This is a genomic window from Bacteroides caecigallinarum, from assembly GCF_016902295.1.
Classification (GTDB): domain Bacteria; phylum Bacteroidota; class Bacteroidia; order Bacteroidales; family Bacteroidaceae; genus Phocaeicola; species Phocaeicola caecigallinarum_A.
The window spans coordinates 1-57671 of sequence record NZ_JACJLQ010000020.1; the positions used below are offsets into that span (position 1 = coordinate 1).

Annotated in this window: 55 protein-coding genes and 2 tRNA genes (1 of these 57 running past the window's edge); 27 read left to right on the forward strand and 30 right to left on the reverse strand. The window is 41.0% G+C overall.

Translation table 11 applies throughout. The features are described from left to right. Positions 1-118 precede the first annotated feature (118 nt). Positions 119-1651 carry a carbon-nitrogen hydrolase family protein gene (locus H6A27_RS08225; protein WP_204402045.1) on the forward strand — a complete coding sequence of 511 codons (1533 nt, stop codon included), beginning with the start codon at positions 119-121 and terminating at the stop codon, positions 1649-1651. 53 nt (positions 1652-1704) lie between these two features. On the opposite strand, the gene H6A27_RS08230 is transcribed toward H6A27_RS08225, so the two are convergent. Continuing rightward, a complete protein-coding gene (locus H6A27_RS08230; RefSeq protein WP_204508332.1) occupies positions 1705-2151 on the reverse strand; it encodes an acyl-CoA thioesterase in 447 nt (148 codons plus the stop codon). A gap of 126 nt (positions 2152-2277) precedes the next feature. Between H6A27_RS08230 and H6A27_RS08235 the strand changes: the two genes are divergently transcribed. After that, positions 2278-3564, forward strand: coding sequence for an O-acetylhomoserine aminocarboxypropyltransferase/cysteine synthase family protein (locus tag H6A27_RS08235; protein WP_204402049.1), 1287 nt, complete (start codon positions 2278-2280; stop codon positions 3562-3564). Between the two features lie 100 nt (positions 3565-3664). Here the strand turns inward: H6A27_RS08235 and H6A27_RS08240 are convergent, their stop codons facing one another. From H6A27_RS08240 to H6A27_RS08250, 3 genes are all read right to left on the reverse strand, one after another. Further along, on the reverse strand, positions 3665-4189 hold the full coding sequence (locus tag H6A27_RS08240) for a hypothetical protein (RefSeq protein WP_154043319.1): 525 nt from the start codon (positions 4187-4189) through the stop codon (positions 3665-3667). 670 nt (positions 4190-4859) lie between these two features. Then, complete coding sequence (gene rd, locus H6A27_RS08245) at positions 4860-5024, reverse strand: rubredoxin (protein WP_154043317.1); 165 nt, start codon at positions 5022-5024, stop codon at positions 4860-4862. 82 nt (positions 5025-5106) lie between these two features. Further along, positions 5107-5811, reverse strand: coding sequence for an SIR2 family NAD-dependent protein deacylase (locus tag H6A27_RS08250; RefSeq protein WP_204394117.1), 705 nt, complete (start codon positions 5809-5811; stop codon positions 5107-5109). A gap of 131 nt (positions 5812-5942) precedes the next feature. Here H6A27_RS08250 and H6A27_RS08255 point away from each other — a divergent pair, with 131 nt between their 5' ends. After that, a complete protein-coding gene (locus tag H6A27_RS08255) occupies positions 5943-6527 on the forward strand; it encodes a BamJ family beta-barrel-assembly machinery protein (RefSeq protein ID WP_204394115.1) in 585 nt (194 codons plus the stop codon). Positions 6528-6577: 50 nt separating this feature from the next. Continuing rightward, the gene (locus H6A27_RS08260) at positions 6578-7444 is read left to right on the forward strand and encodes a BamJ family beta-barrel-assembly machinery protein (protein WP_204402053.1); all 867 of its coding nucleotides are present in this window, start codon (positions 6578-6580) and stop codon (positions 7442-7444) included. 71 nt (positions 7445-7515) lie between these two features. Here the strand turns inward: H6A27_RS08260 and H6A27_RS08265 are convergent, their stop codons facing one another. Next, positions 7516-9210 (reverse strand): Na/Pi cotransporter family protein, encoded by a 1695-nt coding sequence (locus H6A27_RS08265; RefSeq protein WP_204508334.1) that lies wholly within the window; start codon positions 9208-9210, stop codon positions 7516-7518. An 81-nt stretch (positions 9211-9291) separates the two neighbouring features. On the opposite strand from H6A27_RS08265, the gene H6A27_RS08270 reads away from it, so the two are divergent. Then, a complete protein-coding gene (locus tag H6A27_RS08270; RefSeq protein WP_204508393.1) occupies positions 9292-10965 on the forward strand; it encodes a nucleoside kinase in 1674 nt (557 codons plus the stop codon). 48 nt (positions 10966-11013) lie between these two features. Here the strand turns inward: H6A27_RS08270 and H6A27_RS08275 are convergent. Beyond that, positions 11014-11087, reverse strand: a tRNA-Met gene (locus H6A27_RS08275). Positions 11088-11145: 58 nt separating this feature from the next. Continuing rightward, positions 11146-11219: transfer RNA gene (locus H6A27_RS08280), tRNA-Met, on the reverse strand. Positions 11220-11544: 325 nt separating this feature from the next. Between H6A27_RS08280 and H6A27_RS08285 the strand changes: the two genes are divergently transcribed. The 5 genes from H6A27_RS08285 to H6A27_RS08305 all read left to right on the forward strand — a co-directional run bounded on the left by H6A27_RS08285 (position 11545) and on the right by H6A27_RS08305 (position 17187). Then, a complete protein-coding gene (locus H6A27_RS08285; protein WP_204402057.1) occupies positions 11545-11928 on the forward strand; it encodes an START-like domain-containing protein in 384 nt (127 codons plus the stop codon). 84 nt (positions 11929-12012) lie between these two features. Next, positions 12013-13911 (forward strand): LptF/LptG family permease, encoded by a 1899-nt coding sequence (locus tag H6A27_RS08290; protein WP_204508395.1) that lies wholly within the window; start codon positions 12013-12015, stop codon positions 13909-13911. An 18-nt stretch (positions 13912-13929) separates the two neighbouring features. Next, a complete protein-coding gene (locus tag H6A27_RS08295) occupies positions 13930-15144 on the forward strand; it encodes a bifunctional 3,4-dihydroxy-2-butanone-4-phosphate synthase/GTP cyclohydrolase II (RefSeq protein ID WP_204402059.1) in 1215 nt (404 codons plus the stop codon). Positions 15145-15164: 20 nt separating this feature from the next. Next, positions 15165-15878, forward strand: a complete 714-nt coding sequence (locus H6A27_RS08300) for a Bax inhibitor-1/YccA family protein (protein ID WP_204402061.1) — start codon at positions 15165-15167, stop codon at positions 15876-15878. Positions 15879-15993: 115 nt separating this feature from the next. Then, positions 15994-17187, forward strand: a complete 1194-nt coding sequence (locus H6A27_RS08305; RefSeq protein WP_204508336.1) for a pyridoxal phosphate-dependent aminotransferase — start codon at positions 15994-15996, stop codon at positions 17185-17187. 160 nt (positions 17188-17347) lie between these two features. Here the strand turns inward: H6A27_RS08305 and H6A27_RS08310 are convergent, their stop codons facing one another. Further along, complete coding sequence (locus tag H6A27_RS08310) at positions 17348-17515, reverse strand: DUF362 domain-containing protein (protein WP_154043305.1); 168 nt, start codon at positions 17513-17515, stop codon at positions 17348-17350. Between the two features lie 120 nt (positions 17516-17635). Continuing rightward, positions 17636-20599 (reverse strand): serine hydrolase domain-containing protein, encoded by a 2964-nt coding sequence (locus H6A27_RS08315; RefSeq protein WP_204508337.1) that lies wholly within the window; start codon positions 20597-20599, stop codon positions 17636-17638. Positions 20600-20813: 214 nt separating this feature from the next. Here H6A27_RS08315 and rplS point away from each other — a divergent pair, with 214 nt between their 5' ends. Then, on the forward strand, positions 20814-21167 hold the full coding sequence (rplS, locus tag H6A27_RS08320) for a 50S ribosomal protein L19 (RefSeq protein ID WP_204402086.1): 354 nt from the start codon (positions 20814-20816) through the stop codon (positions 21165-21167). Positions 21168-21237: 70 nt separating this feature from the next. Here rplS and H6A27_RS08325 read toward each other — a convergent pair whose 3' ends face one another. From H6A27_RS08325 to H6A27_RS08345, 5 genes are all read right to left on the reverse strand, one after another. Then, positions 21238-21741 carry an RNA polymerase sigma factor gene (locus tag H6A27_RS08325; RefSeq protein ID WP_204402067.1) on the reverse strand — a complete coding sequence of 168 codons (504 nt, stop codon included), beginning with the start codon at positions 21739-21741 and terminating at the stop codon, positions 21238-21240. Between the two features lie 139 nt (positions 21742-21880). Continuing rightward, a complete protein-coding gene (locus tag H6A27_RS08330; RefSeq protein ID WP_204508339.1) occupies positions 21881-22354 on the reverse strand; it encodes a CYTH domain-containing protein in 474 nt (157 codons plus the stop codon). 95 nt (positions 22355-22449) lie between these two features. Continuing rightward, positions 22450-22590 carry a hypothetical protein gene (locus H6A27_RS08335; RefSeq protein WP_204402598.1) on the reverse strand — a complete coding sequence of 47 codons (141 nt, stop codon included), beginning with the start codon at positions 22588-22590 and terminating at the stop codon, positions 22450-22452. 83 nt (positions 22591-22673) lie between these two features. Beyond that, on the reverse strand, positions 22674-23789 hold the full coding sequence (gene prfB, locus H6A27_RS08340; RefSeq protein ID WP_204402597.1) for a peptide chain release factor 2: 1116 nt from the start codon (positions 23787-23789) through the stop codon (positions 22674-22676). 53 nt (positions 23790-23842) lie between these two features. Continuing rightward, complete coding sequence (locus H6A27_RS08345) at positions 23843-25648, reverse strand: AMP-dependent synthetase/ligase (RefSeq protein ID WP_204508341.1); 1806 nt, start codon at positions 25646-25648, stop codon at positions 23843-23845. Between the two features lie 123 nt (positions 25649-25771). Here H6A27_RS08345 and H6A27_RS08350 point away from each other — a divergent pair, with 123 nt between their 5' ends. Next, complete coding sequence (locus H6A27_RS08350) at positions 25772-26836, forward strand: M20 family metallo-hydrolase (protein WP_204402608.1); 1065 nt, start codon at positions 25772-25774, stop codon at positions 26834-26836. 18 nt (positions 26837-26854) lie between these two features. Here the strand turns inward: H6A27_RS08350 and H6A27_RS08355 are convergent, their stop codons facing one another. Both H6A27_RS08355 and H6A27_RS08360 read right to left on the reverse strand, forming a co-directional pair. Then, positions 26855-27406 (reverse strand): beta-class carbonic anhydrase, encoded by a 552-nt coding sequence (locus H6A27_RS08355; protein ID WP_204402595.1) that lies wholly within the window; start codon positions 27404-27406, stop codon positions 26855-26857. A 118-nt stretch (positions 27407-27524) separates the two neighbouring features. Next, a complete protein-coding gene (locus H6A27_RS08360) occupies positions 27525-29933 on the reverse strand; it encodes a glycoside hydrolase family 95 protein (protein ID WP_204402593.1) in 2409 nt (802 codons plus the stop codon). A gap of 127 nt (positions 29934-30060) precedes the next feature. Here H6A27_RS08360 and H6A27_RS08365 point away from each other — a divergent pair, with 127 nt between their 5' ends. Next, entirely contained in the window at positions 30061-31239 is a 1179-nt protein-coding gene (locus H6A27_RS08365) for a phosphoribosylaminoimidazolecarboxamide formyltransferase (protein ID WP_204402592.1), read from the forward strand. A 78-nt stretch (positions 31240-31317) separates the two neighbouring features. Here the strand turns inward: H6A27_RS08365 and H6A27_RS08370 are convergent, their stop codons facing one another. The 8 genes from H6A27_RS08370 to hpt form a co-directional block, all read right to left on the reverse strand. Then, positions 31318-31962, reverse strand: coding sequence for a porin family protein (locus H6A27_RS08370; RefSeq protein WP_204402591.1), 645 nt, complete (start codon positions 31960-31962; stop codon positions 31318-31320). Positions 31963-32126: 164 nt separating this feature from the next. After that, on the reverse strand, positions 32127-32648 hold the full coding sequence (locus tag H6A27_RS08375; protein WP_204402590.1) for a porin family protein: 522 nt from the start codon (positions 32646-32648) through the stop codon (positions 32127-32129). Between the two features lie 124 nt (positions 32649-32772). Next, positions 32773-32964: a hypothetical protein gene (locus H6A27_RS08380; protein ID WP_204402589.1), complete on the reverse strand. Its 192-nt coding sequence runs from the start codon at positions 32962-32964 to the stop codon at positions 32773-32775. Positions 32965-33071: 107 nt separating this feature from the next. Next, positions 33072-33734, reverse strand: a complete 663-nt coding sequence (locus H6A27_RS08385) for a phenylalanine--tRNA ligase beta subunit-related protein (protein ID WP_204508397.1) — start codon at positions 33732-33734, stop codon at positions 33072-33074. Positions 33735-33783: 49 nt separating this feature from the next. Continuing rightward, positions 33784-34611, reverse strand: coding sequence for a peptidoglycan editing factor PgeF (gene pgeF / locus H6A27_RS08390; protein ID WP_204508348.1), 828 nt, complete (start codon positions 34609-34611; stop codon positions 33784-33786). After that, the gene (gene obgE, locus H6A27_RS08395; protein ID WP_204508350.1) at positions 34611-35795 is read right to left on the reverse strand and encodes a GTPase ObgE; all 1185 of its coding nucleotides are present in this window, start codon (positions 35793-35795) and stop codon (positions 34611-34613) included. The genes pgeF and obgE overlap by 1 nt, the downstream gene beginning before the upstream one ends. A gap of 80 nt (positions 35796-35875) precedes the next feature. Next, positions 35876-36445, reverse strand: a complete 570-nt coding sequence (locus H6A27_RS08400) for an adenylate kinase (RefSeq protein ID WP_204402577.1) — start codon at positions 36443-36445, stop codon at positions 35876-35878. Positions 36446-36569: 124 nt separating this feature from the next. After that, entirely contained in the window at positions 36570-37109 is a 540-nt protein-coding gene (hpt, locus tag H6A27_RS08405; RefSeq protein WP_204508351.1) for a hypoxanthine phosphoribosyltransferase, read from the reverse strand. A 156-nt stretch (positions 37110-37265) separates the two neighbouring features. Between hpt and H6A27_RS08410 the strand changes: the two genes are divergently transcribed. The 6 genes from H6A27_RS08410 (at position 37266) to H6A27_RS08435 (ending at position 43164) form a co-directional block, all read left to right on the forward strand. Beyond that, complete coding sequence (locus H6A27_RS08410; RefSeq protein ID WP_204508353.1) at positions 37266-38783, forward strand: NAD(P)H-hydrate dehydratase; 1518 nt, start codon at positions 37266-37268, stop codon at positions 38781-38783. Positions 38784-38804: 21 nt separating this feature from the next. Continuing rightward, positions 38805-39872 (forward strand): DUF4831 family protein, encoded by a 1068-nt coding sequence (locus H6A27_RS08415; RefSeq protein ID WP_204508354.1) that lies wholly within the window; start codon positions 38805-38807, stop codon positions 39870-39872. Positions 39873-39890: 18 nt separating this feature from the next. Next, positions 39891-40628 (forward strand): glycoside hydrolase family 97 C-terminal domain-containing protein, encoded by a 738-nt coding sequence (locus H6A27_RS08420; RefSeq protein ID WP_204402570.1) that lies wholly within the window; start codon positions 39891-39893, stop codon positions 40626-40628. Positions 40629-40763: 135 nt separating this feature from the next. Beyond that, positions 40764-41321 (forward strand): DUF3332 domain-containing protein, encoded by a 558-nt coding sequence (locus H6A27_RS08425; RefSeq protein ID WP_204508356.1) that lies wholly within the window; start codon positions 40764-40766, stop codon positions 41319-41321. A gap of 77 nt (positions 41322-41398) precedes the next feature. Continuing rightward, on the forward strand, positions 41399-42448 hold the full coding sequence (locus H6A27_RS08430; RefSeq protein ID WP_204508358.1) for a sensor histidine kinase: 1050 nt from the start codon (positions 41399-41401) through the stop codon (positions 42446-42448). A 2-nt stretch (positions 42449-42450) separates the two neighbouring features. Next, positions 42451-43164 (forward strand): LytR/AlgR family response regulator transcription factor, encoded by a 714-nt coding sequence (locus tag H6A27_RS08435; protein WP_204508359.1) that lies wholly within the window; start codon positions 42451-42453, stop codon positions 43162-43164. Between the two features lie 2 nt (positions 43165-43166). Here H6A27_RS08435 and H6A27_RS08440 read toward each other — a convergent pair whose 3' ends face one another. After that, a complete protein-coding gene (locus tag H6A27_RS08440; RefSeq protein ID WP_204402564.1) occupies positions 43167-43853 on the reverse strand; it encodes a hypothetical protein in 687 nt (228 codons plus the stop codon). A 241-nt stretch (positions 43854-44094) separates the two neighbouring features. On the opposite strand from H6A27_RS08440, the gene H6A27_RS08445 reads away from it, so the two are divergent. The 5 genes from H6A27_RS08445 (at position 44095) to H6A27_RS08465 (ending at position 49538) form a co-directional block, all read left to right on the forward strand. After that, complete coding sequence (locus tag H6A27_RS08445; protein ID WP_338083597.1) at positions 44095-44502, forward strand: PaaI family thioesterase; 408 nt, start codon at positions 44095-44097, stop codon at positions 44500-44502. Then, complete coding sequence (locus H6A27_RS08450) at positions 44499-45617, forward strand: isochorismate synthase (protein WP_204508361.1); 1119 nt, start codon at positions 44499-44501, stop codon at positions 45615-45617. Before H6A27_RS08445 ends, H6A27_RS08450 begins: the two co-directional genes overlap by 4 nt. A 242-nt stretch (positions 45618-45859) precedes the next feature. Further along, a complete protein-coding gene (gene menD, locus H6A27_RS08455) occupies positions 45860-47524 on the forward strand; it encodes a 2-succinyl-5-enolpyruvyl-6-hydroxy-3-cyclohexene-1-carboxylic-acid synthase (protein WP_204508367.1) in 1665 nt (554 codons plus the stop codon). Between the two features lie 7 nt (positions 47525-47531). After that, positions 47532-48353 (forward strand): 1,4-dihydroxy-2-naphthoyl-CoA synthase, encoded by an 822-nt coding sequence (gene menB / locus H6A27_RS08460; protein ID WP_204508369.1) that lies wholly within the window; start codon positions 47532-47534, stop codon positions 48351-48353. A 150-nt stretch (positions 48354-48503) separates the two neighbouring features. Then, on the forward strand, positions 48504-49538 hold the full coding sequence (locus H6A27_RS08465) for an o-succinylbenzoate synthase (protein ID WP_204508371.1): 1035 nt from the start codon (positions 48504-48506) through the stop codon (positions 49536-49538). Positions 49539-50087: 549 nt separating this feature from the next. Here H6A27_RS08465 and H6A27_RS08470 read toward each other — a convergent pair. Genes H6A27_RS08470 through H6A27_RS08480 form a run of 3 tightly spaced genes read right to left on the reverse strand, consistent with a single transcriptional unit; the run spans position 50088 to position 52886 of the window. Continuing rightward, the gene (locus H6A27_RS08470; protein WP_204508379.1) at positions 50088-50831 is read right to left on the reverse strand and encodes an NgoBV family restriction endonuclease; all 744 of its coding nucleotides are present in this window, start codon (positions 50829-50831) and stop codon (positions 50088-50090) included. Positions 50832-50835: 4 nt separating this feature from the next. Next, positions 50836-52620 carry a DNA (cytosine-5-)-methyltransferase gene (dcm, locus tag H6A27_RS08475; protein ID WP_239469632.1) on the reverse strand — a complete coding sequence of 595 codons (1785 nt, stop codon included), beginning with the start codon at positions 52618-52620 and terminating at the stop codon, positions 50836-50838. Between the two features lie 20 nt (positions 52621-52640). After that, complete coding sequence (locus H6A27_RS08480; RefSeq protein ID WP_204508380.1) at positions 52641-52886, reverse strand: helix-turn-helix transcriptional regulator; 246 nt, start codon at positions 52884-52886, stop codon at positions 52641-52643. Positions 52887-53172: 286 nt separating this feature from the next. Between H6A27_RS08480 and H6A27_RS08485 the strand changes: the two genes are divergently transcribed. From H6A27_RS08485 to H6A27_RS08495, 3 genes are all read left to right on the forward strand, one after another. Then, complete coding sequence (locus H6A27_RS08485; protein WP_204508382.1) at positions 53173-53451, forward strand: DUF3791 domain-containing protein; 279 nt, start codon at positions 53173-53175, stop codon at positions 53449-53451. After that, on the forward strand, positions 53408-54481 hold the full coding sequence (locus H6A27_RS08490; RefSeq protein ID WP_204508384.1) for an AMP-binding protein: 1074 nt from the start codon (positions 53408-53410) through the stop codon (positions 54479-54481). Before H6A27_RS08485 ends, H6A27_RS08490 begins: the two co-directional genes overlap by 44 nt. A gap of 144 nt (positions 54482-54625) precedes the next feature. Then, the gene (locus H6A27_RS08495) at positions 54626-56767 is read left to right on the forward strand and encodes a cation:proton antiporter (RefSeq protein WP_204508386.1); all 2142 of its coding nucleotides are present in this window, start codon (positions 54626-54628) and stop codon (positions 56765-56767) included. Positions 56768-56911: 144 nt separating this feature from the next. Here the strand turns inward: H6A27_RS08495 and H6A27_RS08500 are convergent, their stop codons facing one another. Further along, positions 56912-57448: a TlpA family protein disulfide reductase gene (locus H6A27_RS08500; RefSeq protein WP_204508388.1), complete on the reverse strand. Its 537-nt coding sequence runs from the start codon at positions 57446-57448 to the stop codon at positions 56912-56914. A 20-nt stretch (positions 57449-57468) separates the two neighbouring features. Continuing rightward, a protein-coding gene (locus H6A27_RS08505; protein WP_204508389.1) for a family 20 glycosylhydrolase crosses the window boundary here: on the reverse strand, positions 57469-57671 show its final stretch. It continues 2149 nt past the right edge of the window; only the last 203 of its 2352 coding nucleotides appear in the window; its start codon lies off the right edge, out of view; the stop codon is at positions 57469-57471.

Genomic DNA, 57671 nt, shown 5'->3' on the forward strand with positions numbered 1-57671 from the left:
TACTAAGGACTCGCTTTTCTATTGTACAAACAGGGCACTGGCATCTGTAGGTACGAACTTATTTGTGAATTACTCATATGTATAAAATTAATTTTGAATAGTTACTTAACATAAAAATATGGACTCACTAAAAATCAACAAAGTGCAGATAAGAAATCTGCAAATTGAGGACTACGACCAACTGGCACAATCATTCACACGTGTTTACACAGACGGGAGCGATGTGTTCTGGACACACAAACAGATTGAAAAACTTATCAAGATTTTCCCTGAAGGACAGATAGTAACTGTAGTGGACGAAAAGATAGTGGGATGCGCACTCTCTATAATCGTAAACTATGACGACGTAAAGAACGATCATACCTACGCTCAGGTTACAGGAAAGGAAACATTCAACACACATAATCCAAAAGGAAACATTCTATATGGTATTGAGGTATTCATACATCCGCAATACAGAGGCCTGCGACTGGCACGACGTATGTACGAATATCGCAAGGAACTGTGCGAGGAACTGAACCTGAAAGCTATCATGTTCGGCGGCAGAATACCGAACTATCACAAATATGCCGACAAGATGCGTCCTAAAGAATACATTGACAAGGTCAGACAAAAGGAAATCTATGACCCTGTATTGACATTCCAGCTATCGAACGATTTTCACGTCCGTAAGGTCATGCGCAATTATCTTCCTAATGATGAAGAGTCAAGACACTACGCATGTCTGTTACAATGGGATAACATCTATTACCAGCCACCAACGCAGGAATATATCAGTCCTAAGACCTCGGTACGCGTAGGACTCGTTCAGTGGCAAATGCGTTCGTATAAGACTCTTGACGACCTTTTCGAACAAGTGGAATTTTTCGTTGATGCCGTTTCCGACTATAAGAGCGACTTTATCCTTTTTCCGGAATACTTCAACGCACCGCTTATGGCACGTTTCAACAACGAAGCGGAATCGGAAGCAATCCGCGGACTTGCAGCATATACAGACGAAATTCGCGAACGTTTCATTAAATTAGCCATAAGCTATAATATCAATATCATTACAGGAAGTATGCCTCTCATCAAAGAAGACGGACGACTGTACAATGTCGGTTTTCTGTGCCGACGCGACGGTACAACTGAAATGTACGAGAAAATACACGTAACTCCGGATGAGACAAAAAGCTGGGGACTTACAGGAGGACGTTCCATTAAGACATTTGAAACAGACTGTGCAAAAATCGGTGTACTGATATGCTACGACGTGGAATTTCCGGAGCTATCGCGCATAATGGCTGACCAGGGAATGCAAATCCTTTTCGTTCCTTTCATGACCGATACACAAAACGCCTATAGCCGAGTGAAGGTTTGCGCCCATGCCAGAGCGATAGAGAACGAATGTTTCGTTGTAATAGCAGGAAGTGTAGGAAACCTGCCACGCGTGCATAACATGGACATCCAATACGCCCAGTCTGGTGTATTTACACCTTGCGACTTCACTTTCCCTACTGACGGCAAACGCGCCGAGGCCACTCCAAATACGGAAATGATTCTCGTGTCGGACGTGGACCTTGACCTGCTGAATGAACTACACACATACGGTAGTGTAAGAAATCTGAAAGACAGACGAAATGACTTGTATGAAGTAAAAGTCAAGAAATAGATATAACAACAAAAACGAACCGCTATAATCTTCGGACTATAACGGTTCGTTTATTATTTTTCAGACAACTCCTCAAGAGTTTTTCCTTCATAATCGCAAATGGCCTTCTTATATATCATAGGTATAGGAACCGGTTCCTTTGTATTGACATCATAGCCAACAAGGACAGTACGGCACTGGCACTTCATTACACCGCTTGACTTGTTTATTGCACGCTGCAGCAAAGTCAAGCTCTTATTTCCCAAATGTACGACAGTGGTCTCTATCACCAACTCATCCGAGAAGAACACAGGAGCCATAAAATCAGCGTTGATATTGGCTATAACAACGCCAAACTTATTCCAATCGTGCAAATTACCGAACACATCCTTGAAGTATGTAGTCTTTGCCAAATCGTACAAAGAGAAATACACAGAGTTATTCATGTGTCCGAACTGATCGACATCACTGAACCGGATTTGTGCCGGTATTACATGCTTAAATTTGATTTCGTCTTCCATACTCGTATCCTTATTTGGTTATAATGTTCAAATATAATTCTTTTTTTTATCATTCGTCCACTAATTGACGGAAATATTAGTATTTTTGCCGTCATTAAAATAAATATCCAATAAAAATAAAACATTATGGAAAATAAATTAAGCAGAGAAACTCTATGTGTACAGGCCGGATGGCAGCCTAAAAAGGGTGAGCCGAGAGTCTTGCCTATATACCAGTCAACAACTTTCAAATACGAAACAAGCGAACAGATGGCCCGTCTGTTCGACCTTGAAGAATCCGGTTATTTCTACACAAGACTTCAGAATCCAACAAACGATGCAGTAGCTTCGAAGATTGCGGCTCTCGAAGGTGGTGTAGGTGCCATGCTTACATCTTCAGGACAGGCAGCCAACTTCTATGCTGTGTTCAATATATGCGAGGCTGGCGACCACTTTGTATGTTCTTCAACAATCTATGGCGGAACTTTCAACCTGTTTGCCGTCACAATGAAGAAACTTGGTATAGAATGTACTTTCGTTGACGCTGACGCCAGCGAAGAGGAAATATCAAAAGCTTTCCGTCCTAACACCAAATGTCTGTTCGGCGAAACAATCTCAAATCCAAGCATCAATGTTCTTGACATTGAGAAATTCGCGCGTATAGCCCACAACCACGGTGTACCTTTGATTGTTGACAATACTTTTGCTACTCCGATAAACTGCCACCCGTTCGAATGGGGAGCTGATATAATAACACACTCTACAACAAAATATATGGACGGACACGCGACATGCGTAGGCGGTGCTATAGTGGATAGCGGTAACTTCGACTGGGAAGCTCATGCCGATAAATTCCCGGGATTGACAAAACCTGATGAATCATATCACGGACTTGTCTATACAAAGTCATTCGGAAAAATGGCTTATATCACAAAAGCTACTGTCCAACTGATGCGTGACCTCGGCTCTATACAGTCGCCTGAAAACGCGTTTCTGTTGAACTTAGGATTGGAAACTCTGCATCTGCGTATGGCACGCCACTGCGAGAACGCACAGAAAGTAGCCGAATGGCTTGAAGCAAATCCTAAAGTGAAATGGGTGAACTACTGCGGACTGAAGAGCAGCAAATATTATGAATTAGGTCAGAAATATATGCCAGGCGGTTCATGCGGTGTGATAGCTTTCGGACTGGACGGCAGCCGTGAAGAAGCTATTGAGTTCATGGATAATCTGAAGATGATATGTATTGTCACTCACGTGGCAGACGCGCGTACTTGTGTGTTGCATCCGGCAAGTCATACCCACCGTCAGCTTACCGACGAACAACTGATAGAAGCCGGTGTCGCTCCCGACCTGATACGTCTCTCTATAGGTATAGAAAATGTGAATGATATTATAGCCGACCTTGAACAGGCTATGGAAAAGGTAAAATAAATTATCATAAAAATAAAAGAACTTCCAAGACGATACAGTCAATTGTATCGCTTAGGAAGTTCTATATAATAATCAAGAAGTTTAGATATTAAGAAAAGTATCAGAACATTTTCTTCTCAGCACAGCAGATAAACTCATCAGCAGTCATATCCTTATAATAAAAAACGTCTGTCACAGGCTGATAAATATAGGATGAGAATTGAAACAGCTGTACAGCTGCAAATTTACGGTCTTTTGAATACATGTAATCCATTCTGATTCCTCCAGTATTTCCACTCCTTACTGTTTTTTCTCCAGAAAAGTTATTACTTTCCAATACAGACTTCAGACTACGGAAATCTGCCGCTTCGTAAAATTCACTTTTTACGGCTATACGACTTTGTGTGGGTGTATAAAACCAGCTATGACTTTTCCAGAAAAGACGAAACACACCTACTAACAATAATGCGGCACCTATTGTCATAACAAGCATGCTTATTGAAGATGATTCATTTCCTTCCATAATGGATACATAAAAAGCTGCTCCACCTATCAAAATCAAAATAACTGAAAATATGATTGAACGTATGTCTGTACGACGTGAAACATGATCGTGTACATTTGAAAACAATGAATTTGAGTCCATAAAATTTATTTGTCTGATTTTCTAATGAATTAATTATACATAAAATGAATTTCGGAAAGGCACTAACCTTCCTTTAGGATGATACAAACCATCCAATAACAATGAATAAAGAGACAAAAATAGGACTAAATAAGAATATGACACAGCTGGTATAAATACATGATGTGACTACCAGTCATGCCAATACGAAATTTGCTAGAGTTAAGATTTTCGGTTATAACACTCAGATGCTGAATATACTCAGCTATCATCCGGACCGCGTATTTTGCCCAATATACTGAAGTATTGTATATCTGCCTTGCCGTCAACTTGACCATAACGCGGATGTTGACTGCCAGACTTCCTAACTGACTTACATCAGCCGCCAGCATTTCCGTATGTCTGCTGTTATAATCAGACAGAAGAAATTTATGAATATTATAATACTCCCTGCATTCCTCTTCTGCTATATTTTCAGATTCATGCCGGCTATTATCAACAGCAGGAGTACAAGAAGTAGTTATGAAGAAAAAACTTCCCCATAAGAAAAGAAACAATATATGTATAAACTTCTTCAATATAGTTTTTATTTTACGGCTGTAAAGTTAAGAAAAGATTGGAAGTTAACAAAAAAATCTCCATAACGGAAAAGTTCCGGAATGGAGATAAATATTTTGTTGGATTATAAGTTTTAATCTTCTACTACCTGAAAATCTTCTTTACCAACACCGCATACAGGACAAACCCAATCTTCTGGAATATCCTCAAATGCTGTACCTGGAGCTATTCCGTTATCTGGATCACCTGTTTCAGGATCATAAACCCAATCACAAACTGTGCAAATGTACTTTTTCATAACGCTTTCTAATTTAAAATAAATGTTAGTCTATTGTTTCAATACTAATTACAAAACAAATGTAATTATAAAAATGTTCACGTCATAATTTATTTAGCAATATTTTTCTTAATTCTTCCATTCCGGCAGAAGCACCTTTAGATATTACGTGTATCTTACGTCCCGATGTTATATTCACCGGATTAGGATCTATCAGATAAACAGGAACGGAAGGATTTACATAATTGAGCAATCCGGCAGCCGGATATACATTCATCGATGTTCCTATTATGACAAAAATATCCGCTTTTTCCACATAGTCTATAGCTGTTTCTATCATAGGGACAGACTCGCCGAACCATACAATGAACGGTCGTAACTGAGAACCGTCATCGGCCAAATCACCGATTTTAACTTCGAAGTTTTCAGGAGCAAGTTCCTTTATATATTTAGGATTGTTTGGCTCACGGCTTGATGTTACTTTTGTAAGTTCTCCGTGCAAATGAATGACGTTTGTGCTTCCTGCACGTTCATGCAGATTATCAACGTTTTGAGTTACAACAGTTATGTCAAAATCTTTTTCCAACTCAGCCAGAATTTTATGTCCTAAATTAGGTTCCACTTCCAACAACTGCTTGCGTCTGTCATTATAAAAATCTATTACCAGTTTAGGATTTGCGGCATATCCTTCAGGAGTAGCCACTTGCTCTACCGGATACTTTTCCCATAGTCCACCAGAATCTCTGAAAGTACTTATTCCACTCTCGGCACTCATACCCGCGCCTGTCAATACAACTATTTTTTTCATGTTTATCTGTACTTTTTATATGTTGTCACCACAAAAATAAGAAAAATTATCACTCAAAGTTCCTCTGTTTCAAAGAAAAAAGATACCTTTGCCATCCGAATAAATTATTATAATAATATATAACAAAATTCATGGATAAATTCAGTTATGCCATTGGTCTGGGGATAGGCCAAAACTTGTGGAGCATGGGTGCCCGCAACATTCAGGTAGAAGATTTCGCACAGGCAATAAAAGACGTGCTCGAGGGGAACAAAACAGCTATTACTCACGATGAAGCCCGCGAAATAGTAAACAAGTTTTTCACTGAACTTGAAGAAAAAGTAAATTCTGAAAATATAGAAAAAGGCAAGGCCTTCCTTGAAGAAAACAAGAAGAAAGAAAACATCGTTACATTGCCAAGCGGATTACAGTACGAAGTAATCAAAGAAGGAAACGGCAAAAAGCCAAAAGCTACTGATAGAGTACGTTGCCATTACGAAGGTACACTTATCGACGGTACACTGTTCGACAGTTCTATCAAGCGCGGTGAGCCTGCTGTATTCGGTGTAAATCAGGTTATTCAAGGATGGGTAGAAGCATTGCAGCTTATGTCAGAAGGTTCAAAATGGAAACTTTACATTCCATCAGAACTGGGTTACGGTGCACACGGTGCAGGCGAAATGATTCCTCCACACAGTACACTGATTTTCGAAGTAGAACTTCTGGAAGTTCTTTAACGGGCAAAAAAACAACAGAATATTAATATCTAAAAAATTAAAAAGTCAAAATGAAAAAAGGTACAGCTTTAATGGTATTGGCTGCTGCAGCAGGACTTGCTTCATGCGGTCAAAGCGGTACTCCTAAAGCAAACATGAAAAGTGACGTTGACACTCTTTCATACATGGTAGGAGTAAGTAATTCTCAAGGTTTAAAAGATTATGTCGTAGGTCGTCTTGGTGTTGACACTACTTATATGGCAGACTTCGTGAGAGGTATCAAAGAAGGTATGAAAAATACTTCTGCAAAAGAAAAAGCTTATATGGCAGGTATGCAGATCGGCCAGCAGGTTAGCGGCGATATGTACGAAGCTATCAACAACCAGTTGTTTGCTGGCGATTCTACAACAACAATGAGCAAAGAAAACTTCCTTGCAGGTTTCATTGCAGCAGTAGAAGAAAACAGCCTAGTAACTGCAGATTCAGCTTCAGTATACGTACGTACTAAATCTGAAGAAATAAAGACTAAAGCTCTTGAAGCTAAATATGGCGAATACAAGAAGGAAAACGAAGAATTCCTCGCAAACAACAAGAGCAAAGACGGTATCAAGGTTACTGAAAGCGGACTTCAGTACAGAATCATAAAAGAAGGTAAAGGTGAAATCCCTACTAAGACTTCACGCGTAAAGGTTCACTACAAAGGTACAATGATCGACGGAACTGAATTCGACAGCTCATACGAACGTAAAGAACCTACTACATTCCGTGCAGACCAGGTTATCAAGGGTTGGACAGAAGCTCTTACTATGATGCCTGTAGGTTCTAAATGGGAACTTTACATCCCACAGGAACTTGGATACGGTTCTCGTGAAGCTGGAAAAATCAAACCTTTCTCTACTTTGATTTTCGAAGTTGAACTTATCAGCATTGAGAAATAATTTATTTCTGTAACTGACATAAAAAATCCGGCAGATGATTTTTCTACCGGATTTTTTTATACTCAATTTTATCAGGCTTTCTTTTCCTTGATATCTGTGTGGGCTTCAACTACATTCACTACGTAATCACCAAGTTTTTCGCACTCGGCAATAATATCCATGTAGTGAACTCCCATCTGATAGTCATATTCCTTATTATTCACATCTACAACATTCTGACCTTTCAGAGTATTGCGATAATTGTTTATTTCATTCTCCAGATTGAATGAGCAGTTCACGTCAATAGTATGATGAGTATCTTCTACCAGCTTTATCATCTGTGTTAAAGCCTGGTCAGTAAGCTGCATCATCTGATGTATATGGTCGTATTGCGCACTGGTAAAATCGTCGTTTCCACGGTTCTTGCGGTTAATGGTACGGGCTATATTATAGCAACTGTCGCCAATACTTTCAATTTCCGTTACCTCACGAAGCATTCCACGTATCTGAACCTTACTTTCAGAACTTAATCTTCCTTCGGACACCTGGTTGAGATATTTCGCAATCTCAAGCTCCATATTATCACTGATGTTCTCATATTTCTCTATCCGGCTGAAAAGTTTGTTGAATTCCGACTCATTCTTCACATGTAGCAAATCACGAACCATACCGAACATTCTCTGTATGCGTTCAGCAAAAAGATTGATTTCCTTTCTTGCCTGAAGGATAGAAAGTTCGGCTGTAGACAACATACCACCTGAAATAAACTGCAGACGGTATTCTTCCTCCTGCTCCTTCTGAGGAACGATTCTACAGACTGTTTTCTCAATGAAGTTAACAAACCATATAAGTATAAGCACGTTACAGATATTGAAACAAGTATGGAATGCCGAAAGCTTGAACGAAACAGCCACTCCACCGGCTTCGGAGACATTCATTAAATCAGAAACAATCCATTCCACCATAGAAAGGAACGGTCTGAACAGGATAAGTACCCACACCACACCAAAAATATTAAACATAAGGTGAGCCATGGCAGCTCTTCTTGCCTGAGTATTTGCTGTCAGAGCGGCAAGATTGGCAGTTATGGTAGTTCCAATATTCTCTCCCAACACAAGCGCTGCACCAAGTTCAAAACTAATCCATCCGTTGGCACACATAATCAATGTTATTGCCATAGTGGCTGCCGATGCCTGGACTATCATTGTAAGTACGGTACCTATAAGCACAAACAATAATACTGACACGAATCCCATGTCGGTATAGTTCTGTACGAAAGCAAGCATGTCAGGATTATGACTCAAATCAGGCGCATTGGTCTTCAGCAGGTTAAGTCCCATAAAGAGGAAAGCGAAACCAAAAATAAACTCCCCTACCGACTTACGTGAACTTTTCTGAGAAAACAGCAAAGGAATACCGAAAGCTAGCAGAGGAAGTGAAAAGGCTGATATATCGACCTTGAATCCCAAAGCAGATATAATCCATGCAGTGACTGTAGTACCTATATTGGCACCCATAATGACACCAATAGACTGGGCCAGTTCTAGAAGACCCGCATTAACAAAACTGACAACCATGACCGTGGTAGCAGAGGATGACTGTATCAATGCCGTGATAAGCATACCAGTCAAAACACCTGTAACACGATTGGTTGTCATCGCCGTTAAAATACTTCGCAGACGGTCGCCCGCAAACTTCTGTAAACCTTCGCTCATAATCTTCATTCCGTAAAGAAACAAAGCGAGAGAGCCAAGCAACTTTAAAAAATCATAAAAAGAATATTCCATCTGTTATTATTTAGGTAAGATATAGACAATCTGAATATAATTGAGTAAATTGACTGCCGGTTAATCCATTCAGTAATACATATTACAATTATGTTACAAATATATTGCAAAAACAATAAAGAAACAAGAGAATTTCCAGAAGGAACTTCTCTTATAGAGATTTATAATCAACTTAGATTGAATATGCCATACGGTCCGGTAAGCGCCAAAGTGAACAATAAAGTAGAAGATCTTAACTTCAGAGTATATTATAATAAGGATATTGAATTCCTCGACATTACAAGCGCATCAGGAATGAGAACATACGTCCGTTCGCTCTGCTTCATTATGGTAAAGGCTGTCGATGACCTTTATCCCTGCTGTACAATCTCACTGGAACATCCGGTTTCAAAAGGATACTTCTGCAAACTGCATATTGACAGAACAATAGGTCTGGACGACGCTTCACGCATAAAAAAAAGAATGCAGGAAATCATAAACGAAGATATACCGATAACAAGATATGAAGAAAGGACAGAGAATGTCATTAGAATATTTCAGGAAAGAGGAATGATGGATAAAGTAAAACTACTGTCAACGTCCGGTAAACTATATTCATTTTATTATAAATTAGGCGATTCGGTAGATTGTTATTACAGCAGCCTTGTTCCAAGCACAGGATATATAAAAAAATTCGATCTCGTAAAATATTACGATGGATTACTATTGCAAATTCCTAACAAAAACAACCCTGAGAAAATAGAAGAAATGGTTAAACAGGAAAAAATGCTCGAAGTATTCCAGGAACATCATAAGTGGAACAATATTTTAGGAATCGGTACCGTGGGAGATTTCAACATTGCATGCAACGAAGGACATGCCACCGACCTTATAAATGTATCGGAAGCCCTACAGGAAAGAAAAATAGTCAAGATTGCCGACGAGATAGCCGCGCGTCAGGAAGGCAAGGACAGAATAAAATTGATTCTGATTTCCGGACCATCATCCTCAGGAAAGACAACATTCAGCAAACGCCTGAGCATACAACTTATGACCAACGGATTGAAGCCATATCCGATATCACTTGACGATTATTTTGTAAACAGAGACAACACTCCGCTCGACGAAAACGGCAATCATGATTTCGAATCGCTCTATGCCGTGGATCTTCCTTTCTTTAAAGAGCAGTTAGATACTATATTGAAAGGCGGGGAAGTGGAATTGCCTAAATTCAATTTCACATCGGGGTTGAGAGAAAAAAGCGGCACGAAATTCAGAATGGACAACAATACTATTCTGATTCTGGAAGGTATCCATGCCTTAAATCCTGAACTGACACCTAACATTCCGGCAGAAAATAAATATAAAATATATGTATCAGCACTTACTACAATTTTGCTGGACAAACATAATTATATTCCGACCACCGATAACAGGCTGTTGCGCCGTATAATCCGCGATTACAAATACCGCGGCAGCTCTGCAGAAGCTACCATTTCGCGCTGGCCAAGCGTGCGTGCGGGGGAAGACAAATGGATTTTCCCTTATCAGGAGAATGCCGACGCAATGTTCAACTCTGCCCTGCTGTTCGAACTTGCAGTAATAAAAGACCACATTGAACCGATATTGAGAAAAGTGCCGAACAGCTGTCCGGAATATTCCGAAGCACACAGGTTACTGCATTTCTTAAGCTATTTCGTATCAATACAGGATACAGAACTCCCTCCCACCTCATTGCTCAGGGAATTCCTCGGTGGCAGCAGTTTCGTTTATTAAGAATACGAAAAAAGACATTTAAGGAAATCCTTAAATGTCTTTTTTTCGTAGCGGAAACCGGGATTGAACCGGTGACCTCATGATTATGAATCATGCGCTCTAACCAGCTGAGCTATCCCGCCATAATCATTAAAAAAACCGCCAGGCGTGGAAGCCACCCAACGGCTAAATCGTACTTCGTAGCGGGAACCGGGATTGAACCGGTGACCTCATGATTATGAATCATGCGCTCTAACCAGCTGAGCTATCCCGCCATTGTTTCTCGATTGCGGGTGCAAAGGTATGTTCTTTTTCTTAAACATACAAATTTTTCCAAAACTTTTTATTCAAAAAAAATTATTCCTCTCATCCGTGAACATGATAAAAAAAGCCTGATTTCAAACATTGATAAACTCAAAATAAAACGCGGCCGCGTTTAGATTAAAACACGGCCGCGTTTTAAATCGAATGACACCACATTTTAAACCTTTAAAATCTATGTTCTATAATATAATAAATTTGTATTCAGAGTCGGAAAAAAATACTTTAATTTGCCAACAAAATAAAAAATCATAATAAACGGAAACATACTTGAAACACATGAAAAAAAAATTAAAAATAGAATATCCCCTAAACCCTACATCAGGGATTATAATATGGAATGCAATAAGCACTCCCGCAGGACTTGAAAGATGGTTTGCAGACAAAGTAACCAGAAGCGGAAAGACATATACCTTCCGATGGGGAAAAAATGAAAGCCGCGACGCAGACATTACTAATACAAGATCGGAATATTTTATCCGGTTTCATTGGAAAGACGATGAAGAACCGAAATCTTTCTTCGAACTAAAGATACTATTCAATGAACTCACATCCGACCATATCCTTGAAATAACAGATTTTGCAGACCCAGATGAAGAAGAAGACACCATAAATTTATGGAACTCACAGATAGATGTGCTAAGAAGAGTTTTCGGAGTATAAGGTGTAATAATTAAAAATATACAAAACATTACTCCCCTATCCATATTTTATGCTATTTTTGCATCATAATATAAAATGATGGGAATACTACGTATAAAAAAATTAGATATATTCGTTCTTAAGAGTTTTTTGTTACTCTTTGCCGGAACATTTTTTATATGCCTGTTCATCTTCATGATGCAATTCTTATGGAAATATGTTGACGAACTGGTTGGGAAAGGACTTGAGCTTAATGTATTGGCACAATTCTTCTTTCTTTCTGCACTTACACTAATCCCCCTCTCTCTTCCATTGGCCATACTACTGGCAGCTCTGATGACTTTTGGTAATTTTGGAGAGAGGTACGAGTTATTGTCAATGAAAGCCGCAGGCATTCCGCTCCTCAGAATAATGCGGCCATTGGCCATATTATGTGTGATACTGGGATTCACATCCTTTTATTTCCAAAACGTGATAGGCCCTAAGGCGCAAAAAGAGTTGTGGACTCTCCTTGTGTCGATGAAACAAAAATCTCCTGAAGTTGATATACCTGAAAGGGTATTCTATTCCGATATTGAAGGATACAATATATACGTTAACAAAAAAGACAGAGATACTGGTATCCTTAAGGATGTACTTATATACAATTTTTCCGACGGATTCGAGAACGCGCGTATCATTTGGGCTGAAGAAGGCAAACTTGAGCTAACAGCAGACAAAAAGCATTTATACCTGCATCTTTATAATGGAGAATTGTTCGAGAATCTGAAATCACAGAGCATAGATTCGAAAAATGTTCCTTACAGAAGGGAAACATTCACAGAAAAGCATACACTGATTGACTTTGATGCCGAATTCAACATGGTGGACGGAAGTTTCCTTAACAGGAGATCAGACATCAAGAACATGGTTGAAATCAGTGCTACAATTGACTCACTGACCACATATACAGACAGTGTGGGAAGAGCAATGCACAACGAAATAATGTCAACCACATACAAAGCCACAGATTTAAGCAAAGCCGATTCAATCAAGATTAAAGAACAAAACATTACGTATATAAACACAGACAGTTTATACCGCTCATTAAGCTCGGACGACAAACTGAAAACACTGACTTCCACTGAAAGAAGATTATCATCCTTAAGTTCGGACTGGAGCATGAAATCGTTTGTCACTCAAGATAATGACAAAAGCATACGTTCGCACAAATCGGACTGGCATAAGAAAATAACCTTGTCGTTCGCATGTGTATTCTTCTTTTTCATTGGTGCCCCGTTGGGAGCCATCATACGTAAAGGAGGCTTGGGTATGCCTGTGGTTATTTCTGTTTTGATATTCATATTATACTACATTATAGACTCCGGTGCCACACGTGTGGCGAAAAGCGGTGAAATGAATATCATACTCGGCACATGGATGAGCAGCCTTGTACTTGCTCCTATGGGTGCTTTCCTCACATACAAGTCAAACAAGGACTCTGTAGTTTTCAATATTGATGTCTATAAAGCATTCTTCAGAAAAATATTCGGATTAAGACAATCCAGACACATTTTCAGAAAAGAAGTTATCATATACAGCCCGGATTACGAGTCTATATGCGAAAAGCTTGATAATATATGCAGACAGTGTGAAGAATACTCTAATACACACAAATTACTGGGTCCGCCCAACTATATCAAGATATTCACCAACCATACTCACGACGACTATATCAAGGAAATAAGCCAGGAAATTGAAAACGTAGTAGAAGAGCTGTCAAACACTAAAGATGCTGTCATACTGAACTACCTGAACAATTATCCGTTCATGTTTACAAAAGCACATAAAAGTGTGTCCGACAAGATATGGCTGAACATTATACTTGGTTTAATTGTTCCTGCTGGTATAGTTATATGGATTAATATCTGGAAACATAGAGTAATACTCGACAAGGACTTGAAAATAATTATCAAGACCAGCAACGACATTACCGATAGAATAAAAAAGAATATTTTACAATAGCAACAGAGAGTTAACATTATGGACAAAATCAAACTGAACACAATCGAAGAAGCAATAGAAGATTTTCGTAAAGGAGAAATCGTCATAGTAGTTGACGACGAAGACCGCGAAAATGAAGGCGACATGATAATGGCAGCAGAATTAATCACACCAGAAAAGGTTAATTTCATGCTTAAACATGCAAGAGGTGTACTTTGCGCCCCTATTACTATATCAAGATGTGACGAACTGGACCTGCCACGACAGGTCTCAAACAATACTTCTATATTAGGAACTCCATTCACAATTACTATAGACAAACTTGACGGATGTACTACAGGTGTTTCTGCAGCCGACAGAGCCGCTACTATACGCGCACTGGCCGACCCAAGTTCAAAACCTGAAACTTTCGGCCGTCCGGGACATATCAATCCGCTTTATGCACAGGACAAAGGTGTATTGCGCCGCGCAGGACATACCGAGGCCTCTATCGACCTGGCGCGTCTTGCTGGTCTGTACCCGGCAGCAGCCCTAATGGAAGTCATGAACGAAGACGGAACAATGGCACGTCTGCCTGAACTTAGAAAAATAGCCGACGAATTCGGTTTCAAACTGATTTCAATAGCCGACCTTATCGCTTACCGCCTGAAACAGGAATCATTGGTTGAAAAAGGTGTCGAAGTTGACATGCCTACCGAACACGGACACTTCAGACTGATTCCTTTCCGCCAAAAGAGCAATGGTCTGGAACATGTAGCACTGATAAAAGGAAGCTTCACGCCGGACGAGCCTGTGCTGGTGAGAGTTCACTCATCATGTGCTACGGGCGATATTTTCGGTTCTATGAGATGCGACTGCGGCGAACAGCTTCACAAAGCCATGGAACTTATAGACAAGGAAGGCAAGGGTGCCGTGATTTACCTCAATCAGGAAGGAAGAGGAATAGGACTTATGGAAAAAATGAAAGCCTATAAACTTCAGGAAGAAGGTATGGATACGGTGGATGCGAATATCTGTCTCGGACATCAGGCAGACGAGCGCGACTATGGAGTCGGGGCACAGATACTAAGAGAAATAGGAATAACCAAGATGAGACTGCTCACAAACAACCCGGTAAAAAGAGTTGGTCTGGAGGCTTACGGACTTGAGATAGTAGAAAATGTACCTATCGAAGTAACACCAAACGAATTCAACGAAAGGTATCTGCATACTAAAAAAGACCGTATGGGCCACACTCTGCATTTCAATAAATAATGAATTAAACTTTTACAGATATGAATATACTCGAAACAAAAGACCTTGTAAAAAACACTTATGAGGCCAAAGCCGCTCAAAGCTCGTTAATGAGAAGTGTTTACACATGGATGACGTTGGCACTGGCAATAACAGGACTTACTGCCATGTATATGGCCAAATCGCTTACAGTCCTGAATATGATGATGCAGAATTCAATGATGTTCTGGGGAATTCTGATTGCCGAAGTCGTTCTTGTAATGTACATGTCAGCACGAATCCACAAAATAAGCTTTACTACAGCCACCTTGCTGTTCATAGCCTACTCTGTTCTGAACGGTATGACATTATCAATATTGTTCCTGATATACACCATGAGTTCCATCGCCACAACATTCTTTGTAACAGCGGGAACCTTTGGAGTAATGGCAATATTCGGATATGTGACAAAGAAAGACCTCACACGCATAGGAAACCTCTGCCTGATGGGAGTCATAGGCTTGATTATCGCATCTGTAGTGAACATGTTCCTTCATAATTCAATGATGGATATGTTTATTTCGTATATCGGAGTTCTTATCTTCGTGGGACTTACTGCATACGACGCACAAAAAATCAAACATCTGCTTAGTGGTGACGATATAGAAGTAAACGAATCGACACAGAAAATTGCGCTTTTAGGCGCACTTACGCTATATCTTGACTTCATAAACCTGTTTATTTATCTACTCAGAATATTAGGAGACAGAAAGTAAATAAAATGCCGCTATATGCGGCATTTTTTCATTTTAAAAGATGTTTCTATTGCGTATTTCATTGGAAATAACTTATTTTGCAAAATAATTCAACATTTAAACAAGGACTATAACAATGAACCAACTTTCAGATCGTTTGAATAGCCTGTCGCCATCGGCAACACTGGCTATGTCTCAGAAAAGTAGCGAATTAAAGGCACAAGGTATTGACGTAATCAATCTTAGTGTAGGTGAACCAGATTTCAATACACCTGACCACATCAAAGAAGCTGCAAAAAAAGCTATTGATGAAAACTATTCACGCTATTCTCCAGTTCCTGGATATCCGGCATTACGCAACGCCATAGCAGAAAAGCTGAAAAAAGAAAACGGACTGGAATATACAGCAGCACAAATCAGTTGTGCCAACGGAGCCAAACAGTCTGTTTGCAACGTTATCATGGCTCTTATCAACAAAGGTGACGAAGTGATTGTACCAGCTCCATTCTGGGTAAGCTACCCTGAAATGGTTAAATTGGCAGAAGGTACTCCGGTAATAGTAAGCGCAGGCATCGATCAGGACTTCAAAATCACTCCTGAACAGCTTGAAGCGACTATAACACCTAAAACACGTGCCCTTATCCTGTGTTCTCCTTCAAACCCTACAGGCTCTGTTTATACAAAAGAAGAATTGGCCGGTCTTGCGGCTGTTCTTGCTAAACACGAACGTGTAATCGTTATCGCCGACGAAATTTACGAACATATCAACTATATAGGAAAGCATGAAAGCATTGCCCAGTTTGCCGAAATAAAAGACCGTGTTGTTATCATAAACGGTGTATCAAAGGCATACGCAATGACAGGATGGCGTATCGGTTTCATCGCTGGTCCGGAATGGATTGTTAAAGGTGTAAACAAACTTCAGGGACAATATACCTCAGGTCCATGTTCTGTATCACAGAAGGCAGCAGAAGCAGCTTACACCGGAACTCAAGAACCTGTAGAAGAAATGCGTAAAGCTTTCGAACGCCGCCGCGACCTGATAGTAAAATTAGCTAAGGAAATCCCTGGATTCGAAGTAAACGTTCCTCAAGGCGCATTCTATCTGTTCCCTAAGTGTGATTCTTTCTTTGGAAAGAAGGATGGCGACAGAGTTATCAACAACTCAGACGACCTGGCTATGTATCTTCTTGAAGTAGGCCACGTGGCATGCGTGGGAGGTACTTCTTTCGGCGCTCCTGAATGTATCCGTATGAGTTATGCTACTTCAGACGAAAACATTGTTGAATCAATGCGTAGAATTAAAGAGACATTGGCTCGCTTGAAATAATATAGTTACAATTATACTTTTATACATTAAAGCATACAGACTTATCCGTCTTGTCGGATTGTCTGTATGCTTTTTTTCGTATTTTACGGGCATATACAAAAAAAGGCCGCTCCAAAATAGGAACAGCCTAAATTCGTTGTCATAAATCGACGACCGGATATTATCCCTGATGAATAGCTTCAGAAGGACAAACATCAGCACAAGTACCACATTCTGTACAAGCGTCTGGGTTGATTGAATATTTGTCACCTTCAGAAATTGCACCTACCGGGCATTCATCGATACAAGTACCGCAAGCGATACAATCGTCACTAATTACGTAAGCCATTGTTGTAAAAAAATTAAGTTATTATTAGTACTAATTGTTTATGCAAAGTTAGTATTTTTAGTCATAATTGTAACATCTACATTACAAGAAGGAGCTAATTTGTACATTGTCTAAATAAAATCATTTCATTATAGCTTGATATATTGTCTGTTGGATGGCAGGACGTATTTTAAGTCTCATAAGATTTTTTCTGTCAGTAGGATTTGGATAAATCCTGTTACACAGAAAGACATAAACCAAATCATTGTCCGGATCGGCCCACGCGCATGTCCCTGTAAATCCGGTATGACCAAACACTGAAGCCGGAGCCTCAGGAGCACAATAGCCGTTATCAGGATCACCGGTGTCAGGTTTGTCAAATCCAAGACCTCTCCTACTATTTTTCGATTTCATCTTAAGGAACAGCTCGCAAGTGGTACGCGACAAATATCTGCGGTCGCCCATAACACCTTTATCAAGCAACATCTGATAAATGGTAGCCACATCCTTAGCTGTAGAGAACAGTCCTGCATTACCGGATACACCTCCAAGCATAGCAGCAGCCTCATCATGTACATATCCATGCACTGGTCCGCGCCTCAGGAAATCCTCTTCTACTGTCGGTATAATTTCATCTTTTCCAAACCTCTGTAAAGGATTATACAATGTATGCACAAGACCCATAGGTTTATAGAAATACTCATCCAGATATTTATCAAGCGACATTCCGGAAATATTCTCTACAGCCTCCTTCAGAAGCATAAAATTCAAACAGCTATATCTATACGAATGGCCTTTCAGTGGAGCGTCGGCAATTTCCTTTAATACTACATTTTTAAACACAGGCTTCACAAAAATATTATCTGATACTTTTAATGTATATCCCGCGGTATCCTTTTCCGACACCCATTCAGGAATAAAGGAATAATTAGTACAAATATAAAGATTGTTTCCTACCTTAATCTTGTGATTAGTATCCTTATACTTTTTATACATACCTCCTTTGCAGCTTGTTTTGTCAATAGCTTTCATATAGAAAGGCAAATAAGCCGGTAAACAAGACTCATGATAAAGGAGTTCCTGAATAGTGATATTTGCCTTATCAGTCGATTTCATCTCAGGCACATAGGCAGAAATCTTATCTGTAAGATTCAGTTTGCCCTCATCATAGAGTTTCATTACAGCAAGCAGCGTAGCCGTAGTCTTTGTCAGCGATGCCAAATCAAACAAATCATTTTCCTTAACCTTTCTGTCAGAGTTGTATGTATGAGTACCAAAACATTTGTTATAAACCTGATAACCGTTTTTCCAAACCAGCACATGACATCCCGGATATGCGCCATTCATTATACCATATTCAGCTATACTGTCAATGCGCGACAAGATTTTGGAATCCATACCAAACTCCTCGGGTTTATATCTTCTTGGTTTATCAGGGTCAATAGTAACACCTGAAGCGGCAGTATATTCATCATTCAAATCGACAGACAAACGTCCGTCAACTTTTTGTGTTCCCAACAACATGTCAGCCACATATTTCTGGACAGGCTTATCTGATGAATGAGCCAATACAACTGCCGATGATTGCGCAACGACATCATCAAGTTTCTGCAAAGTCTTATGCGAATCAAAACATATCAGTATTGTTGGCTTTCCCTTAGCCAAATCAGCCAATATTTTTTCATATTTATCTACTTTAGAGGTATAAACAGCCACTATTACCCTTTGCGCAGGTGTTATCCTTTTTTTTATATTTTGTAGAGAATCAAGATTGGCATGAAGCCAAGTAACAGGATAGGTTTTATTTATTTCATTAAAGAACGTATAAGATTCAGAAAGTGTAGATGAGACATTAAGAACAACTGTTCCGGAAAGAGTCATATCCAAAGGAAGCATACCATCAGAATCTTTTACAACCGTAACAGCCGAAGTCTTTATATTATTGATAAGTTCATTGGTATATGCCTTATCAATACGGGCCATAATATCTTTATCATTAACAATAGGACGTCTGTTAAGTCCAAAAGCATACTTGTATGTAAGCACTTTCCTGCACTTCTCGTTTATTTCTTCTTCTGAAATCCTACCTTCTTTTACAGCCTTAAGCACTCCGTCAAGTTCGCGTTTAAGATTTCTTGGAGCCAGGACCATGTCATTACCTGCAATAAGTGCCTGCGCAGAAACATAAGGATTGTTTGATATACCTTTCATTTCAAGCGCGTCAGTAAAAACAAGTCCGGAGAATTTAAGTTCATTTTTCAACAGCTCTGTTATTACGGCATGCGAAACTGATGCAGCTTTATTATCGAGTGTGGTAACATTAAGATGTCCAACCATAACACCGCCGATACCAGCTTCTATCGCTTTTCTAAAAGGATAAAGTTCAATACTATCAAGACGTTCACGACTGAAAGACAAAACTGGCATTGCTTTATGTGAATCAACTTCAGTATCTCCGTGTCCCGGAAAATGCTTACACACAGCCAGCACTCCACCATCCTGAAGTCCTTTCGAATAAGCCACAACCTTACGTGCTACTGCTTCTCTGTCGCTACCAAACGAACGGGTATTTATAACCGGATTATTAGGATTATTATCAACATCGGCGACAGGAGCAAAATTTACATGCACGCCTATTTCCTTCAGTTGTCGGGCCACCTCCTTGCCATATTCATATATCAATGTATCATTCTGCACACAGCCAAGTACTCTGTTTCTTGGAAACGAAGGGGTACCTTTTAGTCGCATAGCCAATCCCCACTCACCGTCAAAAGTGATAAGCAAAGGAATTTTAGCCATACTCTGGGCATAATTTGTAAGTTCTATCTGCTTGCCTATTTCCCCACCTGAAAACAGCAAACCGCCTATGCCATATTCTTTTACAGCATCCGAAATATTCTGCTTGTTTTGCTGGGTAGTATATGGTGCGACTGTGTGTATAAACAATTGCCCTATCTTCTGTTTAAGAGTCATTGATTCAAGCTTATCATTTACCCAATTCCTACATGCATTTGCATCAGTCACGTTTTTATCTATAAAATCAGTCTGAGCATATAATCCGAATGATAGCGCAAACAGCAAACACGCCATTAATATTTTCTTCATGCCTATTATAAATTTTGGTCTATATATTACTGCGAATTTAAGTAAAAAACATCAAATCAGCAAGAGAATGTGAAAAGCATAGTAAAAAATGAATAATGCGTTTGCAATGTGGAATAAAATCACTATCTTTGCACCGCTTTCGCGCAATCGCTGTCATGAAGTGTTACTTGATATGTTGCGTTGTAACGATAAACAATTTAATTTTATAAAAACAATGGATTTAATTAAAATTGCTGAAGAAGCATTTGCTACTGGCAAACAGCATCCTTCTTTCAAAGCTGGTGATACAATTACAGTAGCATACCGTATCGTTGAAGGTAGCAAGGAACGCGTTCAGTTGTATCGCGGTGTTGTTATCAAAATTTCCGGTCATGGTGAAAAGAAACGTTTCACTGTGCGTAAAATGTCAGGAACAGTTGGTGTTGAACGTATTTTCCCATTGGAATCTCCGGCTATCGACAGCATTACTGTTAACAAAATTGGTAAAGTACGTCGTGCTAAATTGTACTACTTGCGTGCTCTTACTGGTAAGAAGGCTAGAATTCAGGAAAAACGCGTTAACGCATAATCTTGAGAACTATTTTCCTTACATAAAAAAAGGTCTGCTTTTGCAGACCTTTTTTATTATATCAATATAATTATCTGAAATCCTTAAGTTCCTCCTGAAGTTTCTGTCTTGTAAAGAAGATTCTGCTCTTCACTGTACCCAAAGGCAAGCCAAGTTTCTCTGCTATCTCACGATACTTGAATCCGGCTACAAACATCGAAAAAGGAACTCTATACTCACTCGGCAATGAATTGACAATACGTCTCATTTCCTTAAGGTCGTATGCGCCTTCCGTTGAATCACCTTCCAAATCGAATCCCTTATTTATGAAATAAGAATTATCAGTCTGGTCAACATAAGTCTGGTCACGCAATGTCTTTCTATAATTATTAATAAAGATATTACGCATTATAGTGTAAATCCATCCCTTGAAATTTGTTTCCTCAGTATATTTTTCCTCATTGTCCAGCGCCTTAAGCGATGTTTCCTGAAGCAAATCATTCGCATCCTCATAATCGGCCGTAAGCTTATAAGCAAAGTTTAGTAGGTCGGACTGCACGTTTAGCAGGTTTTGGGCAAAATTAGCTGTTTTCATTATTCTTGTTTGTTTGTTAATAATCTTATTTGTTTTTACATCACAAAAGTACATACAAACCTGAACATCAATATCCTTAAAACAGATAATGCAAGGGGCTAAAACAGTTTTTACCCTATTATATAACAGTTTTCAGGTGTTATTTCCAGCTTTTATATGGGGATTTCATAAGAAATGAGTTATAATACTTTACCTGACCTGTTACTTCTTCTCCAAGAAAAGGAGGTATCTCGTATGCCTCGTCAACACTGCTCAATTCTACCTCTGCAACGACAAGACCTTCATTGTCGCCATAAAATTCATCGACCTCGAAAATATGATTACCATACTTCACAAGATACCTTGTTTTGTCAATCATTCCATCATGACACAATAACATGAGTTCACGAGCTTCTTCAACGGGAATTTCATGTTCCCACTCATACCTGCTAAGCCCGTTGTCAGTCGAAGCCCCCTTAATGGTTATATAGCCTTTATCATCTCTGATACGTATCCTCACAGTCCTGCCTCGTTCACTACAAATATATCCCTGAACAATTCTCGACGAAGACATTGCCATATTCTTAAAGGAAGAGTCCTTAACCAAAAATTTTCGTTCTATCTCTTGCGACATGTTAAATTAAGATATTTACAAACGTTATGGTTATATGAAAATAACAAAGGCTGCCGGATAATGTTCACCCAACAGCCTTTTTATACTATAGAAACTTATAAAGCCACACTGTATGCAATTGCCAATATTACTCCTAATACAAATATAGAAATACATACTATCTTAAACACTTTGTCGGCCTTTTGTTCTTGGCGTTTCTCGTAATTCTGTTTCTTAATGTTATGTTTCTGGTTCATAGCAAATACTTTTTATTGTTAATACCCCAAAATTACAATTTAATTAACAAAAAGCAAAAACAGATTTCAAAAAATATTATTTATCAAGCCTCACTATCCGAGAATTCCATCAGATAAGCCTTGATAAAGCCATCAATCTTACCATCCATCACACCATTGACATCCGAAGTCTGGTAGTTAGTGCGGTGATCCTTCACGCGACGGTCGTCGAACACATAACTTCTTATCTGAGAGCCCCACTCAATTTTCTTCTTTCCGGCTTCAACCTTAGCCTGTTCTTCCATACGATGTTTCAACTCTTTATCGTAAAGGATAGAGCGCAACTGTCGCAAAGCATTTTCCTTGTTTTTAGGCTGGTCTCTGGTTTCAGTATTTTCAATGAGGATTTCCTCTTCCTCACCTGTATAAGGATCCTTGTACTGATAACGCAAACGCACACCAGACTCAACTTTATTTACGTTCTGACCACCGGCACCACCACTTCGGAATGTATCCCAAGACATACGGGCTGGTTCGATAGTTACTTCTATCGAATCGTCAACCAATGGAGTAACGAAAACAGAAGCAAAAGAAGTCATTCGTTTACCCTGAGCGTTGTAAGGAGAAACACGTACCAGACGATGAACACCATTCTCACCTTTCAGATAACCGTAAGCATAAGGACCTTCAATGTTCATTGTTACAGTTTTGATACCTGCCTCATCACCTTCCTGAAGATTGGCTACAGACAACTTATATCCGTTACTTTCGGCCCAACGCATATACATACGCATAAGCATTGACGACCAGTCCTGGCTTTCAGTACCTCCGGCACCAGAGTTTATCTTCAGCACACAATCCATCTGGTCAGCTTCAGAACGAAGCATATTCTTAAGCTCAAGTTCTTCAACAGCCACCAGAGCTTTATTATACGCATCGTCAACTTCCTGTTCTGTCACCAAATCGTCTTTAAAGAAATCGAAAGACAAATCCAGTTCGTCAACGAGTGTCTTAACTTCTTTATATCCATCAATCCATGACTGAAGCCCTTTTACCTTTTTCATCTGTGCTTCAGCTTTCTTCGCGTCATCCCAGAATCCAGGTGCCTGTGTACGGAGCTGTTCTTCCTCCACCTGCACTAACTTGTTTTCAATATCCAGATAGCGGTAAAGCGCCTCTGTGCGTTCCTTTAAATCCTTGAGTTGTTCTATTGTAATCATCTTATTCCTTTTTTGCGGCTACAAAGTTAGTCAAAAATCACAAAATGACCAAGTTACTCTTCATACATCTTCTCAATCTGAGCCGCATAATTTTTCATCAGTACAGGACGTTTTATCTTAAGAGTATTTGTAAGCTCACCTTTCTCCATGCTGAAAGGTTCAGGCAACAATGTAAACTTTTTAATCTGCTCGTAATGGGCAAACTCTTGCTGCAGTGTATCAATACGCGTCCTAAACAAATCCTGAATTTCAGGAGTCTCAAGAAGTTCCTTCATATCCGAATATTTTATACCCTTACTCTCGGCGTATGCCTTTACTTGCGAATATTCAGGAACTATCAATGCCGATACATATTTGCGTTGGTCGGCTATTATAGATATCTGGTCGATATACTTATCAACCACCAATTTTGTTTCAATTGCTTGAGGAGCGATATATTTACCATTCGATGTCTTGAAAAGATCCTTTATACGGTCTGTCAGATACAAACGTCCATCCTCAATATATCCTGCATCACCGGTACGGAACCATCCGTCAGGCGTAAATGCATCCTTAGTAATAGCTTCCTTATTATAATAACCTTTTGTAACGGTCTCACCCTTTACCAGCACCTCATTATTTTCCCCGATTTTTATTTCCACTCCAGGTAAGACTCTTCCAACTGAGCCAATTTTAAAATCATCAATCCACTGACAAGTAACAGTAGCGGTAGTTTCAGTCAGTCCATATCCGGCAACCATGTTTATACCGACAGACCTTACAAATTCCTCAACCTTATGAGGAATAGCGGCACCTGCGGTAGGGAAGAAATTACCATTTTCTATACCAATGGTTTTCTTAAGCAAGCTGTATATTGTCCTTTCGTAAAATTTATACTTAAGTTTCAGTATCGGCGACGGCTCTTTTCCGTTCATCAGACAGTCAATATTATACTCTTTTCCTGTTTTCAGAGCATCAAGCATAAGTTTTTTCTTAACGCCTGCAGTCTCGTTAATTTTCTCCATTACCGCAGCATATACCTTTTCCCAGAAACGTGGAACACTACACATAGCCGTAGGACGTACTTCCTTGATAGTAGTCTGAATATCAGCAGGACGCAAATTTATACACAAAGTGCATCCTCTGTCAATACAAAGATATGACCATGCACGCTCAAATATATGAGTAAAAGGAAGGAAATTCATTACCACATCATTGTCAGAGAGAGTTGTCAAACGTCCATAATGTGCCTTGATACCAAATTCGAAGCACGAATGATGCAACATTACGCCCTTAGACTCACCTGTAGTACCTGATGTATATAAAATATTTGCCAAGTCATCAGCTGACGAAGCTTCAGTACGCTGTTGCACAACCTCTTGCAAAGCCTCATCATTACCTTTTTCGAGAAACTCATCGAAATAAATAGAGTTAGTATCGCCTGGAAGACGCTTGACATTAGAATCGAATATTACAATCTGCTTAAGAGATTTACACAATCCCTGGACCCTCCTTGCGACTTCATACTGATACTGTTCGCCAACAAAAAGAAATCTGATAGACGCATCCTGCACAATATAATGTACCTGAGCTTCAGAACTTGTAGCATAAAGCGGTATTGTCACAACCCTTGTGGCGTATGCTCCAAAATCCACATAAAGACATTCCGGCATATTCTGCGAGAAAACTCCCACGTTTTCCTGTTCTTTTATTCCCAATGCCACCATGGCACGAGATGCATATCTTACTTTTTCTGCAAATTTGTTCCAAGAAACTGAAATCCAAGACGATAAAGAATAATCGCGATACTTAAGAGCTACCCTCTCACCATATCTCTTTGCTTGGCGGAAAACGAGGTCCGACAAAAATGATTTGCCCATTTTATATACTTAATTTAGAATTCTTAATACGCAAAGTTAATTATATTTTTCTATTTTACCACAAATCTGTTACGATATATTAAAATAAAACATATCTTTGCCATAAAATATCAGAATAATATGATGACAGATACAAGCTATTACACTTCGGAAGCTGTAACTTTACTTCAGGCTCTGATTGGAATACCATCTATAAGCAGGGAAGAAGATGCTGCAGCCGACTTTCTACAAACCTACATCGAAGAATCAGGTATTATGACAGGCCGCATGGGAAACAACGTATGGTGTATAAGCCCAATGTTTGATACTTCGAGACCAACAATACTTTTAAACTCCCATATTGACACAGTCAAGCCTGTAAACGGCTGGCGTAAACAGCCATTCACACCAAAGATTGACAATGGTAAACTTTTCGGATTGGGCAGCAATGATGCGGGCGCGTCCTTAGTTTCATTATTCCAAGTTTACAAACACCTGAGTGCTACAGAACAAAAATATAATCTTATTTTCTTAGCCTCGTGCGAAGAAGAAGTATCAGGCAAAAACGGAATTGAAAGCGTACTTCCACAATTGCCACCTATAACTTTAGGTATAGTGGGCGAACCTACAGAAATGAATCCCGCAATAGCGGAAAAAGGTCTTATGGTACTCGATGTCACCGCACAAGGACGTTCCGGACATGCCGCACGCGAGGAAGGCGACAACGCAATCTACAAGATTCTTCCTGACATAGAATGGTTCCGCACTCACAAATTCGAGAAAGAATCACCACTTCTCGGTCCGGTAAAAATGACTGTCACACAAATTAATGCAGGGACACAACACAATGTAATTCCTGACACATGCAGTATCGTGGTTGATATTCGCAGTAACGAGTGTTACTCTAATGAAGCACTTTTTGAGGAAATCAAAAAACATATCGGCAGCGAAATAAAAGCAAGGTCTTTCAGACTTAACTCTTCAAGCATATCTCCAGACCATCCTATAGTGAAACGCGCAATCGCATTAGGTAAAACACCATTCGGCTCGCCTACCCTATCCGACCAGGCACTCATGCCATTCACTTCAGTAAAGATAGGTCCTGGAAAATCATCCCGTTCGCACACAGCCGATGAATATATAATGATAAATGAGATAGAAGAGGCTATAAACCTTTATATACAATTATTAGACGGGTTGGAGTTATAAAACTCCAACCTTTTTTCATTAATCAGCTTCCACTTCAACAAGATTTCCGGTGACAGAGTTCATAATAAATCCTCTAACTTTAATACCGTCTGCAGGCATCAGCGGATGATGTCTTACTATATGGACACTTTTTCTTACGGCATCTTCCGTATCATCGAAACCACTCAACCACGAGCGAAGATTTATATCACAATATTCCATCATCTCAATGTGATCCTGAGAAACTCCACGTGCACGCATGTGTGAAAGCATTACTTCACTGTCCATGTGCTGCACACCACAGTCTGTATGTCCTATAATCATTATCTCCTCAACACCAAGCTCATATATTGCGACAAGAAGGCTTCGCATGGCACTACCAAACGGATGAGTAATTGTACCGCCGGCATTCTTAATAATCTTCACATCACCGTTTTTCAGTCCCAACGCCGCAGGAAGCAACTCGATAAGCCGTGTATCCATACATGTCACAATAGCAATTTTCTTGTCCGGATATTTGGTCGTAAGAAATTTCTCATATCCTTTTGTTTCGACAAAAGATTTGTTGTATTCCAATAATTCGTCTATCATAATCCTCTTTTAATAAAATTCATATCGCAAAAATACATCAAAAAAACTTCATAAATAAAAAGCAAGAGTAAATATCCGCATCATACAGTATTTACTCTTGCCCGAATGTATTATTTTATCACATACGTTCGATTGTATATTCTTCACCCGCGCGAGTTTCTATATCATATTCATAAATTTTATACAATATAGGATGCTCAGCTATCAGTCCCTCAGCCTTTAAAGGCTCTTTAATTTCGGCATTCTGATAATACCTATTACTATTCTCACCTTTAGCCTCTGTCAATCCGTTACCCTTAAGAGGTATATACGAACGGATTCTCAGATTTCCTCCCAAAGCAGATTTTATTTTTGCTGTGAGCAGTTCACCACCTTTCCATTCCATATCAACGGTAAATCCACCTCTGGCTTTCAGTCCCGAAACCTTACCGTCTCTCCATTCATCCGGCAAAGCCGGAAGCAAATGTAAAGCCTCGTCGTGGCTCTGCATCAACATTTCTGCCACACCGGCGGTATATCCGAAATTACCGTCAATCTGGAAAGGTGGATGCGAGTCGAACAAGTTAGGATAAGTACGTCCGGCAAACAGGTTCCTTATTATCTTATAAGCATGATTTCCGTCAAGCAGACGTGCCCACAAATTAATTTTCCAACCGATAGACCATCCGGTAGCCTCATCACCTCTTTGCAACAAAGTGTTTTTTGCGGCCTGGAACAAATCAGGATTTTTGTAAGGTGAAATCTGATTACCTGGATACAATCCGAACGCATGCGAAATATGTCTGTGCTTGTCATTCGGATTATCCACATCCTCAAGCCATTCCTGCAACTGATTGTACTTTCCTATCTGCATAGGGGCAAGCATATCAATCATACCCTGCAGCCTGTTTATATATTCGGCATCCTTATTAAGAAGTTTCGCCGCATCACGAGTATTGCATAAAAGTTCGAACACAATCTGATTGTCCATTGTACAGCCTGCAACAGTAGAAGCTGAATTGCTGTTTTCACCGTCAGGACCATGTTCAGGCGAGTTGGAAGGGCAAGTAACCATCCATCCATATACAGGATGCTTAACAAGAAAATCCATAAAGAAATCTGCCGAGCCCTTCATCACATCATAGTATTTCTCAAGGAAAGCCATATCACCGGTATATAAATAATGTTGCCATAAGTGCTGGCACAACCATGCTCCTCCATTTGGCCACATACCCCAGAAAGCACCGTCAACAACACCGGTAGAACGCCACAAATCAGTGTTATGATGGAGCACCCATCCGTTACATCCATACATAGCCTTAGCTGTTTCCTGTCCAGCCTCTGAAAGTTCCTGCAACATTTTAAACAATGGTTCATGACATTCGCTCAGATTAGTCACCTCAGCAGGCCAATAATTCATCTGAAGATTAATGTTCACAGTATATTTACTGTCCCATGGTGCAACCTTATCCTTATTCCATATACCCTGAAGATTTGCCGGCTGACCTCCCGGCAGAGATGATGATATCAGCAGGTAACGTCCGTATTGAAATAACAGAACAGCCAGTCCGGCATCATTTCTTTCATTAAATTTCTTTATTCTCTGGTCTGTAGGTTCGTTTGAGTAATCATCCGAATATATGTCAAGGTCCAATCTTCCGAACAGTTCCCTATACATTTCAATATGTTCTTTCTTGGCCTTTTCATAATCTTTCTTTACAGCTGCGTTCAGATAATTCACAGCCTTCTTGTAACCATTGCCGCTAATATCTTTATAATTTACGAAATTGGTTGCCGATGATATATATAATGTAACATAATCAGCATTCTCAATCCTAAGCCTATTATCGTCGAAAGACAATTTTCCTCCTTTGTTCACAGCCTTCACCAAAGTCTCATCAAAAAGTTTTCCAACAACACCCTCATGGTCATTACCCTTAGCCTTAAGATAAAGGCACTTGTTCTTGACAGAAACCTGATGCTCCAAAGGACAATTGAAAGACAAGTTGAACGATAACTTACCTGCTTCCGAACTTGATATTCTCATTATAATCACATTGTCCGCAATAGAAGAAAACAACTCTCGCGTATATGTCACTCCATCAGCTTTATAACTCACGGTAGCAATGGCATTCTCCAAATCCAGTTCACGAAGATAATCCGTAACATTATCATGACCTGGAAAGTCAATCATCAGGCTACCGATAGTCTGATACGGCATACCATTTCTTGGAGTGAGAAAATTTTTATTAACCAAATCCTGCGCTTCGCCATACTTCCCGTCAAAAACAAGTTTTCTCACTTCAGGCAAAACTTTCAATGCATCCGGATTATCATTTCTATACGGCGAACCACCCCAGAATGTTTCTTCATTCAATTGCAATTCTTCTACTTCGGTACCGCCGAACGACATAGCTCCCAATCTTGAATTTCCTACGGGTAAGGCCTCTGTCCATTCCGAGGCAGGTCTATCATACCACAACTTCAGATTTCCCGCATAAATATATGAAGACAGGAGCAACAATACTGACAAAAAACTAATTCTCATATTATTACTATTTTAATAATTCATCAAAGGCTTTTTCTAATTCAAAAATACAAAAAAATCGAAACCATATAGGAAAACAGCAGACAAAAATGTATTTTTGTAACAAAATTCATAAACAAGAAAAATTATGGCTAAAGAACTTGAACTGAAATACGGATGCAATCCTAACCAGAAGCCTGCGCGTATTTTCATGAAAGAAGGGGAACTGCCTATTGAGGTCCTGAACGGACGCCCCGGTTACATCAACTTCCTTGATGCACTGAACGGATGGCAGTTAGTAAAAGAACTGAAAGAAGCTACAGGAATGCCTGCCGCTACATCTTTCAAACATGTCAGCCCTGCAGGTGCTGCCATTGGTCTTGAACTGGACGAAACTATGAAGAAAATATATTTCGTCGATGGCCTTCCTCTTTCACCGCTTGCTAACGCTTACGTACGTGCACGCGGTGCTGACCGTATGTCATCTTACGGCGACTTTATCGCACTGAGCGACATCTGCGATGAAGAAACCGCACGTTTCATCAACCGAGAAGTTTCTGACGGTGTTATCGCTCCTGGATATACAGATGCAGCTTTGGAAATCCTGAAAGCAAAACGTAAAGGAACATACAATGTAATAAAAATTGACCCGAACTATGTTCCTGCTCCTATTGAAACAAAGGAAGTGTTCGGCATTACATTCGAACAGGGAAGAAACGAAATCAAGCTGAACGGCGACGATCTGTTCCAGAACATCCCTACTCAGAACAAGAACTTTACAGATGCCGCTAAGCGTGACCTTATGATAGCGCTTATCACTCTGAAATATACTCAGTCAAACTCTGTATGTTACGTCAAGGACGGTCAGGCAATCGGTATCGGTGCCGGACAGCAGAGCCGTATCCACTGTACACGCCTCGCAGGAAACAAGGCAGACATCTGGTATCTGCGTCAGCATCCGAAGGTGTTGAACCTGCCTTGGGTTGAAAAAATCCGCCGTGCAGACCGCGACAATACTATCGACATCTACATCAGCGATGACCACGACGATGTACTTGCAGACGGAGTATGGCAGCAGTTCTTCACAGAAAAACCAGAAGTATTGACTCGCGAAGAAAAACGCGCTTGGCTCGACACACTGAAAGGTGTAGCTCTTGGTTCGGACGCTTTCTTCCCATTCGGCGACAACATTGAACGCGCTCACAAGAGCGGTGTGGAATTCATTGCACAGGCCGGCGGCTCTGTACGCGATGACCATGTTATTGAGACTTGCGACAAATACGGCATCGCAATGACATTCACTGGCATACGTCTGTTCCACCATTAATGGCAGCCATTTACCTATAAAAATAAAAACATCCTGAAAATCAATAATTTTCAGGATGTTTTTATTTTTATACGACAACTAGAATTTATACCCTACGGTGAAATACATTGCAAAATTATAGGGTGAGTTTCCCGGAGCTATCTTGCAGAAGCCGAAATCGGCATCGAGTCCCAATGTCCATTTCGGGAAATCAAGACCTACGCCACCTTGAATTCCGGCATCAAAACGGTTAAAGCCGTCGGATATATATTGACCGGCAATAGATAAATCATCAAAAGTCGGCCATGATATTGTCAAAGCATCTAATTTTGTTTCGGATTTGCCTGAAATTCCGTATGCTATATACGGCCCTACCGTAAATACCATATCAAACCTGGATGTTGCGCCTACATGAAAAGCCGCAAGAAGTGGCATCTGAAAATAATTCTGATTGACATGAACCTTTGATAAACTTTCAGAACCTGTAATAAAATCATCATACATCTTATAGCTTGCTCCTTTCGAGGTCCAATTCAGTCCTGTCTGGAAAGACACCAGCCAGTTCAACGGTATATCCAGAGTAACTCCTACCTTAGGATTAAACAAAGGTTTACTGCCATCCGCATATTCACCCATCCAGGCAGACATACCTGCACCTACTTCCACTCCCCATTTTACTCTATTTTGGGATATTGCCGGTACAACCGACAATACACACAATAACGCAATTATCAGTTTCCTCATAATAGTATAAATCAATTACTTATTTTATATAATCACAAATTTAAACAAATAAATAGCAATCACATAAAAAAAGTAAGAAAAAATGTCCTGTCATTTCAATCTAAACACGGCCGTGTTTGAATTAAAATGACAGGACATTTTTTTTCTAATTTATAAGCGTTATTTTAGAAGGCGTATTCTATACCTATAGAGATATTTTCAGCATCAGCAGTTACACCAAAACCATTGTTTGAAGTAAATCCCCGATAATCCTGACGGAATCCTGCAAAACCAACTTTGGACACAAAGCTGAAATTGTCATTCAATTTTACGGCTATACCTGGTTTAACTCCTAATTCAAAACCGGCTTTTGCATCATTGTGGGCTACTTTATTTACTGATACTCCGAATCCCATATCAAGGAACAGACGAACTATCTTGTTTTCATAATAAGAGAAACGCGCGTATGGAGCTATTGCAAATGCTGTAGATGAAAGACCTTCACCTCCTGAGACATCAAGTACAAGCTGTCCTCCAAATGCCCATCTTTCATTGAATTCATAGCCAAAATCAGGACTGATAGAGAAAGATGTTCTCTCTGAGTCAGTATTTCTCCACAAACTGATTCCACCGCCAATGTACATTTCCTGTGCGTAAGCAGTAACTACTGCAAACATCACGAATAAAGTCATCAATACTTTTTTCATAATTCTCATTTTTAAGTTGTTAAACAGTTTAGTTTTCTTCAGATAAATAATTATCTGAAAAAATAATATTACAAAAATAAGAAATACTTAGCAATTTTAAACAACATCTTAAAAACAGGACAATTTATCCGTTTTTATGACGATTGGCACGACGACGACGGATTTCTGCTTTCATCTTTGCAGAACCTGAATTGTGGAGTCCTGTGATGTAAGTTTTCTTCTTCGCCTTTGTCTTCACCTTTTCTTCTTTCTTGGCTGCCGACGATTTGGCTCCCTTGAAAACAATTCCTTCTGTCAGTATCTTTTCTATATCCATATTGTGAGTTTATAAGTTTTTAAAGTTTTTGAGTTAATGAGTTGATGTCCGGATGAAACCAACGGTCAGTGAAATTAAAGCCTTGACAACATGTAACTGAGACCTCGTCAACTGAAATATACTATTTCTACATCAACAGCTTCGGCAAACTCTTTCAGCAAATCTACCATAAAGCCAACAGCCTCTTCCAGTCCTTCCTTACCGCTATATGCATTCATGATGGCAAGAAGACTTGTTGTACCGGCACTTATCTTGGTTCGTTCATTATCGCTTGTAGGAGTTCCAACACCACCTACCGCATCACGGTAAACCGGCATTCCTTCAATATTAAGCTCACCACGGCCTATTCCTTCGTAAGGCTCGCCAGCCTTACCTATGCCGAGCACGAGTTCATCTCCCTGAATCTTATCCAGATCGAATCCGCCTATGGAATGACCACAGTTAATGGATGCCAGATTTATAAGGTCCACCAATGTATCAATCTGATATAACGGTATTCCGCGAAGGATACGCCTGCACAATGCTTCGGACGACGGACGGTAACGGCTTGGATCCTTTCCGCATTTCTTGTATGCCTGACGTGTGGCCTGTATTGACGGCATGTCCTTTATGGAATCTGTAGTGTATCTGGAACGGTAAAGTTCAGTAAATTCTTCAATCCGTTTCCATAGTTGTTCATTATAGCCTGAATTCTTGACTTTTGCAAATACGGCGGCACCCTGGAAATCAGGCCATGCCTGTTTAAGTTCGTCAGATACGACAATATTTATTTTCCTATTTCCCATAAAAGTTTTCAATACTGGTTGATGAATATAATTATTAAATACGATTTTCCGAAACCGGATGTCTCAACATTATTCCCGAAATTATCCTGCCGGAATTTATACCTAACCTGCGGGCAGAAAAAAAATCGCTGTATCCGGTATAAGTACATATACCGCTCATTTCAATATTTTCCCGGCTGACTCCTGACGCGAGCAACTGGATTCTGTTAGCTTCCCAAAGGTCGATATGCCACTTGGAATATCTTTGCGCTATGGCATTCATATCGAATCCGGCCTTACGGAAAGCGTCATATACCTCATCGCCCACCTCGAACGACTGCAATGATATTCCCGGACCTATAACCGCCACTACATCACGCATCTGTGTACCGTACTCTCTACGCATCCGCTCCAATGTTTTCTCAACGATACGCGCTACCGTCCCGCGCCACCCTGCATGAATAGCGGCTACAGCCTTATTGCGTACATCGTAACAAAGCACCGGAATACAGTCGGCAGTAGAAATACACAGACATACACCTGGCAGGTTTGTCATTACAGCATCCACTCCTTCAAGCTGCTCTGTGTTGACCGAAGCAGAAGATTGCATAAATATTCTGTCCACCGTACGTATTACCGTACCATGAACCTGATGTGGAATTATGAACGTTTCCGGTTTTTCCGGCATTATACCTGCCAGTAACTCTCTGTTCTTCTCAACATCTTCCGGACGGTCGCCACAATAATGATTGCAGTTGAAAGATGAATAGTTACCTGTACTGTATCCGCCGTGACGTGTGGTCGAAAAACAAAAAATGTCAGCATACGACTCATTCAAACCGTACACCAACATTCTTTTATCTGTAGAAAACAAGTTATTCATTATTTTTCCGGTTCATCATCCCAATCCACTTCCTCATATTCATACTCGAAATCATCGTCATCAGTTTCATCCTCGTACTCGTATTCAAAGTCTTCATCTTCACCCATTTCCTGAAGCTCCTGCTGAAGTTTTGAAACGTCTTTCGAACGGTGTACTATTGCGTCGCGCCTTAAAGATTCAAGCTGGTTGCTTTCCTTGTTTAGCTCTGTCCAAAGAATATCCTTCAGTTGCTGTATGCCCATATTTGCCACAGACGAAATGAATACGTGTGGAATACCTTCAGGCAATGTAGGCTCAAGCATGCTTATAAGCTCATCATCCAGCATATCACATTTCGTAATGGCAAGAACACGCTGCTTATCGAGCATTTCAGGATTGAACGTAGCCAATTCGTTAAGCAATATTTCATATTCCTTACGGATGTCGTCAGTATCTCCAGGCACCATGAACAGCAGCAATGAGTTACGTTCTATGTGGCGTAGGAAACGAAGTCCAAGTCCTTTACCCTCGCTTGCGCCTTCTATTATTCCAGGTATGTCGGCCATGACGAAAGATTTTCCGTCACGATATGACACTATGCCCAAATTAGGCTCAAGTGTAGTAAACGGATAATTGGCTATTTTAGGACGTGCCGCCGATACTGTAGATAGCAAAGTTGATTTTCCCGCATTTGGGAAACCTACAAGACCTACGTCGGCCAGTAACTTCAGTTCGAGTATAACAGTCATTTCCTGCATAGGTTCGCCCGGCTGAGCAAATCGCGGTGCCTGACGTGTAGCAGTACGGAAATGCCAGTTACCTAAGCCTCCGCGTCCGCCTTTAAGCAGAATGACTTCCTGACCATGGTCTGTTATATCGCAAACATACTCTCCGGTCTCAGCGTTGTAAACCACAGTACCACATGGCACTTCTATCACCTTGTCGGCACCGTCTTTACCAAAACTTTTGTTTTTTGAGCCGTTACCTCCATGTTCGGCAAATACGTGACGCTCGTACTTCAGGTGAAGCAGTGTCCAGTAATTGCGGTTACCACGCAGGATTACATGACCTCCTCTACCACCGTCGCCACCGTCTGGACCGCCGTTAGGTATATATTTTTCACGGCGCATGTGTACCGAGCCACGGCCTCCCTTACCGGAGCGGCAGTAGATTTTTACATAATCAACAAAATTCGATTCAGCCATATTTTTTGTTTAGAAGTTAAATTGAGAAGTTAAGTTGGGAAAGTTAAAGAAGTTTTCCAACTTCTTTAACTCCTTGTAAATTAAAGTTTGTCTATTGCAGAGCAGATGTCAGCAAAGATACCGTCCATAGTACCAAGACCGTTGATGTGCTGATATTTGCCATCGTTCTTGTACCAGTCGATAAGTGGAGCAGTCTGAGAGTGGTAAACCACAAGACGTTTCTTGATTGTTTCTTCATTGTCGTCAGCGCGTCCTGATTCCTGACCGCGTTTGATAAGACGAGTCATAAGTTCATCTTCAGGAACCTCAAGGTCGAGCATGATAGATACTTCCTGACCACGAGCCTTAAGCATTTCCTTAAGAGCTTCAGCCTGAGCTATTGTACGTGGGAAACCATCGAAAATTACACCTTTGCTGTCTTTGAAGCTATCGAATACGCTTGCAAGGATGTCAATCATCAATGCATCAGGAATAAGCTGACCGTTATCTATATAACCTTTTGCAGTTTTACCAAGTTCAGTACCATTCTTGATTTCAGCACGCAAAACGTCGCCTGTTGAAATGTGGTTCAAACCATACTTTTCTACTATACGTGCACTCTGAGTTCCTTTACCAGAACCTGGTGCGCCAAAAATTACGATGTTCAACATTTTGTTTAAGTTTTTGAGTTTATATAAGTTTTTTAGTTTGTTGACGAGTTGACAAGTTAACGAGTTAACAAGGTTACCATCCAGACGGGAACCTTCTATTTACTTGTAACTGAAACCTTGTCACCTATTCATTAACAACAGTATATATATCACGATAATTACGTCCCTTTCCGTCGTAATCAAGACCGTAACCTACAATAAAATCATTGGGGATATTCATGGCCACATAGTCTATATCAAGTTTGACCTGAAGCTTATCCGGCTTAACAAGCAATGTGGCAATACGTATATCTTTAGGATTACGCGCACGCAATGTCTCTACAAGGCGTTCCATGGTGAAACCTGTGTCGATGATGTCTTCGACTATCACCACTGTTCTACCTTCAATATCCTCGTTCAGACCGACAAGCTCCTTCACTTTACCTGTAGATGATGTTCCCTGATATGACGCAAGTTTCACGAAAGATATTTCACACGGTATATTGACGCGCTTCATCAAATCGGCAGTAAACATGAAAGAACCGTTCAACACACTGAGAAACAGCGGTTCAGTACCTTCCAAATCGCGGTTTATTTCATCAGCCACACGTGATACTTCCTTCAATATTTCTTCTTCTGTAATAAATGTTGTAAACGACTTGTCTTTAATCTGAATAGTACTCATACAATTATGCATAATTAAAAATGCGGACAAATTTACGTAAAATCTTATAAACGGCAACACTACGTTTCAAGTATTTAAGTATATTTTGATGTTTAAATAGTGAATAGTTCGTATGTTTTTACTACTTTTACCAACAAAATACCATTTTAAGAAGTAATGAAAATTTTAAGTTGCGCACAACAAAAGGAAGCCGATGCTTACACAATAGAGCACGATTCTATATTATCCATCAATTTAATGGAAAAGGCAGCAAGTCTTATCACAGACTCCATTTGCAGAAGATGGAACAAATCACATAAAATAGTAGTCTTTGCCGGTCCTGGCAATAATGGTGGTGATGCGGTGGCAGTGGCACGAATGCTTCACCTAAAGAACTATCAGGTACAAGTCATTTTATTCAACATCAAGGGAACACTTTCGGACGACTGTCTCACCAACATCAAGCGTCTGCAGGAATGTGGATTTACCAACTATACAGAAGTAAGCACCCAGTTCGATCCTCCCAAACTTTCAGCCGACGATATTGTTATCGACGGTCTTTTCGGTACAGGACTTAACATGCCGCTAAGCGGAGGTTTTGCCGCCGTAGTACAATACATAAATGCCTCACCGGCGAAGGTGGTTTCAATAGATATACCTTCTGGAATGATGGGAGAAGACAACACGAGAAACATCCGTCAGAACATCATCAAGGCAGACCTCACACTTACAATACACATGCCTAAGCTGTCATTCCTTTTCGCCGAAAATGAAGATATAATAGGCGAGCTGGAAGTACTTGACATCGGTATAAGCAAAGAATACACCGAACAGGCAAAAACAAGCAATTATATAATAGAAGAAGATGAAATTTCAAGCCTGGTAAAACCAAGAAAGAAATTTGCACATAAAGGTAATTTCGGCCATGCCATGATTATAGCCGGCTCGTACGGAATGGGAGGAGCCGCTGTAATGGCTGCAAAAAGCTGTATGAGATGCGGTGTAGGATTACTTACTGTCCACACTCCCGTATGCAACCACCAGCTCCTGCAGCTAAGTGTTCCGGAAGCTATGGCACAGGATGATATGGACGACAGATATTTTGCCGAGGTTACCGACCTTGACAACTATCAGTCACTCGGAATAGGTCCGGGATTGGGACAGGAAGATTTTACCGCACAGGCCATAATAAACCAGTTGAGGGAGTGTTATATTCCGGCTGTAATCGATGCAGACGCAATCAACGCGCTCAGCACATACAGAAACCAGTTGAACTGTGTCCCTAAAGGTTCCATTCTTACACCTCATGTAAAAGAACTTGAACGACTCGTGGGAAGATGCAGCAATAGTTTCGAAAGAATACAGAAAGCTAAGGAACTGGCATCATATCTGCAGGTATATATAATATTGAAAGGAGCCTGGAGCGTGATTATAACTCCCGAAGGTGAATGTCATTTCAACCCGACAGGCAACCCGGGAATGGCAACAGGCGGCAGTGGAGATGTTCTGACTGGTATATTGACTGCGCTTCTGGCTCAGGGATACTCATCTAAAGACACATGTCTGTTAGGAGTTTACCTGCATGGAATGGCCGGCGACATAGCTGCGGAGAAATTCGGGGAGATAAGCATGAACGCGTCCGACATTGTCAATTCCCTGCCGGAAGCATGGAAAAAGCTTTCAGATAAAAGATAAGAAACATATAATAATTAGCTTATGAGCAAAAAAGGAATAATGGCACTTGCACTCGCTGCAGCCTGCACTTTAGGAACAAAAGCACAAAACATAGATTATTATACTCCGGGCGAAGGAGAAGGTATAGCATATTTCTTGCCAAAAACCGCAGTGGAAATTAATGTTATTGCCACCAGAATTAAATATACTCCTGGAGACTTTTGCCAATATGCAAACAGGTATCTGAGAGTGAATGATGTTACATCAGAACCTTCGACAAGTTGGGAGATAAAGAGGATAGAAGTTCGCACGGCAGGTGTACCCGACTCAACAAAAGCTTATATAATTAAGCTGAACGACAAGAGTGTTATGTCAGACATCGAAATTACAGACAATGGGATTATTAAAGCGATCAATACATCGGCACCTAAATCGGCAAAACAGAATTATATCCTCGAAAAATCACAACAACCTGAAGATGGAAGAAAATACATGACAGAAGAAATCCTTTCGGCAGGTTCCACAGCTAAAATGGCAGAACTTACAGCAAAGGAAATTTATAACATACGTGAGAGCAAGAATCTGATTCTGAGAGGTCAGGCTGATACGATGCCAAAGGACGGAGAGTCGCTGAAACTGATAATGGACAATCTTGAGAAGCAGGAAAAGGCCCTTACACAGATGTTTACTGGAATTTATTCAAAAGAAGACAAACTCTTCACTGCCCTCATCATTCCTGACAGCGACGTTACAGAAGCTACAGCTTTAAGATTTTCAAAGAAACTTGGCATACTGCCATCCGACGACCTGGTCGGTGAACCTATGTATGTTAAAATAGACAACAGTAATCCTATGCAACTGTATGGAACTGACAGTGATGACGACAAAAAGAAGAAAAAAGCCCCAAAAGGAATTATCTACAATATCCCAGGGAAAGGTAGCGTCACTGTAACATTCGGAGGAAAAACAATTTTCGAAGACAGTAATATGATGTTTTCCCAATTCGGAAGCACCGAGCTTCTCGTAAAAGACCTGTTCAACAAGAAAGTTAACACACGAGTTATTTTCGATACAGCAACAGGTGGAATACAGAAAATTGACAAAGATTAATATCAAACTTAATTTAGAATGAAAAACACATTATTTATTTTGTTCCTTATTGCCACATTGATTACCAGATTATGCGCCGAAAACAGACTTTTTGTTGATTTCCACGATGGTCCGGTACATCCTTTCGGACAGATGCGTACATGGCCTAATGCACTTACACGTGAATATTGCCAGGCACAGCTCGACGGACATAAGATTTTCTATCCTAAAACATTTGTCACATCTGTATTTGTAAATATGATTGCGGGACCTATAGACATGAACAACGGAATGTTTGACCTCCGACAGGGACCTACAACAAGAGTTGACGAAAACAAGCCGGTACCATCGACTGTCGTGTCCGAAGCGGCACGTACTCTCATAGTATTTTCGGGAGCTACCATTATACCGGACATTCCTGAATATTATCAGAAATATCCTGAACTGCTTAAATTCATCTCATCCCAGGAAATGCCATGGGTAGAAAGTACTACCCTCGACGGAGAAATAGGCGAATATATAGTAATGATGCGCCAGACAGACGAAGCATACCTTATCGGAGCTGCCACAAACGAAGAGGCAAGAAATCTTTCCATAAATCTCGATTTTCTTGAAGAAGGAAGGGAATACAAAGCCCTGATAATTGAGGATGGAGACGGTGCCGACTATCTTACAAACCGGGAAACACTGAAAAGTAATACCAAACCTGTGAAAAAGAATGATACAATCAATGTCTCATTGGCATGTGGTGGCGGAGCCTGCATACTCATTGAATAAATCGAAACATATTCAATGAAAAATATTTCATTCTGAAGACTTTTCCATCAAAAACATTACTTAATATAGATAAAATATTTGTTTTTTAGGAAAAATAGTCTAACTTTGCGTATAGTATATTTTAATATATTGATTATGAAAAAGATAAAAATTAAAGTAGCATGTGCTTTACTATGTGGAAGTCTGCTATTCTCTTCATGTATCGGTTCCTTTGCTTTATGGAACCAGTTAAAAGACTGGAATCAAGGTATAGGTAATAAATTTGTAAACGAATTAGTCTTTTTGGCATTCAATATAATTCCTGTATATGGTGTTGCATATTTCGCTGACGTAATAGTCCTAAACTCTATTGAATTCTGGAGCGGCTCAAATCCATTGGCCGATGTAGGAACTACAAAAACTGTAAAGGGCGAAAATGGTGAATATCTGATCAGAACAAATGAGAACGGTTACAGTATCTCTAAAAAAGGAGAAGATGTTACTATCGATTTGGTTTACAATCAGGAAAACCGTACATGGAATGCGTCATACGACGGAGAGTCATACGAACTTATGACTATGAACGAAGACGGAACTATTACAGTGAAATTACAGGACGGAAATACTGTAACCGTACTTCCTGACCAGCAGGGTCTGGCTTCAGTACGTTCTATCAGCGGCTCACAAACAACTCTGTTTACAGCTGCAAGATAATTATAATCAAAATTTACACAAGAACTTTCAGGCATCATAAAAAAGCGTTTTTATGATGCCTGTTTTTATTAATTGATATGATTAGCAACAGATATTTTACCATCGGAATAGACATTTTCTTTTGCGTCATCCTGCTGCCTGCCATGATGATGATGCTACCTGTGGATAAATGGCTGGAAAGCAATTCTCTTTTTGTAGTCACTCTTATAGTATGGCTATATGCCGTATATTTCTGCATAAAGCAGATAAGTGTCCCTATGGCTATGAAAGACAGAAAACATCTGCTCATAGCAATAACCGTCCTTCTTGGTACTGTATTCATCACATGGCTCATCACCCAATATCAGATGGATTTTCCTTTCCGTGGACATAAGCCGAGAATGGAGAGATTCTTAAGACAGACAATGAGTATTACAAGAATAAAGCAACACCAGCAGGCCACGTGGTTCATGTATCTCGTTACGGTTTGTTTCAGCGTCGCGGTAGGACTGCTTTCCGAACTCAACAAACAGATAACAGCAAGACATGCCAGCGAATATGAAAAGAAGAAAGCCGAACTGGCACTATACAAGGCTCAGATAAACCCGCATTTTCTGTTCAACACACTGAACACCCTCTACGGATTGATGATTACTCAAAGCCCCAAAGCCGAGACTGCTTTCATGCAGTTCATAGAACTGATAAAATATATGTACACAAAAGCAACGAAAGATACAGTAAGCATTGACGAGGAAGCTGAATACATAAGACAATATATAGAGCTGCAGAAAAACCGCATAGACGAAAAGCGCACACATATATATTACTCATTCTCGTCAAATACAGCCTCAAAAGAGCAGAGAATTGCACCGATGATACTAATTACTTTCATTGAGAACGCACTTAAATACGGTGCATCGTCGCATATAGAAAGCGATATTATAATAAGTCTGAAAGTCCAAAACGAAACACTTACCTTGTTTACGGAAAACAAGATTGTAAACCCCAAACCAGAAAACAAAGAACCGGGAATTGGTATCGCCAACTGCAAGAAAAGGCTTGAACTACTGTATCCCGGAAAACATAACCTTGAGATAAGTAATACTAACGGTATCTTCACCGTAAACCTTATCATAAAACTGAAATGACAATGAAGTGTATAGCAATAGACGACGAGCCTGTAGCTCTTAGCATCATAGAACAGTTCTGCAAGCGTTGCTCTGACCTTGATGTAGCGACATATACAGACCCTGTGATAGGACTGGAAAAAGTAAAATCACAAAAGCCGGACATCGTTTTTCTGGATATAGAAATGGGAGGAATAAACGGCATCGACATAGCACGCGAACTTCCGGCAGGCATATATCTGATATTCACCACCGCATACGCTGAATATGCCGTCGACGGATTCGAGCTGAACGCCATAGACTACCTGCACAAGCCATTTTCATACTCCCGCTTTGAGAAAGCTATAGAACGGGTACGCAGGATGAAGAAACTGGAAAGTCTTTCAGCCACACCGGTACTTACTGAAGAGGAAGAGATAACCCTGAAAGTGGAATACAAGAACGTGAAAATAAAAATAGCCTCGATAGAATATATCGAAGCTATGGACAATTATATCAAGATTTATCTTACAGACGATGACAGACCTGTTCTTTCGCAAACCAGCATGAAATCCATCATGGAAATGCTGCCTGATGACAGATTCATGCGCGTGCACAAATCATATATCATACCGCTGCACAAAGTGGCAAACTACACCCGCCGCCAGCTGACCCTCTATCATCGCGCTGTAGAGATTCCTATAGGCCGTGTGTATGCCGACGAGTTCATAAACCGATTGGGGGAAATGAAAGAATAACATCACTTCTTTCGTGCGGCAATGGAAAGTATCACTCCAAGCAGTACTCCCAATAGGGCTGCAAAGAGTACACGCATCTCGCCCGGAAGAAGAAAAGTTATTGTATGCGCAGGAAACCAGAACAGTGGTATCGTCTTCTTAAATACAAATCCCCACTGGACCTTCCAGTTCAGGTTCTGCATTATCTCGCCCATCTTTATCGGAGTAAACAGCCCACTCAAAGTCCCGCCATTGTTCATTATATGCGTATCGGTTATTTTATGAAGTGTCATAAACACCGGCGCGAATATGGAATTAAGTACCACGGAAATAGAAAATGCCAGAGCTACCTTTTGCCATGATAAAGCACCTGAAAGTATAGCTGCGGTATCCTTCACCCCAAGATATTCGGCAAATGCGGGAACTCCGGTTGAGAATACAATGAAAGCCATGTTTATGCCCATTCCCAATATTCCCCAGACTATGGCACGCGGCAATACCCCGAAACCTTTGAAATAATACACTCCCCTGCTGATACGAAGTCCCAACAGCTCGCCCATTGTAGCCAATATACCGAACTTCAGGAAACTCATCACCATCCCATGTTCCGCATTGAACGACAGATACCAGCCATACAAGGCATCAGAAACCACAAAAGGAAGAAACACTGCAATGACAATCAGAATAAAAACCAAGTCTTTTGTCCTCATAATAATACGATTTTAAGTTGTTTTGCGACAAATATAACACAAAACCAAGTAATTTACAAAACAAAAGCACAATCATATTATAATACTTGACAAGCCAGGCCAAAGACTCGTCATGAAAATTAACATATGGTAAAAAGAGTATCTTTAAATCTAAATGAGTAAAGAAATTTCCTCTCTTCAACGAATAAATGTATATTTGCATTCGGATAAAAAAGGAAATAATATGCAAAACAGCGACAATATGGCAAATCCCCTTCCCGATTTAAGAGGCTCGATGGGCGAGCATCTGGGTATAAAGTTCATAACGATGGAAGAAGGAAAGGTAGTTGCCACCATGCCTGTTGACCACCGCACATGCCAGCCGTTCGGTCTCCTGAACGGAGGAGCGTCGCTCGCCCTGGCTGAAATGGTCGCAGGACACGGCTCTGTTCCGCTTTGCTCAACTGGAGAGATGCCGTGCGGCATTCAGGTAAGCGCCAACCACGTGGGAATGGTGCGAGTGGAAGAAGGAGCATTCGTAACAGCCACAGGCACAATAGTGCACCGTGGCAGGACAACACACATTTGGAACATAGACATAACGAGCCAGACAGGAAAACTCATTTCCACAGCAAGAGTTGTTAATCAAATAGTGAAAAAACGGATATGAACAAGCCCGATTCACACATACATAAGCTTATTGACAGGATGACGTGCAGCAACACGTCGTTTGCCATCTACCGTCTTCCGTGGACTGATATACCTCTCCTGGTAATGCAGGACGGAGGCGAGCCGCAGACATTCAGCAGTCTGAAGGAACTGAACGGACAGAAAGGATTTGTTATATCTCCTTTCAGCTTCACAAGCAATCATCCCGGAGTGATAATCCGCCCTGACATTACAGCTACAGAATGGGAAGAAATATCGGAAAAGATTTCATCAACTACAATATCCGACACCGAACAGGAATGCACTTCCACCGATATCGACATAAAGCCTGAGACTGAACTTAAAGAAAGATACATGGAAGTGTTCGCCAATTTCATAAGCCCGCTGAAAAGCAAAAAAATAGGGAAACTTGTCTTATCGCGCAATGCTTCGTACAAACTGGATGAGAATTTCTCTCCGCTTGAAGCATTCGTCACTGCATGCAACAGTTATCCGCGAATGATGATTTCGCTGTCGCACACTCCCGTGAGCGGAACATGGATAGGCAGTACTCCGGAAATAATCCTCAGCGGTGAGGGCGATACATGGAACACTGTGGCCCTGGCAGGAACCATGCCTATGCAGGGCGAGGTGATGCCTACCGAATGGCACAAGAAGGAAAAGGACGAACAGGCTTTCGTAAGCGAATATATCAGCAAGGTGATAAAGAAATTCAGCAGCAAGATTGCCGTAAAGGGACCATATACAGCACGTGCCGGACAGCTGGTACACCTGAGAACCGACTTCCAGTTCGGACTAAAAAAGACTTCCGAGCTCGGCAACCTGCTCGATGCACTCCACCCCACTCCTGCCGTATGCGGAATGCCGAAAGACAAGGCATACGATTTCATTATCGAAAACGAAGGCTACGACAGGAAATACTATTCCGGAATTATAGGATGGCTGGATCCTAACGGACATACAACACTTTATGTAAATCTTCGCTGTCTGAATGTAAGCGGCAATTACGCAACTTTATACGCCGGAGGAGGTATCCTACCTTCATCTGACGCCAATTCGGAATGGGAAGAGACACAGCATAAGATGAAGACTATAAAGTTAGTTATCAGTTGTTAGAGCCAACAACTTTCTTTTTTAATTATTAACTCAAGTTTCGCAAGTGCGAAACTTATGGTATAAAAGTAATAAAGAAGGTATCAGTCCACCTAAAGGTGAACTTTAGTATGTAAAGTTCAATAGTCAGTGAGTTAATTATAGAATACTGTTTGGCATTTAAGCTTTACCTTCTAAGTCAACTTGTTGACTGATAATACTTTATTACTTGAGAAATTTGAATTATTAATTTTTAATTCCCCAAAGTGTACACCGATAAAAAAAGCATACTACAACTGGCTGCCCTGCTTAAAGCACATGGGATAAGGAAGATAGTACTTTGCCCCGGTAGCCGCAACATACCTATTGTGCAGACACTTGCCAATATACCGGAATTCACATGTTATCCCGTAACGGACGAACGCAGTGCAGGATTCTTTGCGCTCGGACTTGCTCTTCACGGAGGAAGCCCGGCAGCTATCTGTTGTACTTCGGGTACAGCCCTGCTGAATATTCATCCGGCAGTGGCAGAAGCATTCTATCAGCAAGTGCCTCTTGTGGTAATATCCGCCGACCGCCCTGCGGCATGGATAGGTCAGATGGACGGACAGACATTGCCTCAGCCTGGAGTTTTCGGAAGTCTTGTAAAGAAATCAGTAAATCTGCCGGAAGTGAATACCGACGAAGACGAGTGGTACTGCAACCGCCTCATCAACGAGGCCCTTCTCGAACTTAACCATCACGGGAAAGGTCCTGTTCATATCAACGTACCTGTAAGCGAGCCTTTCTTCCTGCTGCCGGTGAACGAACTGCCAGAGGCAAGAGTCATCACCCGCTATCAGGGACTTAGCGTTTACGACAAGGACTACGAACCGCTTATCGAACGCCTTAACAAATACCAGCGACGAATGATGGTAGTGGGACAGATGAATCTGATTTACCTGTTCGACAAGAAATATACCAAATCGCTTTATAAGCATTTCGCATGGTTCTCCGAGAATATAAGCAACCGCACCATACCGGGACTGCCAATCAAGAACATAGAGCCGCTTCTCTGCTCGATGGACTTCGAGGCACAAAAGAAGATGCGTCCGGAACTACTCATCACATACGGCGGACACGTCATATCAAAGCGTCTGCAGAAATTCCTCCGCCGCCATCCGCCTGTAGAACACTGGCATGTATCTCCCGACGGTGAAGTGATGGACCTCTACGGCTCTCTTACTACTATAATCGAGATGGATCCGTTTGAGTTCCTCGAAAAGATTTCATCGCGCATGGAGAACCGCACTCCGGAATATCCGCGCCAGTGGGAGGCCCTGTCGAAAGCCATACCTCAGGCAGAATTCGAATACTCGGAAATGAGCGCCATAGGAAAGGTTATAACAGGACTTCCTGCACCATGCTCGTTGCATCTTGCCAACAGCTCGGCTGTGAGATACGCACAACTTTTCGATGTTCCTCAGGAAGTTGAGATATTATCAAACAGAGGAACGAACGGTATAGAAGGCTCCCTGTCAACAGCCATAGGTTATGCCACAGCATCGGACAAACTGAACTTCATCATCATAGGCGACCTGAGTTTCTTCTACGATATGAATGCCCTCTGGAACAATAACTACGGTTCGAACATCCGTATCCTGCTCCTTAACAACAGCGGTGGAGAGATTTTCCATGCACTGCCCGGACTGGAACTGCACGACAATGCGCGCCGTTTCGTAACAGCCACCCACACAGCATCGGCAAAGGCATGGGCTGAAGACCGCGGACTGGAATATCTGTCGGCTCATAACGAAGAAGAGTTGAACAGCGCCACTGCACGTTTCCTCGAACCGTCCGTAACCAACCGTCCTATGCTGCTCGAAGTGTTCACGGAGAAAGACAAGGACATAGAATTGCTTAAGAAGTATTATCACAATCTGAAAAAATAATTACATCATGGAAAAAAGAGAATGGAAAACCATAAAGGAATATCAGGATATTCTTTTCGACTTCTATAACGGAATAGCTAAAATCACTATCAACCGTCCGCGATACAGAAACGCATTCACTCCTACCACTACTTCAGAAATCAGTGACGCACTGCTTATCTGCCGCGAATGTCAGGACATCAATGTAGTAGTACTGACAGGTGCCGGCGACAAGGCGTTCTGCTCTGGTGGCGACATGAACGTGAAAGGTCACGGAGGATATATCGGAACAGACGGTGTGCCACGCCTCAACGTGCTCGACGTACAGAAACAGATACGTTCTATCCCTAAACCTGTGATAGCAATGGTGAACGGATATGCCATAGGTGGCGGACACGTACTTCACGTGGTTTGCGACTTGTCAATAGCATCGGAAAATGCCATCTTCGGACAGACAGGTCCGCGTGTAGGTAGCTTCGATGCCGGTTTCGGTTCTTCATATCTGGCCCGCGTGGTTGGTCAGAAAAAGGCCCGCGAAATATGGTTCCTCTGCCGTCAGTACTCTGCACAGGAAGCTCTCGAAATGGGACTAGTGAATAAGGTTGTTCCTTTCGACCGCCTGGAAGACGAAGTTGTGGAATGGGCAGAAACAATGATGCAGCACAGTCCGCTTGCACTCCGTATGATTAAGGCAGGCCTGAATGCCGAACTCGACGGTCAGGCTGGTATTCAGGAACTGGCCGGCGATGCCACAATGCTGTACTACATGACAGAAGAAGCGCAGGAAGGCGGAAAGGCATTCCTTGAAAAGCGTAAACCGGACTGGAGCAAATTCCCGAAAATGCCGTAAGCTAATGGTAAATGCCCAAACAGACTTAGCGTGACACGTTCGTGTTACGGGCGGAACACATTTGTGTAACGCGCGGAACACGTACGTGCAACAGGCGGAACACGTACGTGTCACGCATTCTTTTTCAGCCCATCACCTAATTTATTTTCTATGATTAAATCTGAATTCTTCCCTTACGAACTTCACTTCAAGCAGCCTGCAGGCACATCACGCGGTGTTTATACAACCCGCAAGGTATGGTATGTCCGACTGACGGATACAGAAACCGGAAAATCCGGAACAGGCGAGTGTGCACCACTTCCCAACCTAAGTTGCGACGACATTCCCGAATACGAAGATGTGTTGCATTGCCATTGCCTGCAAGTAGAGAAGACCGGTTCAATTGATTATAAGAGCCTGCGTCCATACCCGTCGATGCTGTTCGGCCTGGAAACTGCCTTTTATCATCTCCATGCCGGCAGCCTTGCTTTCTGGGACACACCGTTCTCGCGTGGAGAAGAGGGAATTACCATCAACGGTCTGATTTGGATGGGCAGTTTCGATGAAATGTATGCCCGTATCCGCGAAAAGATGAGTGCCGGATTCCGCTGCATCAAACTGAAGATTGGCGCCATAGATTTCGAAAAGGAATTACAGCTGCTTGAGTTTATCCGCAGTCATTTCGACAAGAATGAGATAGAACTCCGCGTGGATGCCAACGGAGCATTCAAACCGTCTGACGCTATGTCCAGACTTGAAGCACTGAGCAAGTTCGACCTTCATTCCATAGAACAGCCAATACGTCAGGGACAATGGGAAGAGATGGCAAGACTCTGCGCCACCACTCCACTCCCTATAGCTCTCGACGAGGAGCTGATAGGTGTAAATAAAGAAAGCGAAAAGATTCGCCTTCTGGAAACTATCCGTCCGCAATACATTATCCTGAAACCATCTCTGCATGGAGGAATTGCCGGTTCTGAAGAATGGATACGTCTGGCAAAGGAAAGAAACATCGGCTACTGGATAACCTCCGCACTGGAATCAAACATCGGACTTAATGCCATAGCACAATGGACAGCCACTCAGGAACATACATTTCCACAAGGACTTGGCACAGGGCAGCTGTTTACTGACAATATTGAGTCTCCGCTGTGTATTAAGGGAGAAAGGTTGTGGTTTGATGCGGAGAAAGACATAAGGTTATAACAAATTACCACAAAAACACTACTTAAAATGCCACAAAAACACTACTTAAAACAGCGCAAAAACACCACTTGAAATACCACATAATAAATATACAGGTGATTATCCATAAAGGAATCATATAAAAAAACACAGGAACTCTAAACTTTTCATGTTCTTTTTAGATACCTTTATAGAATATTTTAATGTTACAAAGACATCTTACAAAAGCTATAAATCCAAACAATAGTCTTGTTATACAATTAATTACGTCTAATACTAACTCTTTGAATAACTAGGTAAAACAGTATGTGTTCCGTCGAAATTCGACGGATTGCTATAATATAAACCTATTTCGTCCATCTGTTCTAATCAATTCCTCTGCTTTCATAACTTTCAATAAATCACCCAAGCTGCGTAGTTTTTGCTCTTCAGTCTTATTGCCAGGCATTACATCTTTAATTTCAATTTAGGATAGTTAAGTAAGCAATCTTATCGAATGTATGGCGTTGATTTCTTGTATTTCTTTCTCTTTTCTTATAAACTTACTCTTTATCATTCGCGATAATATAATTATCTATTCACATACTTTGAGACAATTTCGCTCCATCTTGGAATCTGGAGTCTGATGCGGTAGTGTTTTTCGTAGTTGTCAAGGACTTTCTGAAGCCAGTTGGGAGCATCATCACGAGTGTCTTTGTTCTTATACATAGTTTCTTCCATTGCAGCCAGAAAATCTTCCATATTTTCGAAGATGGAGAAACTTGTAGCCTTACCATACCATTTCGCGGGACGCATTTTGTGTACGGTACCTTCTTTGATTTGTAGATTTATCGGCCATACAGTTTTGTTGTTACCAGATTTCATTGGTCTTGAGATTTCCCATACTTTCTTCTGCCAAACTTGTTTTATCGTAACAACACCGGCATCAGACATTTCATATCCGAAAATCAGATATGTTACATTGAGCATCCACGGCTTTTCTGATATCTCACGGGCATACATTCTGAAATCAGCAATATCGAAGCCGGGGCTGCCTCTATAGTTGAATGCTTTTATTTCCATTAGCTCTTCTTTCTTGTTCTCCGGATCAAGATAAAAGTCTGGAGGCATCTGAGTATTGTCGTTTAGAGAATAATCAATGTTATTTTTCTTGAGCCATCCCTCAATCCATTCTTGCATAATATTGCCAACGACATCACGCTGTTTTACAATGATGTTGATGTCGCCCAAAGTAAAAGTAATTCGGCCCTTTTGGGTTAGGATTTTGTCGTCACTAACGAGCTTATTATAAACTTGTTCTGCTGTAAGTTTCATATTGTCAGAGTTGTAATGTTATTGTATCGAGTAATCTTTCGGCTACGGCCTTGATAACAGGCACTACAACAGTATTGCCCAATAAGTCAAAACCATCTTTTTCGCTCACATTGAATTTTATTTCGTCTGGATATCCGCATAATCTCAGTCCTTCACGTAATGTGAGTTTTCGGAGACCGCCGTTATCTCCAACATACAATTTCTGCATATCCATAGCGACAAGAGTCGGTGAAATTTCATCTGGAGACATAACTTTGTTTATTTCAAAACTCAATTTGCCTGCAACTATGTTGTAGCCTTTCGGTTTTGTTGTGTCATATTCCCGATGTGTTGTTATCACTCCGTTATCGTTCTTGTCTCGGATCAATTTCTTTGGATGTTCAAATTTCAGATAGCCTTTGTTTGTCAGATCCTCCAACATGTCCTCAAGCTTAGGATCATCATAAAATGTACGAATCTGTTCGAGTGTTAAAGGCATACCGTCCATCCAGTCAATTCCTATGATTTCAGCCCATTTTTTCTTTCTGCGCTCAGTGAGAATCGTATCAAGGAGTTTCTTCTGTTTTGCTGAAACTGGACCTTTGATTTCCAAATCCCAACTATGTATGTTGGTGTCCCCACCTCTTTTATCCTTGATTGCCTTACCATAAAGTTGCTCTACAGAGAAGTGTTTGAGCAATGTCCTGATAAATGGGGTATCTTCAGTTGGCATTCCGGATTCTAGAATCTCTCCTAACTTTGCCTCTTTAATGGGGAAATTATCAAGATTAGGTTTGCTGTCAAGGCTGCCTACGATGTAAATTCTTTTCCTTTCTTGCGGTACACCAAAGTATTTTGAATTCAGAACACGGAAGTCAAATTTATACTTCAATGCATGGAGTCTGTCAATAATGACCTGGAGGGTCTTGCCACCATCGTGATTCACAAGTCCTTCAACATTTTCAAGTATGAATCCTTTTGGTTTTTTGTCACGTAGTATGCGTTCAACTTCAAAGAACATAGTTCCACGAGTGTCAGCAAATCCTTGGCGTTTACCCGCAGAACTGAATGCCTGGCAAGGGAAGCCGGCACAGAGTATATCGAAATCAGGAATGTTCTTCGTCTCTACTTTAGTAATATCTCCAGTGATAGTTTCAGTCGGATGATTTTCCTTCAAGACACTAACTGCGTAAGGCTTTATCTCTGATGTCATAACACAAACAGGATTTAGTCCTTTTTCCCTGGCGGCTTGTTCAAGGCCACAGCGAATACCACCAATCCCAGCAAAGAGATCAATGAAACGTAGCACATTTTCTTGTTCAACCTCAGCAACGGCAGGTTGTGCCATTGCGCTATCAACTGAACTTGCTATGTCTTTTCCCTTTAAAATGGCAGGAGAAAACGGAACATTGATTTTATTGTTAGATAATGCCTTCAGTATCAGTTTTTGTATGTCTAAGGGTTCAGAAAGGAGTTCATCTCCTAATGAATACACAACATAGCTGCCATCTGGATTTGGATAGCCAAGAGCTTCCATATCACTTTGTTCCTTAATGGATGAACCGATGCAAGGAAAAAGGTGATATCCGTCTTGTGGATTTTGTGTGTTGTATATAAGGACATAATCCGGCAACTGTTCCGAGATTACCCCTCCACTTCGTTGTGAGAACAAATCTTTGTTGAAACGAATATTATATAGCTTCTCGTATCTACGTGGTTGTTTCCCGAGAATCCATTCCAACTGTGACTTTTCGCCACGATATGCGCCGAAGAGAAATGTCCTGTCTTTATTATCTATATATCTAAACATATTATTAGAGTAATAAAATTCTACATATCAACATTTTGTGATTTATCTTGTATAGAACCCATATTGACTTCATTTATTAAATCTCTAGGGCTAATTGATAAAAAATGTGCAACTTGTAGTAATTGTTCCAATGATGGTTGAGTTTTATTCTGTACCCATCTACTAATTGTTATTTCAGATTTACCCATCTGTTCGGCTAACCAGCGATTGGTTTTATTTTGCTCTGCCAAAGCAACCCTTATACGGTTTATAGATTGACTTGCCATATTTAACTGAATTTGCGACAAAGGTACGCAAAATAATTGTATCTTTTATCGTATTATGATAAAGATTTAGCGCAACAAGATGTTATCAAATTACATAAATCACGTTAACATTTGTCAATCTCGTCTTTTTATTTTCAGACAGCGTCCATGGCTAAGAAAACCTATCCATCAGGAATGGATTTAAACTACAAAAAATGAAATAGATAAAGCCACATTAGCCACATTATAATGAACTTTCTTGCATATCACATCAATATTTCCTACTTTTGAGAAAACAAGTTTATAAATGAAAGATAAAATTGAATATATCGTTATATGCATTTCTGAGTTTGCCAAGCGACATAAACTGACTATGCAGCAATCTTTCAATTACTTAAAACGATGTAAAGGCATTGAATTTCTCAATAATGGATATGAGGTAGAACATCTGTTTTCAATAGAAGATGCCATAGACGACTTAACATTATACTGCCAAAAATACGGAGGTAATATAAATTCCCTCTATAATTCCACTCACAAAAATGCATTCAAACATCACCATAAACGGAAAGACTTATACCGCTGAAGAAGCATCACTACTTAAAGACCGATTCGCTTCAGAATACGGTAAAGACAGCTTCATGGCATCACTTGGAGGATTCCTTGCCGAATGGTACAACGAAAGCCCTCTGCTGAAAGTACACACTTCAGGCTCTACCGGCACTCCAAAAGAACTGTGGGTAGAGAAGGAAAGGATGATGAACAGCGCACGCCTCACCGTTTCATTCCTGGGACTAAAGGCCGGCGACAGCGCATTACTGTGTATGCCCCTCCCCTACATAGCCGGAAAAATGGTGGTAGTGCGCAGCATAATAGCAGGCCTCAACCTTATGGTGGTTACTCCATGCGGACGCCCGCTACAGAACGTAACAGAAATAGCGGACTTCGCAGCCATGATACCGATGCAGGTGTTCAACTCACTGCAACATCCTAAAGACAGAGAGAAACTGATGCAGATTCGTCATCTCATAATCGGAGGAGGAGCCATAGACAAGAATATGGCAGAGGAACTGAAATCTTTCCCCAACGCAGTATGGAGCACATACGGAATGACAGAAACACTCTCGCACATCGCACTCCGCCGACTGAACGGCAGCGATGCGTCGGAATTGTACACACCTTTTGACAATGTATCCCTTAGCCTATCGGATGAAGGAACACTTATCATCTCCGCTCCTTCCGTAAACCCCGAAACTTTAATCACAAACGATACAGTAGAATTCAACGGCAAAGGTCAGTTCCGAATACTCGGACGCAAGGATAATACCATCAACACCGGAGGGGTGAAAGTACAGATAGAACAGGTGGAAGAAAAGCTTAGTCACTACCTGCCGGAAGGTTCGTATATGATTACCTCCGTACCGGACGCAAAGTTTGGCGAAAAGATAGTAATGTTAATATCACGCGAAATGGATACGGACGGTGCGATAAACAACCTTCCGCATTACTGGCGTCCGAAACACACCATCCTTATCCCGGAACTTCCGCTTACAGGAACAGGAAAGCCGGACAGAGCTAAGGCTAAGGCTATTGCGGCGGGAATGATTTTCTTATAGACAAGACAATAATGTGTATTTTTTGTCTTATACACAAGACAAAAACATAACTTATATCACATTTTTTTCCCGAAACATCATTCTATATTCATAATTTACTACCTTTGTTAAAAACCGTTTTTGTTATAATTAATAATCATTACCATGGAAGAATTTGCATTTCTGCAACCCTTGCTGCTCACTATCGCAGGACTTGTAATAGGAGCGTTACTAAAATCTTTACTCAAACACAGCCGTTTCCCCTACACGGTAGGATTGTTCGCCATCGGACTGCTGGTGGGAATACTCAACCGTTCCGGGCTATTCCATTCACTTCCGCAACTTACGGAAGCCGTAGATAGTGTGGCCAATATAAATCCCGACCTTATACTGTATCTTTTCCTCCCTATACTTATATTCGATGCGGCATACGAGCTGAATATGCATATCTTCAAAAAAACACTGGCAAACGCCACTCTGCTGGCGGCACCGGGACTTGTCATCTGCATGATACTGACCGGAGTGCTGATGGTAGGTATAGGACTGACCATACCCGGATATGAAAACTGGACATGGGCATTCGCCCTGATGTTCGGAGCATTGATAAGTGCCACCGACCCTGTGGCTGTAGTCGCCCTGCTTCACGAGCTGAAGACCAGCAAACGGTTCTCTACATTGGTAGATGCCGAATCGCTGCTTAACGACGGTACGGGTATCGTCTGCTTCATGCTCTTCTTCGGGGTATATGCCGCTACAGGCGGATCGGACAGCTCTCCCGTTATGGAATTCATAAAGGTAATAAGCATCAGTACCATACTGGGATACTTCCTTGCACGACTTGTGATATGGTTCATCACACGTATCAACTCCGAAGAGATGATACAGAACAGCGTAATCATTGTATCAGCATACGTCACTTTCATCATATCCCAGTTCTACCTTGGTGTATCGGGAGTAATTGCCCTTGTAGCATTCGGTCTAACGGTGACATACGTGGGCAAGCCTCGCCTGAAACCGCAGGTAAACAAATTCATGGAACATTTCTGGGAACTTGCCACTTACATAGCAAACACGCTTATCTTCATCATCGTAGGTATAGTGATATCCGAGAAAGTGACCTTCTCATGGAGCGCGTTCGGAGTGCTCATACTGATATATATATTCCTTAACCTGTTCCGCTACGCCATGATTTCGATGCTCTATCCTGTGATGAAAAGAATGGGCTACGGACTTACAAAACGTGAATCTGTGATACTGACATGGGGAGGACTCCGCGGCGCGCTTGCAATGACCCTGGCATTGATGGTTTCATATACCGAAGCTATTCCTGAAGATATCAGAAACCAGATACTGTTCTTCACAGCAGGCATAGTAACCCTTACACTGTGTATAAATGCCACAACAATGCGCTGGCTGCTCAACAAGCTGGGACTGATAAGTGTACCTTCGGCAAGAGTAAAACTGGAATACAACATCCACAAGCATATCAGGGAAAACTCTGAGAAATATCTGGAAAGGCTGAAAGCCAGAGACCATCTGGCAGGAGCAAACTGGAGAAAGGTGGAACACTATATGGCATCTTCGCCTGTGGCACCAATAGTAGAGACAAAGGACAAGGATGTTATCTCCGAAATCCGCCTGAAAGTCCTCGACCGCGAGAAAGCCACCTGCAAAGCCATATACGAAGAAGGTATCATATCGGAAACAGCTTTCCGCCGGTTAATGAACTCGCTGGACGAGCTTTACGACCACGACGGCAAATATACCCTCGACTTCAGAAACTCAATCTTCAAGTTCTGCGAACGCAGCAGCACAATCAACGCATTGAGGAAGACTCCGGTCATACACGACTGGATAAGTTTCTATTTCCGCGAGCGCATCACTGTAGTCTATGATTTGGGACGAGGCTTCATCATTCTTCAGAAAGAGGACCTGAAGCTGATAGACGAGCTGAAAGCGTCAAATCTTCTGGATGACGAGCAGAAAGCTGTCCTGCCGGTACTGAAATCGGAAATTGAGCATAACATAGAGCGAATGGATGCCGTAATAAGTGCCATAGCCGACGAGTTCCCGAAAGCCTACGGACACGCGCTTACCCTTAAATCCATCCGTATGCTCCTCAGCAACGAGAAGCGAACCGTCCGCCAGATGATAAACAACGGAATCATAAGCGAGAAAGATGCCGAGCCTCTGTTAGAGAACATAGAGGAACGTGCGGACGAAGTAAACTCATTCAGTCACACCATTCCGGCGTCAATGCTCCGCTGGATGTTTTTCGTAAAGAAGAGAGAGGATTGGAAGAAATGACAAAACATATAATGCCAAACATCCGGGACATTGATTGATATTGATGTTCCGGATGTTTGGCATTATAATCTTTAGATGAAATTTAAAAACAGAGATGATTAAAACTTATTTTCCGTTCTTTCTTCAATCAGAAATAGATTTATACTATAAATTACGTAAATTTTCAATTATCCGGGAAATATCGCCGACGGCAGGCAGGTTGTTGTCAGTGAAGACGCTCCTCACAACCAGCCCGCTATCGGCAATATATACTCTTGGAATTCCGGACATGGCAAACAGCTCGTAAACCTGGCGTCCGTCTTGTGCAGAAAACGGTATGCTATAATTGTTTTTTTCCCAGTAACCGGAAACAGATTCGTAATCCTGTTCCCTGCTCACAGCCAATATGACTATATCTCCGGCATCCGAATACATCTCATAAAGTTTCTGTATCTCCGGCATTAACTGACGGCAATCAGGACAATCCGTGTTGAAGAACACTATTACGGAAATCTTTCCGGACAAGTCCGATGTGGAAATTTGCCGGCCGTCATTTACAGAGACTTCGAATTCCGGCAGGTAATCGCCCACAGAAATCCTGTCCTCTCCCAATACAAGTTTCTCGCGAATACAAGAACTGGCAAGAGACAATATCAAGAACAGAAAAGCCGTAAACCTAAGATACCGGGAAAAATACATCATAACAAACGGTCTATGAATTATCAATGAAACATCATTTCAGGCGTAATCTTCTTGAATGATTCTTCGTCAGACTTTCTGATATTGATGCTTCCGTCATTCCAGTGTGTAGGATAACCTCCGTAAGAGTTACCAAGGAACACCACCTTGAACTCGTGAAGTCCGGCAGAAAGGGCAACCGATTTGTCAGTAGGACAGAAATGCTTCACCAGTCCACCATTGTCAA

Coding starts and splice junctions, on each gene's coding strand:
- H6A27_RS08490 (WP_204508384.1), top strand. CDS start 53,408: ATGCATTCAAACATCACCATAAACGGAAAGACTTATACCGCTGAAGAA.
- rplS (WP_204402086.1), top strand. CDS start 20,814: ATGGATTTAATTAAAATTGCTGAAGAAGCATTTGCTACTGGCAAACAG.
- H6A27_RS08435 (WP_204508359.1), top strand. CDS start 42,451: ATGAAGTGTATAGCAATAGACGACGAGCCTGTAGCTCTTAGCATCATA.
- prfB (WP_204402597.1), bottom strand. CDS start 23,789: ATGATTACAATAGAACAACTCAAGGATTTAAAGGAACGCACAGAGGCG.
- H6A27_RS08260 (WP_204402053.1), top strand. CDS start 6,578: ATGAAAAAAGGTACAGCTTTAATGGTATTGGCTGCTGCAGCAGGACTT.
- dcm (WP_239469632.1), bottom strand. CDS start 52,620: ATGTTTAGATATATAGATAATAAAGACAGGACATTTCTCTTCGGCGCA.
- H6A27_RS08380 (WP_204402589.1), bottom strand. CDS start 32,964: ATGGATATAGAAAAGATACTGACAGAAGGAATTGTTTTCAAGGGAGCC.
- H6A27_RS08240 (WP_154043319.1), bottom strand. CDS start 4,189: ATGGACTCAAATTCATTGTTTTCAAATGTACACGATCATGTTTCACGT.
- H6A27_RS08330 (WP_204508339.1), bottom strand. CDS start 22,354: ATGTCGCAAGAGATAGAACGAAAATTTTTGGTTAAGGACTCTTCCTTT.
- menB (WP_204508369.1), top strand. CDS start 47,532: ATGGAAAAAAGAGAATGGAAAACCATAAAGGAATATCAGGATATTCTT.
- H6A27_RS08355 (WP_204402595.1), bottom strand. CDS start 27,406: ATGATAGACGAATTATTGGAATACAACAAATCTTTTGTCGAAACAAAA.
- H6A27_RS08375 (WP_204402590.1), bottom strand. CDS start 32,648: ATGAAAAAAGTATTGATGACTTTATTCGTGATGTTTGCAGTAGTTACT.
- H6A27_RS08325 (WP_204402067.1), bottom strand. CDS start 21,741: ATGAAAACAGCTAATTTTGCCCAAAACCTGCTAAACGTGCAGTCCGAC.
- H6A27_RS08400 (WP_204402577.1), bottom strand. CDS start 36,445: ATGTTGAACATCGTAATTTTTGGCGCACCAGGTTCTGGTAAAGGAACT.
- H6A27_RS08415 (WP_204508354.1), top strand. CDS start 38,805: ATGAGCAAAAAAGGAATAATGGCACTTGCACTCGCTGCAGCCTGCACT.
- H6A27_RS08335 (WP_204402598.1), bottom strand. CDS start 22,590: ATGAACCAGAAACATAACATTAAGAAACAGAATTACGAGAAACGCCAA.
- H6A27_RS08235 (WP_204402049.1), top strand. CDS start 2,278: ATGGAAAATAAATTAAGCAGAGAAACTCTATGTGTACAGGCCGGATGG.
- rd (WP_154043317.1), bottom strand. CDS start 5,024: ATGAAAAAGTACATTTGCACAGTTTGTGATTGGGTTTATGATCCTGAA.
- H6A27_RS08370 (WP_204402591.1), bottom strand. CDS start 31,962: ATGAGGAAACTGATAATTGCGTTATTGTGTGTATTGTCGGTTGTACCG.
- H6A27_RS08495 (WP_204508386.1), top strand. CDS start 54,626: ATGGAAGAATTTGCATTTCTGCAACCCTTGCTGCTCACTATCGCAGGA.
- H6A27_RS08360 (WP_204402593.1), bottom strand. CDS start 29,933: ATGAGAATTAGTTTTTTGTCAGTATTGTTGCTCCTGTCTTCATATATT.
- H6A27_RS08450 (WP_204508361.1), top strand. CDS start 44,499: ATGAACAAGCCCGATTCACACATACATAAGCTTATTGACAGGATGACG.
- hpt (WP_204508351.1), bottom strand. CDS start 37,109: ATGAGTACTATTCAGATTAAAGACAAGTCGTTTACAACATTTATTACA.
- H6A27_RS08445 (WP_338083597.1), top strand. CDS start 44,095: ATGGCAAATCCCCTTCCCGATTTAAGAGGCTCGATGGGCGAGCATCTG.
- H6A27_RS08430 (WP_204508358.1), top strand. CDS start 41,399: ATGATTAGCAACAGATATTTTACCATCGGAATAGACATTTTCTTTTGC.
- H6A27_RS08225 (WP_204402045.1), top strand. CDS start 119: ATGGACTCACTAAAAATCAACAAAGTGCAGATAAGAAATCTGCAAATT.
- H6A27_RS08440 (WP_204402564.1), bottom strand. CDS start 43,853: ATGAGGACAAAAGACTTGGTTTTTATTCTGATTGTCATTGCAGTGTTT.
- obgE (WP_204508350.1), bottom strand. CDS start 35,795: ATGGCTGAATCGAATTTTGTTGATTATGTAAAAATCTACTGCCGCTCC.
- H6A27_RS08250 (WP_204394117.1), bottom strand. CDS start 5,811: ATGAAAAAAATAGTTGTATTGACAGGCGCGGGTATGAGTGCCGAGAGT.
- H6A27_RS08310 (WP_154043305.1), bottom strand. CDS start 17,515: ATGGCTTACGTAATTAGTGACGATTGTATCGCTTGCGGTACTTGTATC.
- H6A27_RS08425 (WP_204508356.1), top strand. CDS start 40,764: ATGAAAAAGATAAAAATTAAAGTAGCATGTGCTTTACTATGTGGAAGT.
- H6A27_RS08480 (WP_204508380.1), bottom strand. CDS start 52,886: ATGGCAAGTCAATCTATAAACCGTATAAGGGTTGCTTTGGCAGAGCAA.
- H6A27_RS08230 (WP_204508332.1), bottom strand. CDS start 2,151: ATGGAAGACGAAATCAAATTTAAGCATGTAATACCGGCACAAATCCGG.
- H6A27_RS08420 (WP_204402570.1), top strand. CDS start 39,891: ATGAAAAACACATTATTTATTTTGTTCCTTATTGCCACATTGATTACC.
- H6A27_RS08315 (WP_204508337.1), bottom strand. CDS start 20,599: ATGAAGAAAATATTAATGGCGTGTTTGCTGTTTGCGCTATCATTCGGA.
- H6A27_RS08410 (WP_204508353.1), top strand. CDS start 37,266: ATGAAAATTTTAAGTTGCGCACAACAAAAGGAAGCCGATGCTTACACA.
- H6A27_RS08365 (WP_204402592.1), top strand. CDS start 30,061: ATGGCTAAAGAACTTGAACTGAAATACGGATGCAATCCTAACCAGAAG.
- pgeF (WP_204508348.1), bottom strand. CDS start 34,611: ATGAATAACTTGTTTTCTACAGATAAAAGAATGTTGGTGTACGGTTTG.
- H6A27_RS08295 (WP_204402059.1), top strand. CDS start 13,930: ATGGACAAAATCAAACTGAACACAATCGAAGAAGCAATAGAAGATTTT.
- H6A27_RS08485 (WP_204508382.1), top strand. CDS start 53,173: ATGAAAGATAAAATTGAATATATCGTTATATGCATTTCTGAGTTTGCC.
- H6A27_RS08470 (WP_204508379.1), bottom strand. CDS start 50,831: ATGAAACTTACAGCAGAACAAGTTTATAATAAGCTCGTTAGTGACGAC.
- H6A27_RS08345 (WP_204508341.1), bottom strand. CDS start 25,648: ATGGGCAAATCATTTTTGTCGGACCTCGTTTTCCGCCAAGCAAAGAGA.
- H6A27_RS08300 (WP_204402061.1), top strand. CDS start 15,165: ATGAATATACTCGAAACAAAAGACCTTGTAAAAAACACTTATGAGGCC.
- H6A27_RS08465 (WP_204508371.1), top strand. CDS start 48,504: ATGATTAAATCTGAATTCTTCCCTTACGAACTTCACTTCAAGCAGCCT.
- H6A27_RS08265 (WP_204508334.1), bottom strand. CDS start 9,210: ATGGAATATTCTTTTTATGATTTTTTAAAGTTGCTTGGCTCTCTCGCT.
- H6A27_RS08255 (WP_204394115.1), top strand. CDS start 5,943: ATGGATAAATTCAGTTATGCCATTGGTCTGGGGATAGGCCAAAACTTG.
- H6A27_RS08500 (WP_204508388.1), bottom strand. CDS start 57,448: ATGATGTATTTTTCCCGGTATCTTAGGTTTACGGCTTTTCTGTTCTTG.
- H6A27_RS08350 (WP_204402608.1), top strand. CDS start 25,772: ATGACAGATACAAGCTATTACACTTCGGAAGCTGTAACTTTACTTCAG.
- H6A27_RS08305 (WP_204508336.1), top strand. CDS start 15,994: ATGAACCAACTTTCAGATCGTTTGAATAGCCTGTCGCCATCGGCAACA.
- H6A27_RS08285 (WP_204402057.1), top strand. CDS start 11,545: ATGAAAAAAAAATTAAAAATAGAATATCCCCTAAACCCTACATCAGGG.